The organism is Oceanospirillum beijerinckii DSM 7166, from assembly GCF_000422425.1.
In the GTDB taxonomy this organism is placed as follows: Bacteria; Pseudomonadota; Gammaproteobacteria; order Pseudomonadales; family Halomonadaceae; genus Oceanospirillum; species Oceanospirillum beijerinckii.
In genome coordinates this window covers 40,685-98,355 of record NZ_KE383829.1, presented here as the reverse complement: position 1 = coordinate 98,355, position 57,671 = coordinate 40,685, and the positions used below count along the sequence as shown (strand labels likewise).

The window sequence follows — 57,671 nt, the reverse complement described above, 5'->3', positions numbered from 1 at the left end:
CGGTTGGGTTGGGACAACCGGTTGCTGCGCGGCTAACTGGGCTTGCTGGCGTGCGACTGCACGGGCTTTACGCTCTTCAGCCTCCTGAATTTGCGCCTGCGCTTCGTGTTTATCGTAGGCTTCAACAATACGTTGCACCATAGGGTGACGTACCACGTCCTTCGATTCAAAGCGGGTAACACCGATACCCTCTACTCCATCCAGTACATTCAACACATGTACCAGGCCGGATTTCTGCCCTTTTGGCAGATCAATCTGGGTCACGTCACCGGTAATCACCGCTGTAGAGCCAAAACCGATACGGGTCAGGAACATCTTCATCTGTTCACGAGTGGTGTTCTGACTTTCATCCAGAATGATAAAAGCGTTGTTCAATGTTCGACCACGCATATAGGCCAGAGGAGCGACTTCGATGACATTTTTTTCAATCAGTTTTGCCACCTGCTCAAAACCCAGCATCTCATAAAGAGCATCATAAAGCGGACGCAGGTATGGATCGACTTTCTGGGACAGATCACCCGGTAGGAAACCCAGCTTTTCACCGGCTTCCACCGCAGGACGCACCAGCAGAATACGACGGACTTCATCATTGGTCAGTGCTTCAACTGCACAGGCTACCGCCAGATAGGTTTTACCGGTACCGGCAGGACCCACACCAAAGTTAATATCATTGGTCATTACAGTGCGCACATAACGCTGCTGATTAGGGCCGCGAGGCTTGATGGTGCCCTTGGGTGTGCGCAAGGTGATCATCTCATCGGCCGAACCGACGCTATCTTGCTGAGCCTGTTTTTCCAGCTCTTCAATACCGGATTGCTGCAGATGAAGGTGGATCATCTCTGGCGTTAGCTCGGTACTGGCCGCTTCATCGTATAGAGTTTCAAGCAGGTGCGCTGCGGCACGTACTCGGTTCTGCTCACCGGCCAGCTGGAACTGATGGCTGCGGTTACGGATGATGATACTCATCCTGTTTTCAATCAGGCGAAGATGTTCGTCGTGAAGGCCACAAAGGTTGGCGAGTTGTTGAGCGTCGTGAGGTTCCAGTTCTATCTTGAGAATATGGGTTTGACTGTTCAAAATCTTTCCTGTTTGCCTTGAGCCGGTTAGCTGGAATCAAAACGGGTCTGTCTGCTATGGCACTGCACTGACAGAGGGACGCTATGACAGGTTACGCACCAATAAATCGATGTACTGAGTCACAGAGTGCTTGGCCAATATGACACTGTACTTACAATACAGAATAGCTTCTGTTGCGATTGCTCTGGTTGATCCAGGCGGATAGCAACGTTAACCCAGAGTATATTTTGGCTTCCAGCTTGTCCTTTGCGTTTTGTTATCAGTTGGTAAGTCAATCAGTTAACCGAAATGACGCGCTTCAGGGAAAGGGGCATTTTGAGGATGACTGATCGAACAAACTTTGTCGCACACGATATTCCCGTTATTATCAATGCGCTGGAATATCGTGCACAGGGTTTGTATACGGCATTTATCTATATAGCGTGCTATATGGTGCCTTACGTGAAAATTTAAAGTCGAGAGCTAGTAGCTGTTCTCATCAATCATCTCACCACGCAGAGAGTGCGGCAGTGCCTCGGTGATCTTCAGATCCACAAAACGACCAATCAGATCCATCGGATTTTCAGCACGGAAGTTCACCACACGGTTGTTCTCTGTACGGGCTTGCAACTGACCTGGATCTTTCTGTGAGAAGCCGGTCACCAGGCATCGTTCTACGCCACCAACCATACGGCGGGCAATCTGCATCGCCCGCTGGTTGATACGATCCTGCAAAATCTTCAGACGCTGCTTCTTCACCTCTTCCGGGGTGTTATCTTCCATATCGGAAGCAGGTGTACCCGGACGAGGGCTGTAGATGAAGCTGAAGGAGATATCGAAGCCGATCTCTGCAATCAGATCCATCGTGTCTTTAAAGTCTTCATCGGTTTCGTTCGGGAAGCCGACAATAAAGTCGGAAGAGAAGCAGATATCAGGACGTTTTTCCTTAATGCGCTTCATCTTGGCGATATACTCGTCACGGCTATGGCCACGCTTCATCGCAGTCAGAATGCGATCCGAACCGCTCTGTACCGGCAGGTGCAGATGGCTCACCAGCTCTGGGACTTCGGCGTAAACATCAATCAGACTATCGCTGAATTCTACCGGGTGAGAGGTGGTGAAACGGATGCGGTCGATACCGTCCACAGCTGCAACAAAGGTGATCAGCTCCGCCAGGTCGATCTCTTCACCTTCTGCGTTAAAACCACGATAGGCGTTAACGTTCTGACCCAGCAGATTGATTTCACGTACACCCTGTTCAGACAGGTGCACCACTTCTGCGATCACATCTTCAAACGGACGGGAAACCTCTTCACCACGAGTGTAAGGTACCACGCAGAAAGTGCAGTACTTGCTGCAGCCTTCCATAATAGAGACAAAAGCAGTCGCACCTTCCACCTTAGGAGCTGGCAGGCGATCAAACTTCTCGATCTCAGGGAAGGTCACGTCAACCACGGCTATTTTATTTTTCTTGGAAGCGTCGATCATCTCTGGCACACGGTGCAATGTTTGCGGACCAAAGATCACGTCAACAAAGTTGGCGCGTTTTCGGATATTGTCGCCTTCCTGACTTGCAACGCAACCACCGACACCAATCACCAGATCCGGGTTCTTCTCTTTCAGCTTTTTCCAACGCCCCAGCTGGTGAAATACCTTGTCCTGAGCTTTTTCACGGATGGAACAGGTGTTCAGAAGTACAACATCGGCTTCCTGCTCGTTATCGGTCAGTTCCAGCTCGTGGCTCTCGCCTAACAGATCTGCCATACGTGCGGAGTCATATTCATTCATCTGGCACCCGTGGGTTTTGATGAACAATTTTTTAGCCATGGATTACACCTGTATCAATATCGTGGAAAAGTGGTAAACGTGCGCCGATTGACCGCAGAAAATACCCGGAAATAGACGGCTCACCTTGAAAAACGCACCATTATACGAGCCTGATGGCACTGCGCCTAGCCTGTTGGACTAAAATATCTATAACTGCCGCAAAGGTATGATTACACAGCCTACGACACGGTATCTGGAGCTATGACCTGAGCCGTACCTAAAGCAAGGTTAACAGGCTGTCGGTTATTTTTATCATCAAGAGAGCAAGTCCGTGTCAGGGGAAGTTTTTCAGCACAGCTTTATGGTATTCTCCCGGCTCTTTGCAGAGTGATAAGGCGCTGTTTTTAAACAGTCGTCAGGGGTTAGGAATTCAGCTTTGGGAGCCACTATGGCCGACGCACAAACTATTTATCGGGTGATTTTTCTTAATAAGGATGAGGTTTACGAGCTGTATGCCCGCCAGATCTTTCAGGGCGACCTATTTGGTTTTCTGGAAGTAGAAGAGTTTATTTTCGGTGAACGCAGCCAGTTAGTAATCGATCCCGGTGAAGATAAGCTGAAACAGGAGTTTTCCGGAGTAAAGCGCAGCTATATCCCCTACAACTCCATTGTGCGTATCGATGAGGTGGAACGGGAAGGCGTAGCGAAGACCAGCGAGTGGAAACCCAACAGTAATGTGGCGCACTTTCCCAGTCGCCCCATGCCAACACCTCCAGATCAGGACCGTTAGAGTCTCTATGTTCTGCTGATAAATGTCTTTCAGGTCTAAAGCAGCAGTGAATTTTATCTGTGCATAAGCGATGATAAAGGCAATGCTATGCAGTGGACTGAGTCTGGTATTCTTGCTTAGTGAGACAGAACGCGCAATAGCGGCATCGAACCGCATAATTTGGAGCAAACATTATGGATAAAGCCTTCTGGCATCAGCGTTGGCAGGAAGGACGCATCGGCTTTCATCAGGATGAAGTGCACCCTGCATTGCCTGAATATTGGGATTATGCACCTCATGGGGCATCCGGTGTAGTCTTTGTTCCTCTGTGTGGGAAATCCAATGATATGGTCTGGCTGGCGCAACAGGGTTGGCAGGTCATTGGCGTTGAGCTGAGCGCTGTGGCTATTGAAGATTTTTTTGCTGCTCAGGGTCTGGTGCCTGAGCGTAGCGCAATAAATGAATCGCTTGCGCTCTATGAAGCCGGTGCTTACCGCCTTTACTGCGGTGATCTGTTTCACCTGCATCGAGATCAACTGGCAGAGGTGTGTGCGGTGTACGATAGAGCTTCCCTGGTGGCGCTGCCTGAACCGATGCGACATCGTTATGCCTTCCATCTGGCGCAGATGTTATCACCGGGTGTATCCATGCTGTTAATTAGCCTGGAGCATGAAAAGCCAACAGGACCTCCGTTCAGTGTTGAGCAGGAAGAGATTCAATGGCTGTTTGGTGCGAACTTCGAATTAAATCAGCAAGCTAAACTGCCCGAAGATGATCGCAACGTAGTGGATGTAGTATATCGTATGCGTCGTAAGGGAAGGCATAACGCCCCACGGGTGACGTCAAAACTACCGGCTTGACCAAGCTGACAACATTTAATACCAAACCGGATAAGTGGTTGTAGGTCGAAAAAGCCGCAAGGCGCCTTCCGACAATCATCCGATACCGGAGCCAATGTGGTGGCGCTTCGCTTATCCAACCTGCTCTGATATCAAGAAACTTATCGGGAATGGTATAAGTTGGCTCAAAAACAGATTTATTTTGAGCAGACGCTGCTCAAATTATCGGTTCTTGAGCAAAGTTTAAAATGCGTTGGTAATAAAAAATCCCCGGCATTGTAAAATACAATGCCGGGGATTTTTTTATCTCTGAAGCGGCTCTCTGAAGTAGCTCAGTGAGCGTTATTGAACGCTGGCAGCACCCGTCATCATCGCAGGCTGACCAACTTCGACCATATCCATAATAATACGGCCACCTTCTACCAGCTCAATATCATTATTTGGATCATCCTTAATCTCTTCCAGGTCATTCAGAGAATCCAGTGTTTCCTGATTTTTTGCCTTCCGACGCTGATTCTCCAAGGCCAATTGCTCCTCTTCAATGCGCTTACTATCTTCCTGACGGCTCTTCTCGTTCAGACTAATCGTCTTAATAGCACGGGTTTTCTCCAGAAGCGCTTTCTGCTTATTTAAGAAAATAAGATCTGGATCTGTCTTGGTGCGTTTGTCATGTCGATCCCGTAATTCCGATAGCCACAGCGGCAGATTGCTGTAGTCTTTGTGGCGTACGGCCTGAACCTTGTCCCATGGCAGAGCAAATTCCAGCGCACTTTCACCGACCTCATTACTGTCTACCAGGCTTGGGAACTGGATATCAGGCACAACCCCCATATGCTGAGTACTCTCACCTGAGATACGGTAGAACTTAGCGCGGGTCAGTTTCAGCTGACCGTGCTCTAATGGGGATACAGATTGCACAGTACCCTTACCAAAAGTCTGGCTGCCAATCACAATACCACGCTGGTAATCCTGAATTGCACCGGCAAAAATCTCAGACGCCGAGGCGCTCAGGCGGTTCACAAGCACTGCCATTGGACCTGAATGGGCCACACTGCGATCCGGGTCACCCAAAATATCGATACGACCATCGGCATTACGCACCTGTACAGTCGCGCCACGCTCGATAAACAAACCTACCAGAGAGTTGGCTTCCTGCAGCGCACCACCGCCGTTATTACGCAGATCGATAATCAAGCCATCGATACCTTCCTGCAGCAGCTCATCAATCAGCTTAGCGACATCACGGGTGGTACTACGATAATCTTCTTTACCCTGACGCCAGGCATCAAAGTCAACATAGAAAGCAGGGATATCAATGACACCAATACGCTGTGCCTGACCGTCTTTTTCCAGAGTAATAATGGATTTTTTTGCCGCCTGATCTTCAAGCTTCACCGTATTACGTACGATAGACAGCTCTTTGGTCTGGCTATTATCAGCAGCATTGGCTGGAATAACCTGCAAGCGTACGGTACTGGCTTTGGGACCACGAATCAGGTCAACCACCTCATCCAGTCGCCAGCCGATGACATCAACCATCTCACCATCTTTATCCTGGCCAACACCGACAATGCGATCCGCAGGTTTCAACTCTCCAGCCAGGTCTGCAGGGCCACCCGGCACCAGACTCACCACCTTGGTAAACTCATCTTCCATCTGTAACAGCGCACCGATGCCTTCCAAAGACAGCTTCATACGGATATTGAAAGTCTCAGAGCTTCTTGGCGATTGGTACTGAGTATGTGGATCGTATAACTGAGTATAGGCATTCATAAAGATCTGAAACACGTCCTCACCACGGGTTTGACTAACGCGGTTTAGCTGGTTTTCCAGACGGCGTTTCAGGGTCTTTTTTGCCTCTTCCAGGGTTTTACCGGATAGCTTCAAGCTTAACAGACTGTTTTTCAGGCGCTTTTGCCACAGCTGATCCAGCTCTTTTTCAGAATCCGCCCAAGAAAGAGATTCACGATCAAGCAGCAGGCTTTCATCGGTATCAAAGCTGAAATCTTCAGGGAACTGCTCCAGGTTATCCAGCTGGTTTTGTAACCGGGCCAGTACTTTTTCCTGATATAAGTTGTAGATAGTAAAAGCGGCTTCCAGATTACCCTCTTCCAGATCGTCATCCAGACGGGTTCGGAAACGGTTAAAGCGATTGATATCTTTCTGGGTAAAATAAGCTTTTGAGCCATCCAGCTGATCCAGATAATGATCAAAAATCTGAATAGATAAGCCGTCGTTTAGGGTGACCTTTTTATAATGGCCATAACCCAGACGCTCCACGACGGCCTGGGTAGCCTTTTCCTGAGCAGGAGAAGGTTCTAGTGTCTCTGAACGCTGAACTTCGCTGTACGCATAACCGGATGTCAGGGTTGATAGCAGGAGTAGCACAGCACCAAGCCGGTTCATGGACCGATGGGCAACCTTGAAAAACATCTAAATCTCCGCAAGTGTCGGCTAAATGAGCCTTTCAGTAATATTTTAGTCTTCTGTCAACGCATTGGATCAGAAATCAGACAGACTTTGTTATAGTACACTATGAGCCTTAGTTTGGTTCATCTTTCATAAAATAGGAAATTTCCTTCTGATTCAACCTGTTCTTGGGTGTTTTGATGACTGAGTTCGATTTTAACCAGCAGCTGCTTGATTTTTTAAATCAATCCCCGACTCCATTTCACGCCACGCAGACCATGCTGACGGCTTTTACCGCTCAGGGGTATCAGCAACTGAATGAACGCGATGCCTGGTCATTGCAACCAGGAGGTCGTTATGTAGTGACCCGAAACGGCTCTTCGATTATAGCCTTTACATTGCCTTGCGATCCTTTGAAGACAGGGTTCAGAATGTTAGGCGCTCATACTGACAGCCCTTGCTTAAAAGTGAAGTCACAACCGGATCTTATAGGGCAAGGCTATCTGCGTCTTGGAGTGGAAGTGTACGGTGGTGCAATTCTGAGCACCTGGTTTGACCGGGACCTATCCATTGCTGGCCGGGTATCGTATCAATCTTCTAAGGGCGGAGTGGCCCATGCGCTGATCAACTTTGAACATGCCGTGGGTATTATCCCCAATCTGGCCATTCACCTGAACCGTGAGGTGAATAAAGGTGTTGAGATTAACGCACAGACCAATTTGCCTGTATTGTTGATGCAGCAATCGGAAGAAAGTAATCAGGGGCAGGCAGGCCAGCAGGACTTTAATCAGTTGCTGTTGGAGCAGCTGAGAAAGCAGGGCATCGAGGATGTAGCACTGATACTGGAACACGAATGCTTTCTGTATGATACTCAGTCAGCCTCTTTGCTTGGCGTAAAAGGTGATTTTATCGCTTCAGCGCGACTGGATAATTTACTGAGCTGCTATATCGCTATGCAGTCACTGCTCTCGGCTCCTGAGAATGTACCGTCTTTGCTGGTATGCAACGATCATGAGGAAGTGGGTAGTATGAGCGCATCGGGGGCTCAGGGACCTTTCCTCCAGTCCGTACTGAAGCGTATTGCCGATTCAGAAGAGCGTTATCAACAAATGCTGGCGGCTTCAATGATGATCTCTTGTGATAATGCCCATGGCATTCATCCGAATTACGCCAGTTACCATGATAATAATCATGCCCCATTATTAAATGCCGGTCCTGTCATCAAGCTTAATGCTAATCAGCGCTATGCAACCAATAGCGAAACATCAGCTTGGTTTCGTTTGGTCTGCCAGCAGATGGATGTGCCGGTACAAAGCTTCATTATGCGCAGCGATCTGGCTTGTGGCAGCACAATAGGCCCTCTGACCGCAGCTGAGCTGGGTGTAAGAACACTGGATATTGGTGTACCTCAGTTTGCGATGCATTCCATTCGCGAAATGGCCGGTAGCAAAGATGCCCATTATTTATATCGGGCGTTGCAACAGTTCCTTGCATTAAAAAATATAGGGTAACTTGGACCTGGAGCGAAGATCAGCGTCGAGCGGATTGCATTATGCAGTTCGCTTGCACGGGGTAAGCTAAAGACTATATTCAGTTTATAGACAGATAGTTCATTTTCAGACAGATAATGACTTCAGTTGAACAGAAGGTTGGGTCACTGTTCAGATAGGGAAATTTCAGGCATAAAAAAACCGGCTCTTGCCGGTATCTGTTATGAAGACTGCCTTAAGATTGGCTCCCCGAGCAGGACTCGAACCTGCGACCAATAGATTAACAGTCTACTGCTCTACCAACTGAGCTATCAGGGAACTTCGCACAACCTTCGGGCGCAAATTATACTGATGATAGAAAAAGCGTCAACATTTTTTTATAGTTATTAGCGGCTTAGCAGTTTTTTGCCTAGTAGGCTATCGAATAAATTATTTCTTCTATAACAGGCATTGCACGTTATCTGAAGGTTGAGAGGTTCTTCTCAGAATCGACCCAGTATTTTGATTCGCTACAGGTTACAACAGTGACAATGCTTGGCCTGTTTCCTTGAAGGTACCCTCTTTGGCCTAAAGATGCCATATTGAGGTGCTGAGAGCATTGTGCACCGCTATTTCTGGTCTATCCGGCTGCGGCACACAAGATGTTGATTTCCCGATGAAGTGTATAAATCTTACCAAGATGACATAGTCTCTTGAGGCATGAAATACGAGCGCTGGCGATGAATATTTCAAAGAACTTTAAACTGAGCTTTTCTACTCAAGGTCTGTCAGCAGTAGGGTTATCTTCCTCACTGCTGCTATCTCCGGCAATGCTGACCCTCTGGCCTTCATGGGCCAAGGCAGATGAACCGGCAGGAAACATTGTCATCAGCACCGGGCAGAATCAAGTCATTCATGCCGATGGCTCAACTGAAAAATTGAAAACCCGCTCAAAGGTCTTCAGTGGCGATACCATCAAGACCGGAAAAAAAGGGCGTATTCATATCCGTTTCTCTGACGGTAGTATTCTATCGTTAAAGCCGAATACAGAGTTCAAAGTGAATGAGTATCGCTTTAAACCAGACGCTGAGAGCAATGGTAAAGCAGACTATTCACTGGTTGTCGGTGGAATGCGCACACTTACAGGACTGATTGGTAAGAAGCAGAAAGAAAACTATAAGGTTAAGACCGCAGTTGCCACCATTGGTATCCGAGGCACCAGTTATAACGCTGTGCTGGTGACACCGGAAAGTGTTGCAGAGGAACTGGACAATATTGCCACAGGTCTTTACCTCGGTGTTGATTCTGGACAGGTTATTCTGTTTAACCAGGTCGGTGATCAGCTACTGGATGAGGGCGAATTTGGTTACGCCGCATCTGCAAATAGTTCTATCCAGAAAACTCTGCTTCCATTTCCTGTTTTACAGCAGAGCTTCCAATCGCCTGACAGTAGTAGTGAAGATACAGGACAAGAAGATGATACCGGAGAGAGTGATTCGGAAAGCGGCTCTGAGAAAAGTACTTCCGCTAAAGACGGCTCTGAAGGTGATACCTCGTCAAAAGATAGACAGTCTTCAGATTCTGAAGAAAGTGAATCAACAAATCACTCAGCCCGAAGCCGTAGCGCATCTTCAAGCTCTCAAAGTACAAACAGTCAGTCTAATTCCAACCACTCTGGTACTGATACAGGGAACGAGGGCGGCTCTGACGGATCGGGCCTAGGTGATGATACCGACATTGCTGATATTAATGATCAAACAGATTCCGGAGACAACTCCCAAGGCAGAACAGATGACAGAGGGCCCAGCGAAAGCACTGATGTACCCGATGTGAACGATTTTGACGGCGATGCTAATGAGATCCCGGAACTGGAGGATTTAGCAGATGCCAATGCCGAAGCATCATCTGAGACAGAAAGCGGCACTGGAAACGACCCCATCTTACAGCAGGACACACAAAGCTCAGATCTGGGCGATGTGATAAATACGGTTGAAAGTGGTCGAACCGGTAGCAGCTCTGACGACGACTCTGCAACCAGTTCATCAGGTGAACCTCCAGCCCAAAATAGTGGCCAGGTCACTTTACTAGATATCACTATCAATGGTTTTGCAAATGATGTACTGAATCAGGGACTCCAGGATGGAGACCAGAATACCGGCTCAGGAAACAACCAGAAAGATGGGGAGCAGGCTCTGGCGGGGATTAGTAACGATGCCGATAATGGTAAGAGTTTAGTGATTGAAGCCAGTGGCGATAGCAATTCTGTAATCACACCTGAGCCAGAACCTGAGCCAGAACCTGAACCAGAGCCAGAGCCAGAGCCAGAGCCAGAGCCTGAACCTGAGCCAGAGCCAGAACCTGAGCCAGAACCTGAGCCAGAACCTGAACCTGAACCTGAGCCAGAGCCAGAGCCAGAGCCAGAGCCAGAACCTGAGCCAGAACCTGAGCCAGAGCCAGAGCCAGAACCTGAGCCAGAACCTGAGCCAGAACCTGAGCCAGAACCTGAGCCAGAGCCAGAGCCAGAACCCGAGCCAGAGCCAGAGCCAGAACCCGAGCCAGAGCCAGAACCCGAGCCAGAGCCAGAACCTGACACCGGTGGCGGTGGCGGTGGCGGCGGCGGCGGCGGCGGCGGCGGCGGCGGCGGCGGCGGCGGCGGCGGCGGCGGCTCGCCTGCTGTCACCACTACCTCTCCCGCTATTACCGGGACTGTATTAAAAGTGAGCTACGCCTCAGGGAGCAATCAACCTAGGTCTAATACACTCACCCTGGGTAATGATGACGGCAGCGCCCTGACACTGGCTAAGACACCATCAGGTATATCCGGTACAGCCTATTCCGGATCTAACACTGATAACTCTTTTTCGTTTGATGCCTCAAACGGAGCAGACAGTAATGCCACTGATGGGGCAGGGAGCTTATCGGATACAGGAAAGCGTGTGTATTGGGGCAAATGGACATCAGGATGGAAAGTGGATATTGAGGGCAATGAAGCAGCAGTTTCAGGCGCTCTACATTATATCTACAGCCCTGATGTGACATCTGTTGCGGATCTGGGGCAGAAAGTAGCGAATGAAGGGCGTCGCGTTATCTATCAGCTGACAACATCAGGCACAGCCCCAACCGATGAGAATGGAGCTTCAATAGGCAACTGGAGCAGTGGCCTGGCAACATTTGACTTTTCTGCTTCTGGCACAGAATCACTGAGCTCTCTTGAGCTTAAATTAGCACTGAGTAGCGGTGGAAGCCTGAATGTCAGCGGAGCAGGCACCGGCCTTATCATGTCGTCGCAGGAACAAAATACGATATTAACAGGCACCACCTGTCCACCAGGTGCTTCCTGCTTCAATGCAGATACCTATGATGGCTTGTTAAATTACTCTTTTGTTGGGACAGCGGCAGACCGTCTGGCGGGCAGTTATCATTTATACGATAGTAATAATTCAAGCGCTTTCAACTCTGCGGTTGGCACCCTGGTATTTGACCAGATACCAGATAGCACTGTGAATTATCAGCTGGTCTTCCCTCTATCGATGATCAGCCAAGAGAGCAGCCAGGAGATCAGGCAGCTTGATATCCTGGCCAATAGCCAGGCTCAGGTGCTGTTATCGGATACCAGTCATTATGACTTTACGATGATGAGCTACACTTCTGGAACGGATTATTACCGGTTTGATGGCGATGGCAGTTCGCTGATCTATGGCAGCGCCAGCGACAGTGGGTCAGCGGTCAGCAACCGGATTCATTGGGGGAAATGGTCATCACAAAGCTGGAGCGCATCCTATACAGATGACTCTGAGTCTGAGGGTGGCAGCTATAGCGCTGACAACATGTTACCGCTGTTCTTTACCTCGTCCGACAGCATAACACAAACACTACCTTCTTCCGGGCGCTTTAAATATAGCCCTGCCAGCACATCTGAAATTCTGCTGATCAATAGCCAGAACCAACTATTATCAGCCAGCGATAGTTACTTTGTCGTGGATTATGGTAAGGCTGACATCACAGATTTCAGTCTCAAGTTCAGCTCTGACGAGACCAGCTATAACTACAGCCTTTATCCTTCCGGCGCGTCTTTAGCTAGCAGTATGACATTGGATCTGCAGGATGAAAGTGCTAATAGCGGTTCCGTTCATCTGCAACTGGCGGGCGAAGATGCAGACAGAGCTCTTGCGAGCTTTAGCCTTACAACCTACGGTAATGATGGCAATATCTATGGCGTGGGAGGGTATTATGGTCAGGCGATAACAGATGCCGATCTGCCCGATAATACGGTTGTTTTGGGAAGCTTCCTGAATAGTGATGCAGGTGATCATGGTTATCTTGTGGATACGGAGATAACCTCTGCAGGCAGCACTTTTAAGAGCAATGGACTCTTTGCAGATAAGCCCCTGTATACAGGCAGTATATTAGCCACAGATATTAATAGCAGCTCTGCTTCTGGTTTATTTTGCAATCTTAGTAGCTGCGCCATAGATTTTTCTTCCGCCACGGTAGCTGAGTCAGCTCAAGACAGTGCTTTTGGTATCTCCTATGGCCGCCTGAATGGCAACTGGAATACGGTGACTGGTGTAGATGGACAAAGTAATGACATCGTTGCTTATTCAGCGCGTGATTTTCATTATGTTTATTCAACGGATCGTACGACACAGAGTGAACTGGACGCCCTATCTGGATTCAAACTGTATACCGTATCGGGTGGTACTCAACCGACGAACCTTGCTAATACGGTAGGGTATTCTCCGGAATCAGGTTACGGCGTTGTCCAGTTTGGCTCAACCGCTGGCACAGGTCATCTGCACACACTAAACGCAGATACCTATGTCACCACCGACTGGGCTCTGGATGCCAACGCTAACGATTTCAACTACTCGGAGGCGTCTCATTCAACAGGTATAACAAGCAATACAGGAGGTATTGCCTACAGCTTTGCTGGTGATAGCGGCCAGAGAATCATCGTGTCATACGAAGCCAGTGTATCCGGTGGCCTGCAAAGTGGCGCTCTGGTATACAGCGAAACCGGTGTCAATAACTACAGTTATCAATTTGTATTACCAGGTGGCGCCTCTCCATCCATTGAGTTTATGCATGGAGGAAGCGGTCAGGTTATCACTGCAGCAGAAGGTCTCTCTCCAGCATATGCTGTATTTGATAACGCATCCTCTGTCGGCCAGCTGCTCCGGGCTCCGGGGTATGCCAGTGACTCTGCAGTGCTGGGTCAGCTTGATGGTGACTATCTTGAATGGGGTTATTGGGGCAGTGACGTTTCTATCACGGCAGCAGATACAGGCGTGGGTAATGGGTATGCAAAACCAGTTTTTTACTCCGTTGCCAAAAGCGTGCTGTCTTCCTCTGAACTGACAGCCTTAAGCAGCATGGGAGAAGTGACATATCGACCTGGTGCCGGTCATATTTTTCTGACCGACGGCACCACTTCAGCCAGCGTGACGGACAGCGAAATTAAGTTTAATTTCGCCAGCCAGCAGGTGACAGGCTTTTCTCTCGATCTGAATCACTCCGGTACAAGCTATCAATATGTAGCAGAAAATTTACCTCTAAGCCTGGACAGCTCCGTATTTGACAGTGAAGGTCATACGATGACACTGTCTATTACAGAAAATAAGCTGTCTCTGCCTGATAATGGTGAAGCCAACTTAAGATTCTCCGGCAGCGAGGCTGACTACCTATTGGCCAGCTATCTGCTGCCAACAAGCGGAGATATGCTGTATGGCGCAGGTGGTTATCAGGCATTAAAACCAGCAACAGGCCTGGCTAATGTTGCTTTTGCGACGTATGGCGCTTCTGATGGCGGTGCACCTTATACAGCTTCAGCTGTTGCTCTGGATACAGCCGAACCAGGAACCAGTTTCAACCTGCAAACCATTAACGATATTGGCAATGTTCCTGTTTCCGGGCAAACAATGTCCAGTGACTGGGATAGTGATGGTTCGTTCAGTATTGATACTTCATCCGGTCAGGCGTCACTATCTCAGGATGGAGGCGTTAGCTCCGGTTCCGAGGCTTTAAACTGGGGATTCTGGTCTGGCGCATCTAGCCTCAATGTGACTCGCAGCGGTAGTTCAAAGCTGACTGAAGGTTTCCATTATGTGTATAGCCCGAATGTTAATAATTTGTCCACAGTCAGTGGTAACACATCCGGACTGATTCGTTATACCGGCGTGGGAACTAATCCTACAGATCTTTCAGGTACAGGTGGCAGTCTGAATGGTGTTCAGTTATTGCTGGATTATAGCAAGCAGGAACTGGTCGCTCTGGATATCTCTTTATCACATGGCAACACTGACTGGTCTGTATATAAGGCCGGAGCCCCGGTGAGCCTGGCATCAACCAAAGATAATAACTGGCAGACCATCAGTCTGATTGCTGATAGTTCAGGTACAAGCATGGCCGGAACAGCCAGTATCAGTCTGATCGGAAATACCGGAGACCTGCTAAGCGGCAGTTATCAGCTATCAGAAGTTGAGGGCAGTGGACGTCTTGTTGGGGTGTTTGGTTTACAACAAACAGCTCTGGATACTCTGACTGAAACGCTATTCCTGCCTGTTCCAGTGAACCAGAATGGTACTCATCAGATTGAATTGATTAATGCCAGCGGGCTGACAGCTTATACCTCGCTCAATTCAGCTTATGGCCTGCCGGGGTATCTGGATATTGCAGGCGCTTGTGGGGGCTCTGCTTCTGACAGCTGTCGGCTACTCACTTACGATGGCACTCTTGATAGCAATAGGGTCAACCAGAATTCAGTTGTAACCTGGGGTTACTGGGATAGTTCAAACTGGCAAGTCAGCTCTGATAATGTATCAGCATCAGCCATAACGGATACTAAACTTCCGTTTATTATCAGCCCCTCTGTTCAATCATTTGATACTGGCATCTCCCTGAAAGGTGGAGTACTCACTGCAAACAGCAGCGATATGCAGGTAATGGGCGGAACTTCTCCATATAATTTGAGCAGTGAACTCTATATCGACTTTGCTGCAATGCAGATTATGCATGCTGAGGTCTCTTTTGAGGAGCAACCTATAGATGCGTCCACAATTAACTATAACTTTGGCACGAATACCCCCATCAGCCTGACTGGAAGTGATACATCAGTAGCTTTCAGCCTGGACCGGAATGATAGTGGGAATGGCAGTGGAAAAATGTCCGTATCGCTATTGGGAACAGATTCTGCAGATAGTATCCATGACGCTATGTCCGCATTTGTATTGTCTGATACTGACACCAATACAGACTTTTATGGCACAGCCGCTTATAAGCTGTCCTCCCCCCAAACACCATCAACCAGCGACTCAGGTCTACAGGTCTTAGCCGGTTATCAGAGCAGCAATGGCAGTACATCTTCTTTGGCAGCAATTGACACCGATAGCCGGGTTCACTTGGACAGTTCTAGCTCAGGGCCTGTTATGATATCAACCGGGCATAATACCGACAGCAACTGTAGCGGTTGTGCTGTTATGTCCGGCTCAATTAAAGCAGACTCTCTTGAAAGCGCCAACAGTGTATCCGCCTCAACACTGGATGTGTCCTGGGGGCGCTGGGCCAGCCCGGATATGGAAGGCTCTCTAGCTAAAACAGATATGCAACTGCGGCAGTTACACTTTATTCAGACCCATGACAGAACACCGGATAGTAATATTCAGAACCTAGCGGCTGAAAACCCTACTGGAACAATCAATTATAGCCTGATTGGTGGTAGTAATCCGGTGAACCAGACAGGAATGGAAGGCAGTTATGACTCAGTCAGTATGGGGGTTGATTTTGGTAGTCAGCAGATTCAGTCATTCAATATTAATATGACTTTTGGGAACGATACACTCAGCCTGCAGAATACTGATAATATTGCCGTCGATATAAACCCTATTCTGGAGGGTGGTGCTATTTCTATCGAAAGCACTGACAAGATGTACTCCGGTTCCGCTCACGCGGCATTTGTGGGAAGTCTGATTACCGTGCCTAATACCAGCCTTGAGGCACCTCAGGGCGTTATCAGTGCATTTGGTGCTCAAAGCAGCAGCGATACAGTATCCGGTGCAGTGCTGTTAGGTAACCCGACGCAAATACCTTGATTATCACTTCTGACTTAACGTCATAGATAGTCCATATAAAAAGCCGGGGTTATGCCCGGCTTTTAGGTTATTTTGATACAAGTGATCCGCTTTACACCGCCAGATACTCCATTTAGAGTAAGTCCTATTTACTGGTATGAGTAAATACACCATCCCAATCATCCCCCGGAGGCGCCTCACGGTAGTGCTGAACTCGCTCAAGATAGACATCGTAAAGCAGATGCTGATCCACTTCCTTTAACTCATTCAGCAAACGCTCTGCATAGCCCCACTGCTGATTTTTGAAAAACTCCAAAGCCTGATGAAACTTTTCTAAGTTTTCAGTGGTTTTTTGATCCAGCATACCTTTCAGGCCTATCGGCTCGAAGATAGCAACCGGTTCATGCTTACCTTTTACCCTTACCAGATCCAATTGACGGTATTCGTACTCAGAAGCCGCTGCAGCGGTTGTTTCACTCACCATAAGGTCTACACCATATTGTTTGGTCAAACCTTCCAGACGGGAGCCCAGGTTCACTGCATCACCTAAAACGGTATAAGCCATACGGAACTCAGACCCCATGTTCCCTACATTCATCATCCCGATATTCAGACCAACACCGATTCGCAGCTCAGGCCAGCCTCTTTTTTTAAACTCAGGACCCAGTTCATGCATCACCCTGATCATCTCAAGCCCTGCCTTTACACCATGACTGGCATGCTTAGGATCATTTAGTGGGGCGCCCCAGAACGCCATCACTGCATCCCCCATGTACTTATCAATGGTTCCCCTGTGATCATGAATCACACCTGTGATGGGTGTTAGAAAAGCGTTCATCAGACGGGTGAGCTCTTCTGGAGTCAGACCTTCAGAAATCGTAGTAAAACCCCGTACATCAGAAAAGAGTACCGTCATATCCCGGCTTTCACCCTCCAGACTGATACTACCAGGATCCTGATCCATCTCATCTACTAGCTCAGGTGGCACATACTGACCAAATAGCCGGGTCAACTGGCGCTTACCCCTAGACTCAATCAAATAGCCGTAGGCCAACTGATAGGCAATAATAGAGGCACTCAGCAATAAAGGTGTTGCTAATGGAAAAACCCAATTGTAGTCGGTCCATAACCAGAGATTACCCGACCAGATACAGATAAAAATCAGACTACCGCCCACCAGGATAAAGATAGGCTGCACCCTAGGCAGAGCAAAAGTGAGTAGCAAACCAAGCACAATAATCAGCAGAATCTCACCACCAATCGTGTAAGCCGGTTGATGCTTAAAGGATTGATGCAAGATACCGGCAATCAGGTTAGCGTGCACCTCAACCCCAGGATACACACTCTCAATAGGCGTGGTCCGCAAATCCAATAAGCCTGGTGCACTGGCACCAAACAGCACGATAGCTCCTTCCAGCTTCTCTTTAGGCACGGTCTGGCGGAACACATCAATCACAGAGATATATTCAAAGGTTCCTCTGCCTCCGTGATAAGGTACTAAAGCCCCCCCGTGGTTATCCACAGGGATCTGAAAGCCGCCAATATCCAGCGCCTCCAGCAGAGGGTTTTCCTCATCGCCACTGACAATCATTTCAACAGGTGGGTTATCCAACAGGCTGCGCACAACACCTAGCGATAACGATTGAAAGTATTGGCCTTTGTACTCCTGCAACATAGGAACTTTACGGAATACACCATCATCACCTACCAAGGGATTATCAAAGAAGCCTCCTGACATCGCACTGCTTTGTAAGATAGGCTGATTGGCAGAGAAGCGGTGAGCTTTAGGGATGGGAAAATACTTAGGCTCAATTGGACTGACAATCTCTAAAGATGCTGGCAGCTGACCAACGGAAGGCGTTTGCTCTTCAGGCTCCTGATCCATATAAAAACCTAATACCGCAGGAATCTGAGAGAGCAGGTCAGCAAACTGCCTATCACCATTCATCTCTTCAATCAAAGGCTCCAGGGTGTCTTTCAACTCAGGTCTTTGTGCCAGCATATTGGTCAACACTTCATTCGCCCCCTGCCGATCAGGCTCGGCAAAGACGATATCGAAGCCAATTGTACTGATCTCATACTCAGAAAAGAGAATGTAGAGCATCTGAGCGATATATTCCCTGGGCCAGGGAAACTGACCGATCTCCCGCAGACTGTCTTCATCAATATCCACAATCACAATTTGAGGATCGCCTTCATTTGGCAGCGTTTGATTGATACGGATATCATAGGTGAGCTGCTCAATGCGGCTGAAAACCGAGAAACTCCAGTAACCGGTAGCATGCAAAAGAAAAATCAGCATGATAAGCAGGCTACCTGCCGGGCGAATCAGTCGAAGAAGAGTTTTGGGTGCTGATGTCATGCCGATATCCAATAATTGATGATAAAGACGTCCCCTATCATACCAACTTCTGCCAGCCAGCATTGGAGACTTTCTCATCCGATGCATGACTCAATGATCTAACATCAGGTATGCAAAGAAATATCAGGGGCGATATAGATTAAGGGTATCACAGGCTTATTACCTGGAAGCGGAATTTATCCCGTTGCATCTATTTTTGGCAGGCATAAAAAAACCGCTCATTGAGCGGTTTTTTTAATATGGTGGCTATGGCGGGACTTGAACCTGCGACCCCAGCATTATGAGTGCTGTGCTCTAACCAACTGAGCTACATAGCCTAAATCTGTGGAAAAACTGTTAACAACCTGTTCCAGTCATTGAACAACTTTTCTGAAAATGGTGGCTATGGCGGGACTTGAACCTGCGACCCCAGCATTATGAGTGCTGTGCTCTAACCAGCTGAGCTACATAGCCAATTTCGGGTGCAGATTATAAGGATATCTGCACCACGTGCAAGCTTTATTTTATAATTATATGAAAAAGATTATACATTGAAGCGGAAGTGGATCACGTCGCCATCCTGAACGATGTAATCTTTACCTTCCAGACGCCATTTTCCAGCCTCTTTTGCACCTTGCTCGCCCTTGTATTCGACAAACTCATTGTAACCTACGATTTCAGCACGGATAAAGCCGCGTTGGAAGTCAGTATGGATCACACCAGCAGCCTCAGGGGCGGTAGCACCCACTTTAACGGTCCAGGCACGGACTTCTTTTACGCCTGCAGTAAAGTAAGTCTGTAGGCCCAGCAGGCCGTAACCGGCACGGATAACACGATCCAGACCCGGCTCTTCCATTCCCATATCAGCCAGGAACATTTCACGCTCTTCGTCGTCCAGCTCTGCAATCTCTGCTTCCAGCTTGTTGCATACCGGTACTACGATAGCATCTTCATCTGCTGCAATACCTTTTACCACATCCAGATAAGGGTTGTTTTCAAAACCGTCTTCGTCCACGTTGGCGATATACATGGTCGGCTTAACGGTCAGGAAGTTATAAGATTTTAGCTGCTTACGTTCATCATCGCTCAGGCCAAAGCTGCGCAGCGGCTTGCCTTCTTCCAGGTGTGGCTGGATTTTTTCCAGCAACTCTTTCTGGGCTTTAGCTTCTTTGTCGCCACTCTTAGCGATCTTAGTGTAACGATGAATCGCTTTTTCAACCGATTCCAGATCCGCCAGAGCCAGCTCCATATTGATGATTTCAATATCGGCCGCCGGATCAACACGATTGGCTACGTGAATCACGTTTTCATTTTCGAAACAGCGTACCACGTGAGCGATAGCATCGGTTTCACGGATATTAGCCAGGAATTTGTTACCCAGGCCTTCACCCTTAGAAGCCCCTTCAACCAGACCGGCGATATCCACAAATTCCATGGTCGTTGGTAACACTTTTTCCGGGTTTACGATCTCAGCCAGTACATCCAGACGCGGATCCGGCATAGGTACGATGCCAGTATTCGGCTCAATGGTACAGAATGGGAAGTTCTCGGCATCAATGCCAGACTTGGTTAAAGCATTAAACAGAGTCGATTTACCTACGTTAGGCAGGCCGACGATACCACAGTTAAAACCCATGATGGTGATCCTGATTGCGTGGTTGAAACGGCATCAGGCAAGGAGGAGGGATCAGGCGGATTTGAAGCTGTGCAATCGATTCATCGCCGCAGGCCACTGACCTGCCACAGCGTCTGGTAGGGCTCTTATCGCTTCATCGATACAGTCATTCAGAGCATCTTGCTCTGCCTTAGGCGCACGGCCCAGCACATATCCGGTGACCTTATCACTACTGCCCGGATGGCCGATTCCAAGCCGTAAACGGTTGAAACCTTTATTATTGCCAAGTTTGCTGATGATATCCCGCAAACCATTATGACCGCCATGTCCGCCCCCGCTTTTAAAGCGTGCCGTGCCAGGAGGAATATCCAGCTCGTCATGGGCAACCAGTACGGATTCAACAGGGATTTTATAGAAATTGCACACAGCCGCAACGGCTTGTCCACTGCGATTCATAAAGGTGGTGGGAATCAGGAGATGAAGGTCTTGACCTTCAAAGCGGGCCTTGGCATAGAGCCCATGGTATTTCTTCTCAAGACGAAGGGAGGTACCGCAGTACCCCGCCAACGCCTCGATAAACCAGGCTCCGGCATTGTGTCGTGTTTGCTCATACTCTGTACCCGGGTTCGCCAGGCCAACGATCAGCTGAATACCACTCATACCGGAACCTCTAGAAGATTACTCTTCTTCTGCTGCTTCTTCTGCAGCCGCACCCTTAGGAGCGTTTACAGATACTACGCCAGTGTCGTGATCTGCGCCTTTAGCCAGCTCAACGATTTGAGCACCAGCAGGCAGTTTCAGGTCAGACAGGTGAATAGTAGTGCCACGAGCAACGTTAGTCATATCAACGTTGATAAACGCAGGCAACTGGCTAGGCAGTGCGCGTACTTCAACTTCAGACAGGTTGTGCTGAATTACACCACCTTGAGTCTTAACGCCTTTACAGTTCGCTTCGTTCAGGAAGTGAATTGGTACGTGTACCGTTACTTTGCAGTCTTCGCTTACGCGCTGGAAGTCAGCGTGCAGGATAACTTCTTTGAATGGGTGACGTTGCAGATCTTTCAGGATCACCTGCTCGTTTTCACCACCTTCAACATTCAGGTCCAGAATGTGAGTGTAGAATGCTTCGTTTTCCAGCTTTTTGAACAGCTCTTTCATCTCGATAGAGATAGAAACAGGCTCTTTACCCAGACCGTAGATGATACCAGGAGTAGTACCTTCCAGACGACGCAGGCGGCGGCTCGCACCTTTCCCCTTGTCGCTGCGTACTGCAACGTTTAAAGCGAAATCAGACATGATGAATTTCCTCAGGTTTTACAATATAAAAACGCTGACTTCCGCGACCAGAAATCAGCGTTAGGGTTAAAATCGTTACGTATTAGCGAAACATAGCGCTAATGGATTCCTCATTGCTGACACGACGTACTGCCTCAGCCAATAGGCCGGACAGGGTCAGCTGACGGATTTTGCCACACTTAATTGCAGCATCAGTCAGAGGAACAGTATCTGTGATGATCAATTCATCCAGCACAGAGTTACGCAGGTTATCAATGGCTGGACCAGACAGCACCGGGTGAGTAGCATAAGCCACTACGCGCTTGGCACCGTGAGATTTCAGAGCTTCTGCGGCTTTACATAGAGTGCCGGCAGTGTCCACCATATCATCAACCAGAACACAGGTACGGTCCTGAACATCGCCGATGATATGCATCACTTGGGCTTCGTTGGCTTGTGGACGACGCTTGTCGATAATCGCCAGGTCAGCATCGTTCAACTGTTTTGCAATGGCGCGGGCACGTACTACGCCGCCTACGTCTGGAGATACTACTACCAGATCTTCGTAGTTTTGACGCTCAATATCGTCCAGCAGAATAGGGGAACCGTATACGTTATCAACAGGTACTTCGAAGAAGCCCTGGATCTGATCCGCGTGCAGGTCAACAGTCACAACACGGTCTACACCCACAGATACGATCATATCCGCGATCACTTTTGCACTAATAGGTACACGAGCGGAACGAACACGACGATCTTGACGGGCATACCCGAAATAAGGAATTACAGCGGTAATACGCTGGGCAGAAGCACGACGCAGCGCATCAACCATCAGGATCAGTTCCATCAGGTTGTCGTTAGTCGGTACACAGGTCGACTGGATAACAAAAACGTCTTTACCACGTACATTTTCGTTGATTTCTACGGCAATCTCACCGTCGCTGAATTGTCCAACCGTGGCATCACCCAGACGAATATCCAGACAATCAACAACTTTTCGGGCTAACTGGGGGTTTGCGTTCCCCGTAAACACCATTAATTTTGACACGAGTAAACTACCTTTGGAATCAGTCTGACGGGAGTAGCGAGTGCTGTGTAGAAAATGGCTGGGGTACCAGGATTCGAACCTGGGAATGCCGATACCAAAAACCGGTGCCTTACCGCTTGGCGATACCCCAGCTATACAATAGCCATTGGCTATTAAAAGCTTGACTGGATTAAATCTGCTGAGTACTGAGTTTAGTCAGTGCTATGTGCAGAGGGGAAATATTTTTCCCTTGGGTAATAAAACCCCGCCAGCCTATTGGTTTTTTACTAAAAAACTGAGAGGCAGTTTCTACAGTATCAAACCCGGCAAATACACAAGCACCCGTTCCGGTCATCTGTGCTTTGCCATATTGACTTAACCAGTCGAGAGCTTCGGCAACTTCAGGATAAAGCGCTTTAGCGATCGGTTCGCAGTCGTTGTGACCGCCCTGATCAAGAACGCGCGCTATTTTCATTATTTTCGTATCTCTTGTCAACTCTGGATGCGAAAAAATTTCCTGAGTGGAGATATGGCATTGTGGTGTTAGCACGATATACACCTGCTCTTTTGGCTCAATCGGAGTAAGCTGTTCGCCAACACCTTCGGCCCAGGCCGAGAAGCCACGGACAAACACCGGCACATCTGCGCCCAGCCTTAAACCCATTGCTGCAAGTTGATCAATAGACAGGCCCAGCTGCCAAAAATGGTTGAGGCCCAGCAGGGTAGTAGCACAATCGGAACTGCCGCCGCCGATACCTCCACCCATAGGCAAGTTTTTTTCCAGCGTAATGGCTACACCGGGGAAATCTGCCCCCCATTTTTCTTTACAGAAAGGCTCAAGCATACGCGCGGCTTTCATAATCAAGTTATCTTCTGTCGCGACACCAGCCAGATCTGTAATGAGATCGATTGTGCCAAACTCCGCAGAAGCAAAGTGCAGCTGATCAGCAATATCCAAAAACTGAAACAAGGTTTGTAGCAGATGATAACCATCGTCCCGTCGCCCCACGATATGCAGCATCAGATTTAATTTTGCGGGAGCCGGTAAGGTGAAGTTTTGACTTGATAAAGTTGTTGCTGAGTTCGAGGGTGTGCTGGACATAATCACGATATTCCGAGAATGCTTCAGTTATTGCGGAGTTATCTGCAGGGAATTAAATTTTTCCTTCTACCTTCTATATGTAGCGGTAACATGTCTTGAGAAGATGTTGCCGCTATATCTATATATAGCTGTAAGCAGAGGTAGGCTGTGCCGCATCTTAATGTTGAAGATTAGGCCTTGATATTCAAAAGACTAAAAGCGCTTTATTGGGCCTTCAGTAAAGCCACCTGCTGATCACTGATCTGCCACTGATTAATGATAAAGGTCAGTTGCAGCTGCTCTTTTTTGATCTTCATACGACCCGGCAGCGCAGGCTGATACTGGGTATGGTAGCGATCATAGTTGATCTCCCAACCATCCTGAATCATGCGTGCCAGCTGCTGTTTCTCATTGCTCTGAGTTTGATAGTCACTACCTGGTGCCGGCAGGGTGCGTATCCAATAGAACAGATGGCTTAATGGCAGATCCCAGCCAAAGTGGGTATGTAGTAGGTCTTCCGGTGTACGGCCTATATAAGGAGGCTGTTCCGGTAGAGATAACTTAACCCGATAGGGACTACCCTGAATCGTCGCACCGGTTTGACCCAGCGGGCCGCTAAGTACGATATTATAAAGCGGGCCGTCTTGCTGCCAGACGATATTGGCGCTATCGGAATCATCTGCCGTTTTAATACGGATCTTGCCACTCACTTGCCAATGGGTCAGGCGACTCAACGTTTCTGTATGCTGTTGCATATAACCGTCTTCAGTCTGCTCTAGTTTCTGCGTGCTGCCACAGCCTGTCATCAGCACACTCAGGCTAAGAATCAGCAAAGCCAGGTATTTCATTAAGCATCAGTCTCTTTGTCTGTATTACTGTTTATTTTGTTATCAAAGGGATAGTCGTTATCCAGTGCATTTTTAAGCTCAGGGAAGCGCAGTAGCACCTGTTCTATTAATTCATGCTCAGGGAAGGGTTGAACCGCCTCCTGTAACAATGCGATAGCTTCTTCCTTGTGACCCGCAACCCAATAAGTTTCGAGCAAGTGGCTGGCGATTTCCTCATCCTGCATTTCATCATACGCTTGTTGCAGAAAGAGTATCGCTTCATTGAGCTGACCCAGTTTAAAGTAGGCCCAACCCAGGCTGTCGGTGATAGCCGGATCACCGGGCTTTAGCGCATAGGCTTTGCGCACCAGCAGCAGGGCTTCGGAATAACGGTCCGTATATTCTGCCAGGGTATAACCCAATGTATTCAGCACCATGGCATTATTGGGCTCGGTTTCCAAAATCAGACGAAGATCTGCCTCCATAGATACAAGATCTTTTAACTGCAGGGCTAACATGGCGCGGGCATAAAGCAGCTCATAATCATTACCCAGCGTATTGACTGCTTCGGTCAGTACACCATAAGCCTGATCGGTTTCATGAACACCTTGCAACAGTTCACTTTCAATCAGATAGAGCTTTACCCTTTGCTCAGGATGGTTGAGACGGATGCGAGCCAGGTGCACACGGGCATCATCGATCTTTCCTCTTTGAATCTGTATACGGGCAGCTCTGGCATGAGCCTGAAGAAAGTCTTTACCGCCCTCCACTTCCTGATAATGGAAGATAGCACCTTCAATATCCTGCTGCTGTTCTGCCAAACGCCCCAGATAGTAGTGAGCAGAATGGGTTTCCTGCTGATTGGCCAACAGCTTTTCCAATTCTTGCTTAGCCTGCTCAAGCAAGCCGCTTTCCATCAGGATCAGCGCCAGAGACAAGGTCAGCTGCCCGTTTTCCGGATGTTTATCAGAGATCTGGTTAAACACCTCTTTTGCTTCTTCTATCTGACCATCTTTTAACAATGCCCGAGCCAGTGCCAATTGTAAGCGAAGATTATTCGGGTACTGCTTAATCCCTTGCCTTAAGACTTTCAGACCGTCAGAAACGGTGGATACTTGTCCGGTCAAACCGGATTTCAGCAAGATAGCGCTGATATCATCGGCTTTAATGGCTAGCGCCTGATCTACGGCTTTCAGGGCGTCGATATACTCACCTTTAAAGGTTAACAGTTGAGCAATAGCGGTCAGTAGATCAGCTTGCTGAGGAAACTCAGGGCGCAAACTCTGTAGGTTGATGAGTAACTCTTCACGGATCGCAGGAGCTTTGCGCTCACTCTGGCTGGCCAGATAGCTGAAGTGAGTTTTCTCACCTAACTCCAGTAAACGCTTTTGGTGTTCAAAGGCCGCCAGTAGATCCCCCTGTTGGACCAGTAGGGTGGAGTTGATGCGATGGGCTTCAAGATTATCCGGCGCGCTCTCACTCCAGAAGGCCGCTGCTTCGACTGCGGAATCATTATCCCCGGCGTATTGAGCAATATAGGTGGCGCGTCGGGCCAGGCTGGGCTCCTGAAGACGAATCGCTTGCTCCAGATAAACACGCAGGGCGTAGTCGACCTGATCTCTTTGACCGGCGATCTCCGCTGATAGCAGAGCCGTCACACCTTCCGCGTCCAGCCCTTGAATTGGAGGCAAAGGGGTTTGTGGTGTCGCTTGAACGGCAGAGGCCTGTGTTTGTGATACATCATCCGGGCTCTGAGTCATAGACTGACAGCCGGTCAGTAATAATAAACACGCCAAAAGAGGGGAGCTAAAACCTCGCATTACGCTTTCCTGATCTGCATGAGTCGGTGGCAGTCTGGCCGACAAATTTTTATCTAACTGCTGATATTGAGATGACACAATACACTTTCAGTTCCCGCTTTCATAGAACATCATCGAACAAGAACATCGTTATCGCAGGCTGCCAGAGTTGAGTCATAGTTTGCCAGCACTCACCTTTTAGTACGATAGCCAGTTGCGTGTCAGTTGCTGACACTTGTGCTATTATCCTCGCCCTCTTCTATAGCAGAGTTTTTTTGTGGTTATGCACATAGGCTTTACCCTTATATCTGTTTATAGATAGACGTACTTAAGAGCCGGGCAGGGCCCGTTTGGGCCAGGTCATATCAGGCTTGGGGTTTTTACTGGGTTTAATAAAACCCTTGTTCAGAGCTAAATCGGTACAGATAGTCCTGCTATGAGTCTGCTTGCATTTGGAATCAATCACAAAACTGCTCCGGTCGAGATTCGGGAAAGGGTTGCCTTTACCCCGGAACAGCTCGAAGGCGCCTTCCTGCAGCTTAAGCAGCATCCTTCTATTAGTGAGGCTACGGTTGTGTCTACCTGTAACCGCACGGAGCTTTACTGTGTTGTCGAAGGTGAAGAGGCCGGGCTGGTACTGGAGTGGATCAGCCAGTTCCATCAGTTGGATCTCGCTGACCTGGCCCGTTACAGCTATGAATACCTGGGTGAACATGCTGCCCGTCATCTGATGCGGGTGTCCTGCGGTTTGGACTCCATGGTTCTGGGTGAACCCCAGATTCTCGGTCAGATCAAAGATGCCTTCCTGAATGCTCAGGATAACGGTCTGGTGGGCAAAGAGCTGAATCAGCTATTCCAGCAGTCCTTTTCTGTCGCCAAACAAGTGCGTACTAAAACCGCTATCGGTGAGAACCCTGTTTCAGTCGCCTATGCCGCAGTCAACTTGGCGCAGCGTATTTTTTCGGATCTAGCCAAAAGCCGGGCACTGTTGATTGGTGCCGGTGAGACCATCGAACTGGTGGCCCGTCATTTAAGAAATGCCGGTGTCCGGGATATGGTGGTAGCCAACCGGACTCTAGGCAGGGCTCAGGCGTTGGCCGAAGAGTTTAATGGTGAAGCGGTATTATTGGGGGATATCCCTCATCAGCTGGAACGGGCGGATATTGTGATCGCCTCCACCGCCAGCCAGCTGCCCATTCTCGGTAAGGGTGCCGTTGAACGGGCACTGAAGGTGAGAAAACACCGCCCGATCTTTATGGTGGATATCGCCGTACCTCGTGATATCGAGCCTCAGGTAGGCGATCTGGATGATGTCTACCTATATAGCGTGGATGATCTGCGCGAGGTCATTGAAGAGAACCTGCGCAGCCGTCAGGAAGCCGCCGAGCAGGCTGAAGAACTGGTATTAGCCGGTGTGCAGGATTTCCTGCAATCCCGTAAAGCCCGTGGTGCCGGTCAAATGATTGGCGAGCTGCGCCAGAAGACCGAGCAACTGCGCCAGCAAGAGCTGGATAAAGCCCTGCAACAGCTGCAAAACGGCCAGGACCCGGAGCAGGTGCTGAAGCGTTTCGCTCAGAGTCTGACCAATAAATTCCTGCACGAACCGACCGTACAGTTGCGTCAGGCTTCCGCCGACGAGCGCACTGACCTGCTGGATAACGCACGCACCCTATTCGCGCTGGATTAGCTGCTTTAACTCACCTCTGTTTTAGGCAGGTTGCCAGATCAAAACTGTGCTGCCTGCTGACCTCGAATGACTGTCTTATTCTTTACTTAATCATTTATACACTAATCGCCTTGATTTAAGTGCGATGGGGAAGAATCACTATGAAACCGTCTATTCTTGCCAAGTTAGATCTGCTGAAAGATCGCTTTGAAGAGCTGCAGGCACTGCTGAGCGATGCAGAAATTATCTCTGATCAGAATAAATTCCGCACCTACTCTCAGGAGTACTCCGAGCTGGAACCAGTGGTACAAACCTTCAATCATTATCAGCAAGTACTGGACAATATTGAAGAAGCCAAGCTGATGATGGATGACGGCGACGCTGAAATGCGCGAAATGGCGCAGGAAGAGATCGAAACCGGTAAAGAGGAGCTGGGAACTCTGGAGCTGGATCTGCAAAAACTGCTGCTGCCAAAAGATCCTAACGATGAGCGTAACGTCTTTTTGGAAATTCGTGCCGGAACCGGTGGTGATGAAGCAGCGATTTTCTCCGGCGACCTGTTCCGTATGTACTCCCGCTTTGCTGAGAAGAAACGCTGGAAGGTGGAAATTGTCAGCCAGAATGAAGGTGAGCACGGTGGGTTTAAAGAGATTATCACCCGCATCACCGGTGACCGTGTTTACTCCCAGCTGAAGTTTGAATCCGGTGCGCACCGTGTACAGCGTGTACCTGCCACGGAATCTCAGGGCCGTATTCACACGTCTGCCTGTACCGTAGCGGTTATGGCAGAAGCCGATGCTGTGGGTGACGTAGATATTAACCCTGCTGATCTGCGTATCGATACCTTCCGCTCCTCCGGTGCCGGTGGTCAGCACGTAAACACCACGGATTCTGCAATCCGTATTACTCACTTACCCACAGGTACTGTGGTGGAGTGCCAGGACGAACGCTCTCAACACAAGAACAAAGCAAAAGCAATGTCGCTGCTGGTATCCCGTATTCAACAGGCTGCAGAAGATAAAGCAGCGAAAGAGCAGTCCGATGCCCGTCGTAATCTGGTGGGTAGTGGCGACCGCTCGGAGCGTATCCGTACTTATAATTATCCACAGGGCCGCGTCACCGATCACCGTATCAACCTGACGCTGTACAAGCTGGATGAAGTGATGGAAGGCGCGCTGCACGAGATCGTTGATCCTCTGGTAGCTGAGCACCAAGCGGATCAGCTGGCTGCACTCAGCGATTAGCCCTTATACCAAACCGGATAAGTAGTTGTAGGTCGGAAAAGCCGCAAGGCGCCTTCCGACAATTATCCGATATCGGAGTCAGTGTCGGATGGCGTTTCGCTTATTCAACCTTGATACAAACCTATTCGATATCAAAAAGCGTATCGGGAATGGTATTAGTGCTGCATGGGGTGATTTTAAGCGGCTTTGTTTAGCCGCTTAAGTCAATCCATAAGCTCAAGTAACGCTATAAATAGCTCAATACGGTTAGCCCATTAGATCCGTCAGATCTATATCACTTGAGAAGGTAATAGAAGCATGGCAGCACTGCCCGATATCCAGCAAGCATTAGCGAAGGCGTGTGAGTTATTACAGCAAGCCGATCAAGTATCCGATACCGTGCGCCTGGATGCAGAGCTGCTATTAGCTGATGTGATGGGAAAAGACCGGACCTGGCTGTATACCTGGTCCGATAAGCTACTGACACTGGAGCAATGGCAAAAATATCAGGCCTTGCTCGCCGAGCGCGCCATCGGACAGCCGGTGGCTTATCTGATCGGCTATCGTGAGTTTTGGGGCTTAAACCTTAAGGTTAGCCCCGATACCCTGATCCCCCGCCCCGATACCGAGGCTTTGGTTGAACAGGTGCTATCACTGCTACCCCAGAATGAGGCCTGTATTGCAGATCTGGGCACAGGCACAGGGGCCATTGCGCTGGCGCTGGCCAGTGAAAAGCCAGATTGGCAGGTGTACGCCTGTGACTATCAACCTGGAGCAGTGGCGCTAGCGACGCAAAACCGTGATCAACTGGGTTTAAAGCAGGTTAAGGTGCTGCAATCGGATTGGTGCCAGGCTTTGCCAGATAACGCGTTTGATCTAATCGTCAGCAACCCACCTTATATTGAAGCGGACGATCCTCATCTGTCTCAGGGCGATGTACGTTTTGAGCCGCTATCGGCATTAACCTCAGGCCCTGATGGTCTGGATGATATTCGTGTCATCTGCCAGCAAAGCCAACGCTGTTTAAAACAGGGTGGCTGGTTATTGCTGGAGCACGGTTATAACCAAGCAGCTGCAGTGCAGGAAATTATGCTAGGCAATGGTTATAAAGAGGTGGCCAGCCTGCAGGATCTAGCAGGGGTTGATCGGGCAACTTATGGTCGCTGGTAAACTTATCCTATAGTGAAAAACTCTGGATAGATCGGTGTAACCCGGTCATAGGCAGAGGTTTTCACCTGATTCAAAGCAGCTAACAATAAAGTATTAGTGTTTTACCCCCTGAGAAGCCTTGAATTCTATTGCAGCTTAACGCTAAGCTTAATCAGCAAGAATTGCTGGGATAAAGATAATAACCAGCAAAACATTCTGAACTGATGAGACGTTTCGACCCGCTATGAAACCTTCAAAACCACGCGCGCTTGATCGCATCGACCTAAAAATTCTGGCCTGCCTGCAGGAAAATGCCCGTATCTCTTACGTAGATCTGGCAAACCAAGTTGGCCTGTCCACTACTCCATGTCTGGAACGTGTTAAGCGTTTAGAGCGCAATGAGGTAATTAAAGGCTACAAGGCCCTGCTAAACCCTAAGTATCTGAGAGCTAATCTACTGGTATTTGTTGAGATCAGTCTGGAAACTCAGTCTTCCGCTGTATTCGATGAGTTCCGTCGTGCAGTATCCAAACAGCCTCAGATTCAGGAATGCCACCTAGTATCCGGTCAGTTTGACTATATCCTGAAATGCCGTATTCCAGAGATGTCAGCTTATCGTCAACTACTGGAAGATGTGGTGCTGACGCTACCCGGCGTAAAAGAATCCAAGAGCTATGTAGTGATGGAAGAAGTAAAAGAAGACGCTTCTATCTATGTACCGGATTTGGCTGAATTTGAAGATAATCAGCTGACCTGATCATCTTCAACATGCTGTTTTAGCATGTTCTTCCCAGCATATGCCTATGAACATCAAAAGGCATAAACAGAGCCCTATATTTTCCGGCCTGATGGCTGCAAAATATAGGGCTTCTTTGTTTTAAAACACTGACCCTAAATACAGGTAGTACAAGGTTATGAATGATCAGCACCTGCTGAGATACAGCCGTCAGATTATGTTACCGGAAGTTGATATTGCCGGTCAGCAACGTCTGATGGATGCCCGTGTATTAATTATAGGCATGGGTGGATTGGGTTCTCCTGTTGCGCTTTATCTGGCTGCAGCAGGTGTCGGGGCTCTGGTTATCAGCGACTTCGATGAAGTGGATCACTCCAATCTGCAGCGCCAGATTGCTCATGGTGAAGAGGATGTAGGTCGCTTAAAGGTTGATTCTGCCCGCGAGGCGATTCACGCCATTAACCCTGAGTGCCAGGTAATTACCATACCAGAGAAGCTAACCAGTGATCAGCTGATGCAGCAGGTGATTCTGAATGACCTGGTGATCGATTGCAGTGATCGTTTCTCAACCCGCTTCGAGATCAATCGCTACTGTGTTGAGATGCAGACTCCTCTGGTTTCCGGCGCTGCTATTCAGTTTGGTGGTCAGCTAGCGGTGTTTGATTCGCGCAAACCGGATAGCCCATGCTACCGCTGCCTGTATGAAGAGGGTGAGGATGAAGAGTTACGCTGTGCCGAAAACGGTGTCATTGCGCCTCTGGTTGGCGTTATTGGCAGCATGCAGGCACTGGAAGCGGTAAAGATTCTGTCAGGTGCCGGTGAAACAGCAATAGGTCGCTTAATGGCGTTTGATGGTCTAAACAGCCAATGGCGCAGTATGAAACTGAGCAAAGACCCTGAGTGCCCTGTTTGTTCAGGCAAATAGGCGCAGATATTGAACCTGTTCACGAAACCTTCGCCACCATTGAACCTTTTTCAATGGAACCGTTTTCAATAGTGGCAAACAAAAAAGCCCGGTATCGACCTTAATACCGGGCAAGGCTTGATTGCTTATCACAACCACTTCTGAAAAGGTTTTCTCTTAGAGAGACTGCTTATCAATTTATTCTGATCGACGCCCTCGACTTAGATTGAGCTGGTCAGGAAGGTTGTTTTCTTCCTGACTTCTGCATCAGGTGTGCTGAGAACAAACTGGATCTCGCTTCTGGGCTGTTGCGCCTGATTGGTACAGACTCGATAGGTGCGCCAGGCTGCATTATCCGTGTGAATATTGATCTCTGGTTGACCATGTAGCTGCAGATTATCCAAACCCTCAACCGAAACCTGTACCTGATTAATGCCGTTATCAAACGCCTCTACCTTCAGGTAGTAGTTATTACATACGGTTCCACTATCCACCTTGGTGTATAACTGAAGACGATCACGACGCACTTCTACCAGTAGATCCAGGGTATTCATAAAGCCAAACAGTACCGCAACGATCGAACAGGCCACCACCGAAGCATAACCTGCCAGTTTCGGGCGTAATAAACTGGCCAGCCCCGATTTGGCTTCACTACTGCCCGCAAGCTCAGCTTCTGAGGCAAAACGGATCAGGCCCATTGGTTTACCTATCTTAGCCATCACTTCATCACAGGCATCAATACAGGCACCACAATCGATACAGGCTGCTTGCAGACCATCACGAATATCAATACCTACAGGACAGACCTGCACACAGATATTACAGTCAACGCAGTCGCCTTGCTTGGTACTGGAGCAGCTACTGGCAGTACTATTTACGCTACCGGCACTACTATTTGCGCTACTGACTTCTGCATACTGCACGCCCGTCTGCTGAGCCGCCTTGCGGTTTAAGCGACGAGGTTCTCCGCGATTAAGATCGTAGCTAACGGTGCGGGTGTGAGTGTCAAACATCACGCCCTGAAAGCGGGAGTACGGGCAAGCATGCAGGCAGATCTTTTCCCGCACCAACCCCGCATTCAGGTAGGTCAGAGAGGTCATGCTGATCAGCCAGCCCAGGGTCATTACGGAGGATTCCAGTGTTACCAGATCACCAATCAGCTCACGTACCGGGACAAAGTAACCAGTAAAGGTGATGGTGGTGAACAGCGCAGCCCCCAGCCATAACACATGCTTCAGGATACGACGGGCCAGACGCTTACCGGTCAGCGGCAGCTTGTCATTTTTCGCACGCACATTGGCTTTCCCCTCGGCCCACTGTTCGATACGAATAAACATCCAGGTCCAGATACTTTGCGGGCAGGCAAAGCCACACCACACCCGCCCCCAGGCGACGGCCATAAAGAAGAGCAGGCAGGCTCCGGCAATCATCAGGCCCGCCATGATGGGCAGGTCATGCCAGGATACGATCCAGCCAAACAGGAAAATCTTACGCTCTGCAAAAGAGAAGAACAGCCATGGCTGACCATCCACCTGAATCCAGGCCAAGGCAAAAAACAGTATCAGCAGCGGCCAGCTGATCATGCGCCTTAAGTTCTGGAATCGTCCCTCGATCAAGCGAACATAAAATTTATCTTCTGGCGGTACATAACTTACCGCCTGTTCTGCAGACTCGGTTATCTGGGCAACAGGTATTTTATCCATAGCACTCGGTCTTCTAATCTGGATTCAGGTTGGCGAGAAGATTACCGGGAAATAACTTTTAGGTGCAGGTATAAAAAAATTAAAAATAATAGGCACAGATTATTTTTGTATGCCCAATTTGTATGTCAAAATAGATTCGTGTGATTGACTGTGCTCAGGCATAAAAACACTTTACACCCAATAGTGATGCTTACCTGATACAGGTCAACAATCATGCAATATTAAGCAAAAAACGGGACAGCAAATGCCGCGGGAATATCGTTACCAAAAACTGGAAAAGTGGTTACTGAAAGGCTTACAGGAGCAACGTTGGCCACCCGGTGAACGATTGCCTTCAATTCGCGATCTATGCGAACAGCAGCAGATCTCCAAAGCGACCGTATTACATGCCTATCAGCGCCTGGAAGCACTGGGACTAATAGAATCCCGCCCTAAAGCCGGTTACTTTGTACTCAAACCCGGCAAAGAAACACCAAAACCACGCACCACCGCCACCATGCTCCCCCCCCGGCCTGTCAGCCTGAGTGATGTTTTTGCCGATATTATGAGTCGTAGTGCTGCCTTTGATATTTTGCCGGATCTACAGGCGGGAGAACCATCACCGGGTATTACAGCCCTTAACCGCTGTCTGAGCCGCGCACTGCGTAGCCAACGTGGCGATAGATCTCAATACTATGATCAACCGGCGGGTGATCCTGGTTTGAGAGAACAGCTGGCCCTGCACTACCACCGTCGGGGTTATTATCATTGTAAAGCTGAGCATTTCTGCATTACCTCTGGCTGCCAGCATGCGATGTTTCTGGCTTTGATGGCCTGCTGCCAACGAGGGGATATTGTCGCGGTAGAGTCACCAGGCTTCTACGGTGTGTTGCAGATGCTGGAACAGCTTGAGCTGCGGGTGATCGAAATTCCCTCCTCCCCGGTGCACGGTATGGATATGGATGCTCTGGAAAATGCCTTAAAGCAATGGCCGATCCGCGCCTGTGTCGTATCTCCCGCCTATGCCACGCCTTCCGGTGCATTAATGCCGGACAGCGCCCGTAAAAAACTACTCTCTCTGGCGGAAGAGCACGATCTGGCCATTGTCGAAGACGATATCTACGCCGATACCGGTTTTGTACAGCAACCAGATCCACTCAAAGCCCTGGATCAGGACAACCGAGTTATCCTCTGCAGCTCTTTTTCTAAAAGTCTGTCTCGTGATCTCAGGCTGGGCTGGATCGATGGTGCCCGCTGGCATGCCCGTATTTTGCGTTTGAAACTGGTGACGCAGCTGGCCAGCAGCCGTTACCTGCAACAGGGTGTCTGCGAATTTATTCGAGATGGCGGCTATCGCTCATACCTCAAGCGCCAGCGACTGGAGTTACGAAACAACCGGGACCAGTTGATCCATCTGATTCAGCAGCACTGGCCAAAACAGCTAAGCAAGACAACGCGTATCAGTCAGCCTAACGGCGGCTTAGCACTCTGGTTAGAACTGGATAACCATCAAGATACTCTGAGCTGTTACCAGCAGGCATTGCAGCAAGGAATCGTGATCACACCCGGCGCACTGTTCTCCGTATCTGGCCAGCATAGCCATTGCCTGCGCCTGAGCTTTGCCCACCACTGGGATGACAAACGCACCCAGGCACTGACCCAACTGGGACAGGTTTTGAACGCTTAGACCTCCCCCAAACTGATCCCCTCTTGAAAACCAATACTCACAAGATATTTAGTACACAAATTACTTTAAAACCACACCCACCAAAAAAACCCAATAAAAAGCCACTTTGAAACAAAAACTCTAAACCTGTATGGTATAAAAAGGATATAGCTGTAATCAATAAAACCAGAAAACAAACTAAATAGATACAGCTGTAATAAAAGATGGCAACCTTAACCAATAGCCAAATTTGAAAACTTATGCCTGTAAAACTCGAAGTGCAAAACCTATGTAAAGTATTCGGTGAACAGCCTGAGAAAGCCCTTTCTCTTCTTGATCAGGGTGTCAGTAAAGATGATATTTTTGCCCGGACAGGGCACACCATTGGTGTCAAGGGAGCTAACTTATCGATCAACGAGGGAGAGATTTTTGTCATCATGGGCCTGTCTGGCTCTGGAAAATCCACCCTTGTGCGCTTGTTAAATCGCCTGATTGAACCAACCCGTGGGCATGTACTGATTGATGGAGAAGACATTGCCAATATCAATGCAGAGCAGCTAAGGGCCGTCCGTCGAAAAAAAATCAGTATGGTTTTCCAGTCCTTTGCCCTAATGCCTCATATGAACGTATTAGACAACGCGGCCTTCGGCCTTGAGCTGGCTGGTGAAGAGCTACAGCAACGCAGAGAGAAAGCCCAACAAGCCCTGGAACAGGTTGGCCTCGGCGCGCATGGAGACTCTTACCCTGATGAACTTTCCGGCGGTATGCAGCAAAGGGTTGGTCTGGCACGGGCCCTTGCAAATGATCCTGACATCATGTTGATGGATGAGGCTTTCTCTGCTCTTGATCCCCTTATCAGAACAGAGATGCAAGATGAGCTTCTCAAACTCCAGTCTGACCACCAGCGCACCATTGTCTTTATTTCCCATGACCTCGACGAAGCGATGCGTATTGGTGACCGTATCGCCATTATGCAAGGTGGCGAAGTTGTACAAACGGGAACACCTGATGAGATTCTGCACAATCCCGCAAACGATTATGTACGCTCTTTTTTCAAAGGGGTTGATGTCAGTAACGTCTTCAGCGCCAAGGACATTGCTATTAAAAAGCAAGTGACGCTCGTGAAGAAAGACTCCAGTGAGGGCTTAAGAGCGGGACTAAAAGTGCTTCAGGATAACGACCGGGATTACGGCTATATCATTGATAAAAAAGGCGCTTTTATTGGGGTCGTTTCTGTTGACTCCCTCAAAGAGGTCTTACAGAGTGAGCTGACTCTCGAACAGGCACTCTTAACGGAACCAAACGCTATCTCAGGAGAGACGCCTATCAGTGAACTGCTGGGTATTGTCGCCAGGGCAAACGTTGCCGTCCCTGTCGTTGATGATAACAACCTCTATCTTGGCAATATCAGCAAAGGACGTTTACTTGAAACACTGGACCGGGAGATTTAACTCATGAGCGATGAAAACAACCCTTTTGCCAGCACCAGTGAAACGACAAACGAAGCCAGCAACCCTTTTGCGTCAACAAATAGTGCCGAAGCGAACCCCTGGGGTAATGCTGAGCGCTCTTCTGAAGAAGTAACCCAATCAGAAACCTGACTAACAGCGAAGGCTCCAGAGACAGAAGTTGCAGAGCCCACACTACTCAATCCTTTTGTGGAACCTGTTATTCCCCTGGAAAACTGGGTCGAAGATGGCTTGTCATGGGTCGTGGAAAACTTTCGTCCCTTTTTTACCGGTATTAAAGCCCCGATTGATGCGACGCTGAACTCCATTGATTTACTGCTCAATGCAACACCACCTCTGTTGATGATCGCATTATTTGGCCTGATGGCCTGGCAACTGGCCAATAAACGCCTGGCTATCGGCACTGTATTAAGCTTATTGCTACTGGGCGGTATTGGTGCCTGGTCCGAGGCGATGACCACCCTATCACTGGTACTGACCTCGGTATTCTTCTGCATTTTATTGGGCTTACCTTTAGGTATTCTGATGGCCCGAAGCGAGAAGATGAATCACATCTTCCGCCCGACTCTGGATGCGATGCAAACCACTCCGGCTTTTGTCTATCTTGTACCGATTGTGATGCTCTTTGGTATTGGCAACGTGCCGGGGGTCGTCGTAACCATTGTTTTCGCCATGCCACCGGTTATCCGCTTAACCAACCTGGGCATACGCCAGGTACCCGCCGATCTCATTGAAGCCTCTCACTCATTTGGCGCCAGCCCAAAACAGATGCTGCTTAAGGTTCAATTACCTCTGGCTATGCCAACTATTATGGCCGGTGTCAACCAAACGCTGATGCTTTGCCTGTCAATGGTAGTGATTGCCTCCATGATCTCTGTAGGCGGCCTCGGTTTGATGGTACTCAGAGGTATTGGTCGACTTGATATAGGCCTGGCAACTGTGGGAGGGGTCGGCATTGTGATTCTGGCCATTATTCTGGATCGCATGACTCAGGCATTGGGCCAGGACACGCGCTCAAAGGGCATTCGACATTGGTATGAAGCCGGCCCTGCCAGCCTGATACTGAAACTGGTCAATCGTAAGGCAGGCTCGGCCTGACACCTTATTTGGATCGACCTTAAAGCACAGACATTTTATTACATAAAAACAATTTCAGGAGATTATTATGCGTTACCGCACAGTGACCGTTTCCGTTGCTTTGGCTCTGGGTTTAAGTCTACCCGCTCATGCATCATTACCAGGGGAAGGCATCAGTGTTCAGGCCTTCCACAGCCCTATCGCTGAAGAAAAGTTCCAAACCATCATTGTAAACAAAGCACTGGCCAAGCTCGGCTACGATATTAAACCGATTAAAGAAGTGGACTACAGCGCAGGTTATACCGCGCTCGCAAACGGTGATATCACCTTCACAACAACCAACTGGTATCCGCTGCACAACAGCATGTACAAGAATGCCGGTGGTGACGACAAATTCTACCGTAAAGGCACCTATATCAGTGGTGCAGCACAGGGCTATCTGATTGATAAGAAAACAGCCGATAAGTATGGCATCGACAGCATTGATGACCTGAAAGATCCTAAGCTAGCAAAACTGTTTGATACCGATGGTGATGGCAAAGCAGATCTGGCGGGCTGCCAGGCAGGCTGGGGGTGTGAAGGCGTTATTGAACATCAACTGACCGAGTTTAAATTGCGCGATTCCATTACACATAAGCAGGGACAATACGCCGCAATCATCTCTGACACTATCGCACGCTTTAAGCAGGGAGACTCTGTACTCTATTACACCTGGACACCTTATTGGGTATCAGGAAAACTTGTTCCGGGAAAAGATGTTGTCTGGCTGGAAGTGCCCTACTCCGCCAATCCAAATGGTACAGATACAGAGCTACCAAACGGTAAGAATTACGGTTTTGATATCAACTCTGAGCGCATCGTTGCCAATAAAAAGTGGGCCGAAAACAACCCTGCTGCCGCAAAGCTGTTTGAGATTATGAAGCTGCCAATCAACGCGGTCAGCGCGGAGAATATGATGATCAGCAATGGCGAGGACTCGCTGAAAGATATCGAGCGTCATGCCGATTTATGGATTAAAGCCAATCTGAAGACATTTAATCAGTGGGTAGAGACAGCGAAACAAGCTGCACAATAAATAGTCTATTTCTGACATAACACCTATCGGATTAAAACCCGATAGGTGTCTCTTCAGACTTTACGCTGTCAGTGCTCATCCTTTAAGTTACGGGCGATCTCAACAAAAGCGTCTTCACAGGCGACAAAAGCGTCAATCACATCGGGATCAAAGTGCTTACCTGAACCTTCAAGAATGATCTCTTTCGCTTTGTCATGACTAAAGGCAGGTTTATAAACCCGCTGACTAATCAAGGCATCATAAACATCCGCCAGAGCCATCAGGCGGGCAGAGAGTGGAATATCATCGCCTTGTTTGCCCTGTGGATAACCGGAACCGTCCCACTTTTCATGGTGATTGACGGCAATATCCTGAGCATGACGCAGGAAGGCATTTTCACTCACCGATTCGATCGCTTGTTGTAAAGCATCAGCACCAATCTGAGCATGGGTTTTCATAATGACAAACTCATCATCGGTCAGCTTGCCCGGTTTCAGCAGAATACTATCAGGAATGCCTACCTTACCAATATCGTGCAGTGGAGCTGCTTTATAGATCAAATCAATCGTTTCAACATCCAGATAATCACTGTGTGTCGGGTGCTGACTCAGGTGCTCTGCCAGCACTTTGACATAAAGCTGAGCCCGTTGAATATGAGCACCTGTTTCATTGTCACGGGCTTCAGCCAGTGAAGCCAGCGCGACAATGGTGGCATCACGGGTCTCTTTCAGACCGTTTTGTGCCGCATATAAACTCTCGACCATCGCATTGGTGCCCTGAGCCATAGTGCCAAACTCATCCTGGCTGGCAACCGGCACACGCACCATCAAATTGCCCTCAGCCACCTGTTGCAACACATTGTTTTCGAACTTCAGATACATGCTCATATTGCTGGCATAACGCCAGATAATCAGCAAGGCATAAGCCAGAATAACCACCGTAATAAAAGCAAACTCTTTTAGAATGCTATTACGGGCCTGCTCTGGTGACAGCTTCACACCCTCCACCAGCAACCACTCCAGGTCTTTATTAACCACCAGAAACAACACCAGCGAGATACTCACTACCAGCACACCGGCCATCAGAGCAAACTTTTGCACAAAGGAACTGGCCTGTTGACCCACTTCCAGTTCACGTCGGGCTTCAATCAGCTCATAAGCCAGCTGTTTCTCCTGCTGTAATGCCAGATCCACTGATACAAAGGTTCCTAGCATCATCATGCCAAACAGCACCTTCATATTGCTGTGCCAGGGAGCGTCGTAGAGGTAAAGATTCGCTCCTACCAGCCCAGCCGCCGCCAGTAAAAACAGCCCAATATCCAGATAGAACTGAGCCGATACCCGCTTTTGATATTCGACCTTATGAATAAAGCCGATCAGTGGAAGCCGCAGCAGATAAATCAATAACAACGGAATAAACAACTGCCACCAGGTGATACTTTCCAATAACGGACATACCTGACCACCATAAACCGCAAACAACGTGGCCGCGATCAGATAATGAATCAGTGGCTGCTGCTGGCTATAGCTGATCGGCTGTATCGAGGGATACAGATAATCCGTTACCGCCGCCGAAGAATTGAATAGGCTGGGCATATTAATCTCCCTATCTGGACCTGAGGTCATTGAGCAAACAAATGAGTGGTTGTTTTATCAGGTACGCAGTCTACTGGCTTACAGTTTCGCTTTTTCCAACATAAATTAAACAACCGATCTATACCCAATATCCTAACGCTCCTCTTCCCTCAACAGCTCATACGACTCTGATCTAAAAAGGTGCAAAGCTGCACTTTTTAGGTGCTCATCAAGTGAGCATCTGCAGTAAAAGAAGCCTATCAACACCCCAAACAAACACATAAGACATTGATTAATATGAATTTTAAAAAAGTGGCACAGGCTATGCTAAATACTAAGTGTCCAACGTTGGACATGGTTGTTAGCCTTTAGTTAGTTACTTAGCCTAGCTAAAACTTTGAGCCTTTTCTTTTTAGGTTCCTTTTGAACAATGGCGTTCATCGAATTGCGTATCCCAGTACGCAATCTGATGAGCGCTTTTTTTTAGCCGTCATTCGTGTAACGCGCCCCGGATCATCCATTAACGCTGGCAGCATTGACCTTTGAGGTTTGAATTACCTGAAACCCGCTTCATATTCCTCTTCGAAGCGAGTTAAGTGAAAATAGATCGATGTTTACAAACCGGCACCATGCAAACGTGCACGATATTCCTGCTTGGTTAGTACTGTTACCGATTCCGTTACCGGGTCATAAACAATGGTTAGTTGCCCGTTAATCAATTGCTGACGTACCTGGTTCGCCAGATCATCCAGACCGAGCTCAGTTTCTGCGGTGTCATATCCCTGACGTGTAACAAAATCCTCCAGCAATCCCTGCAGTGCATCCGGTGATATCTCCCGGTAAGGCACTTCTATCATAATTGTTTGACCTTATTACCCAAAACCGCGAACACTTAACTCTGAACACTATAACCGGAGTAGCCAGAAAGCCACTCAAGCTACTACCCCATCAGTTTTAAACTAAAACACCCACCAGCGTTCATTTTTATTCACTTTCAGCCGACAGGACTTCAACTGCTTATCATAGGTAATGGCTCTATTAGCGACCTTAGTCGCCACATCTTTCAACCATTGCTTATCTTGCCAGCTTTTCTGTTTGTAGCCGGTATGACCTTCATGGTAAGCCATATACAGATAGTAGGTGTTGTTGCGCTCAACACCGTTCACCTTATAAGTCTGATAGTTATACCAGCCGATAAAATCGACCGAATCATGGAAGTTATCACGGCTACCGCTACGGTTGCCTGTAGCACGCTGATAATCCTTCCAGGTACTATCTAACGCCTGCGTATAACCATAGGAGCTGGACTTACGTATAGTTGGAATACCAAAAATTTTCACTCGCTCCGGAGAAACGTCCGCTTCAAAACGGGACTCCTGATGAATAATCGCCAGCATCACGGGAACAGGGGTTCCCCAGCGTCGCTCAGACTCTTTAGCCGATACATACCAGTCCGGATATTGCTTGAAAATCTCACAAGCATTCCCTGTATCCTGTGGAGGTGCAGCAGCGCACCCCACTAATGCAAGAAGAGTCGAAACCACTATCGTTTTTTTTACCACAGCCCTGTTTAACACGATAAAAACGACCTATGCTGATTTGATAATTGCGTAAAAATTTACTCGTGCATCGCCAGTAAATCCAGCAGCCCTTGTTCATCCAGGATTTCAATCCCTAACTGCTCCGCTTTGGCACGTTTGGAGCCTGCAGCTTCACCGGCAATCACAAGATCTGTTTTCTTCGACACACTTCCCGTGACTTTAGCACCTAAGGCTTCCAAACGGGCTTTGGCGTCACTGCGCCCCATCGCACTTAAGGTCCCCGTTAGTACGATAACTTTATCCGCTAGTGCCTGCTCTTCTGCAGCAGGTGCCGCTTCAATCTCAGGCCATTGAATACCCTCTGCCAACAGCGCATTCAGGGTTTCCAGATTATGCTCCTGGCGGAAGAAGGTAACGATATGGTGCGCGACGATAGGCCCTACATCAGATACTTCAAGTAGTTCTTCTTCAGAAGCTTCCAGTAATTTGTCCAGCGTCAGGAAGTGCTTAGCCAATTGGCTGGCCGTTACCTCTCCCACTTCACGAATACCCAGGGAATAGATAAAGCGCGGCAGGGTCGTTTGCTTGCTCTTTTCCAGCGCATCCACCAGATTCTGCGCAGACTTTGGCCCCATACGCTCCAGCGCGGCAACTTTATCAACTTCCAGATGGAATAGGTCTGGCAGAGACTGCACCAGCTGCTGATCCACTAGCTGCTCAACCAGCTTATCACCCAGGCCATCGACATCCATCGCCTTTCGGGAAGCGAAGTGTTTGATCCCTTCTTTGCGTTGAGCACCACACACCAGGCCACCGGAACAGCGTACCACGGCCTCACCTTCGGCACGTTCAGTTTCAGAATCACACACCGGGCATCTATCCGGGAAGACGATCTCTCTTAGCTCCCGATTACCTTCTCGCTTTTCCATTACCACGGAAACAATTTGTGGGATCACATCACCCGCACGGCGGATAACCACTGTATCCCCCACCATAACACCTAGACGCTCAATCTCATCGGCATTATGCAGGGTGGCATTGGATACCGTCACGCCACCCACATACACAGGCTCCAGACGTGCAACAGGCGTAATGGCACCGGTACGCCCCACTTGAAACTCCACCTCTTTCAGCAGCGTCATCTCTTCCTGAGCCGGGAATTTATAAGCGATAGCCCAACGAGGTGCACGGGAGACAAAACCCAACGTTTGCTGCATTGCCAGATCATTAACCTTAAACACGATACCATCGATCTCAAACGGTAACTGATCACGACGAGCACCCAGATCCTGATAATATTCCAGACACGCAGCAACACCAGTAACAACTTTAAGCTCAGGGTTCAGACGAAAGCCCAGCTCACTGAGTTTGGTCAGAATCTCGCCGTGTTTGCCGGGTAGATAGCCCTCAGTCACATCACCTACACTATAAGCACAAAATTCCAGGCGGCGCTTTGCCGTAATGCGACTATCCAGCTGCCTCAGACTGCCTGCTGCTGCATTGCGCGGATTAACAAACACCTTCTCTCCTGCAGCCAGTGCGGCTTGATTCAGTGCTTCAAAGCTCTTCTTCGGCATATAGACTTCGCCGCGCACTTCCAGTACAGGAGGCCAGTCATCACCTTTTAGCTTCAGCGGTACAGAACCAATAGTCTTCACATTCTGCGTAATATCCTCACCGGTCTGACCATCCCCACGAGTTGCCGCCTGTACCAGTAAACCATTTTCGTAACGCAGACTCAGCGCAATACCGTCCAGCTTGGGTTCACAGGCAAATTCAATCACTGCATCAGACTTTAAACGGTCCTTCAGGCGCTGATCAAATGCGGCAAACTCATCATCATTGAAGGCGTTATCCAGTGATAGCATAGGGATCACATGCTGAACCTGATTAAACGCCGACAAAGGCGCAGCTCCAACCCTCTGAGAGGGCGAGTCCGATGTTATCAACTCTGGATTTTCTTCTTCCAGCTGCTGTAAACGACGTAGCAAACGGTCATATTCCGCATCCGGGATCGAAGGAGCATCCAGCACATAATATTTGTGACTGTGTTCATTCAGTTGCTGTCGCAGCTCAGCAATCTCCTGGCTCACAGTATCAGTGATGTTTATTGGCTCTTCGGGAGCATCCGATGGAAATAAAGATAAAGTCATAACGGTTTAGCTACTTAATCAAGATGTTATCAAAGCCTGGACGCAAAACAGGCCACTTTGGATAGTGGCCTGCTGCTTTATTTTTTACTGCATGATTTCACACATAATATCAGGGACAAAAAGAGCGGCTATTATGTCCGGGTGGTCGCTCTGCCGGCCAGTTGGCGACGACGTTCAAAGTCCTGAATGCGCTGACGATAATGCTCATATGTTTGCTGTGTCATCACACCCCGGTTCTCGTCCCGCAGCTCACCATTCAGGTTCTTGACCACCACCTTGGCAGTTTCATGCATCATGTGAAAACACTCCTGACTATTCTCCACGGACGGCAGCGCCATGATAAAAGACACGCCAGGCACATGCAGGTCATCAATATTATCAATATCAAAAGTACCAGGATTGACTGAGCTCACCATAGAAAACTCAATCTTAGTGCCCTTCTCTGTTTTCTTATAACGGTGAAAAACCCCCATCTCTCCCACTTGCATACCACACGCCAGCGCGATATGCAGTAGCACAGAACCCGGAAAGCCTTCTGGATCTTTTGCCTTTACATGCAGAATCAGCAGTTCAACGGCATTAGAGAATTGCGCTCTTTCTTCTTCTTCCGTCATCAGTGGCTTGTGCGCCACCTTCTTCTCTTTGAAGGGAGACGTTTTTGGCTCAGAACCGATCTCGCTCTTCACCTTCTCAGTAGCCAGTTTAGGATTCTGAGCTTGCTCTTTCGCCACGGCTTCTTTAGCCTTCAGAGCCGCTTTACGCTGCTCTTCCAGTTTCATTTTCTCTGAAGGACGTGGGTCTTCGACATGCTTGCCCATAATACGAAGAGCAGCTGCCTTAACAGGGTCTTCAGGTTCCGGCTTTAATACTGGTTTAGCTTTAGTTTTAGGTGCTGTTTCCGGGAATAGCGCTTCAGCTTCACGCTGTAACTCTTGTTCCGTCAATAGCTTTGCCTGCTCAGCGGCAAAGGCAGCATCCAGACCCAGTAGTTCAAGGTCGTCAGGTTCAGCTTTTTCCCGCACTGTATTCTCTTGCGCACTCTGTGCCTGATAGGCATCAGCAGACTGAGTTTTTCCTCTGACACTGATCTCGGAATCAGGATCAACACTTGGCTTAGCCTCTAATGCTTTAGCTGTGATGCTCTGTGCAGAAACAGATGCAGGCTCCATAGCTGTCGCATCATCTTCCAATACCGAAGATTCTTCCAGCACGGGTACAGCATCTGTATCCTGGACTTGGATATCGTCAGACATCTCGGTTTGTTTCTGAGTTTGCATCTGAGAAGCAAAATCTGTTAACCCATCCTCAGTTATGGCACCAGTGGACATTACCTCGGTTCCAGCAATCTCTTCTGCATCTGCTTGAACGGGCTCCGGTGTATTATCTGGCTGACGCACTTCGGGTTCTGCGCTCTGGCCTGGATGGCAAAAAGCATCAAAATAAGAGCTGTCCGTATTATCCAGTTCAGGCTCAGTCTTTTGCTCTATAACTGCCTCTTCCGCATCTGCTTCAGGGTACTCTTCTGACTCAGCTTTCTTAAACAGATGTTGATAATCTTCAACAGAATAACGCTTAGCGCCTTCAGGCAGCTCGCGGTCGGGAATATCCGCCGCATTAAACTCCATCTCTTGCAAAGTGCCTTCTGGTACTTCCACCTCATACTTCAGTACGGGCACCGGATCATTTTCAAATATTTCCGGGTCATGCTCTTTTATTACCCGAGCGCCACCGTTAGGTAACTCTCTGCGAATCTGCTCCTGACGAGCACGCTCCTCAGGATCCAACTCTTCCTCTTCCCGGCTGTTTTTGCGCATACGCCGGATACCATCGGCTATGATCAGCAACAAAACAACGCCACCAAGAATAATCAGCCACTCACGTAAACCCATGTAGAGAAAACCTGTCAATTTCAAAAAGCGTCAATTTATCACGATTTTACGCTAGTCTCAGCAACATTTATACGTCTACTAACGCACTTGCTTCATCAATATCGACCGCAACAATTCTTGATACACCGGGTTCCTGCATAGTCACCCCCATCAGATGATCCGCCATCTCCATGGCAATTTTGTTATGGCTGATATAGATGAACTGTAGGTGGGCCGACATCTCTTTTACGATATTAGCGTAGCGCCCCACGTTAGCATCATCCAACGGTGCATCCACCTCATCCAGCATACAGAAAGGCGCTGGATTTAACTGAAAAATGGAGAATACCAGTGCAATCGCAGTCAGTGCTTTTTCACCACCGGACAGCAGGTGAATAGTGCTGTTTTTCTTACCTGGTGGTCGGGCCATAATGGAAACGCCGGTTTCCAGCATGTCATCACCGGTCAACGCCAGCCAGGCACTACCGCCGCCAAAGACTTTCGGAAACAGTTGCTGTAACCAGCCATTGACGTCATCAAAGGTCTGTTTAAAGCGCTGGCGAGTCTCTTTATCGATCTTACGAATGGCACCATCCAACATCCCCAAAGCTTCGGTCAGTTCGTCGTGCTGGGCATCCAGGTACTGCTTTCGCTCCAGCTGGGCTTCGTATTCTTCAATCGCCGCCAGATTGATAGCCCCTAAGCGTTTGATCTTTTCACTGACCTGATTCTGCCGTTCCTGCCACTCCGATGCCGTGGCTTCTGCCGGCAGCTCACGCAACAACTCCTGCAGATCACCACCGATCTCATCCAGCTGTTCGTTAATACCTTCACGCTGTACCGATAAAGTCTGCTGTTGCATACGCATCTTTTCCAGCTCGGTACGTACCCTTTCCAGATCACGTTCATGTTCTGTACGGGACTTCTCCATCTGGCGCATCGCTTCATTCAGCTGCTGAGCACGATCACGGTACTGTAGTAGGCTCTCCTCCTGTTCAGCACGGCGCTCAATCAGCTCATCCAACTGAATCTCACTGTCTTCTTTTGGCTCCTGCACCAGCTCCAGATCTTCGATCAGCTGCTCACGCTTATCTCGTAGGCGTTCAAGCTGTTGCTCGATCCGTTCGATACCCTTTTGTGCCAGCTGCTGTTGACCGGTTAGCTCCTGCTTGCGTAGCGCCAATTGATGCAGTTTCTCCCGCTCGGAACGTACCATCTGGCGTTGTTGCTCATAGTGCTCACGGAAACGATCTTTATCCGCCTGCAGATGCTCTCGTTCTTCAGCAAACTCTTCGGTCTGCTCCAGCGCCAGCTGCCACTCTTCACGGCTCTGTTCCAGCAGCCCTTCCTCCTCTTCCCAACGCGCAACCACCTGGGCTAACCCTTCATTCAGATGACGCTGACGCTCAGTAAACTGCTCCAGCTTTAACTGACGGGTACGGATCTGACTATCCAGCTCACTTTTCTGCTGCTGTACCGCCATACGCTGGTCCGCAACCTGACTGATCTGCTGCTCAATGGTCAGCTGTTTACCTTTGAGCTCTTCCTGCTGCGTTTCTAGCTCCAACAGCTGCTCATCAGCCAGTTCCAACTCTTGCTGTAGATTTTCAATATCCTTGGCACGATTCAACACCCCCTGTGCTTGCTGATTGCCCTGTTGATAACGCAACCAACCAGGACCTATCCAGATGCCGGTTTCGGTCATCACGGAGTAACCTGCGGGTAGCTGCGCAATTCGGGCAAAAGCCTGCTCGGCATTCTCCGCCATCACCACGCGATAGAGCTGTTCTGGGATCGACTTCACCTCTGTGCCTTCAACGGTTACTTGCGAGGCCAGGGTTTGTTCGGTAGGCAGTTCAGGTGTGTTCTGGTCAGCCAGATAAAAGCTTAAATCCGCCTGCTTTAGTTTATCCAGTTGTTGCGCCAGTTCCGGCAGTTGCAGGCTCTTGCAACAGACCGACTGCAGATGCGCTCCCAACACCGTTTCTACCGCCACAGCCCAGCGCTCATTACGAACCGTCAGCTGCTGCGCCAGCTTAGGGGCATTAGATAAACCCTGTTGTGCTAACCAACGCTGCTGATTCTGATCATCATCCGCCAGCGCTGCGTCTTGTAACGCTTGCAGTGAGGCTAAACGCCCTCGATTGATCTGCTGCTGCTCACGGGTTTGATCCAGCTGTTGCTGCTGTTGCGTCAGGTTTTGACGACACTGCTGCAGTTCAGCAGCTTTCTCTTGCGCCTGCTCTTCCAGCTGCTCCAGCGTGAGTTCAAACTCCAGCGCGGATTCCTGCATCAGCTCCAGTTCATCATCATGCTCTTCTGGGGCTTCCAGACTGCTCTGCTGATCCTGTAACCGTTGCTGACGCTGCTGTAACTCTTGCAGGGAACGTTCATGCTGCTGGATACGGCTCTGCGCCAGCTCCGCATCCCGTTGATATTGCTGTGCTTTCTGGTTAAAGCTGTCCCAGCGGTGTTGCCACTGCTGGACGTTTTCTTCCGCTTCTTCCAGTGCCATTTCCAGCGCTTCGCTGGCTTCCTGCTGCATCTCAAACTCAGGTTCCAGCTCCGCCAGCATCAGCTCCACTTCTGCTAAACGGCTTTGATCCTGTTGCTGTTCGTGCAGGTTTTCCTGAATATGACGGTCCACCTCACCGAGATCGATCTGCAGCTGCTGACCACGCTGCTTCTGGTGAGTCATCTGTTGTTCCAGCTTAGTGATCTGGTTGCCCAGCTCGTAGAAGGTGGCCTGCACTTTTTCTAACTGATCATTGGCATCCTGGTGCTGTTGACGACTGTCTTCGATCTCGGTTTCCGCCCGACGCAGGGCAAACAGGTGTTTCTCCGATTGAATCTCCAGATCACCGATCACACTAGAAAACTGACGAATCTGATAATCGAAATCACGCCAGCGAATCGCCCGTAACTGACCTTTTAAGCGACGTTCCTGACTTTTTAATTCACGATAACGGTGGGCCGCTTCAGCCTGACGCTGCAGACGTTGCAGCTGGCGTTCCAGCTCTTCACGGATATCCAGCAGACGATCCAGGTTTTCCTGGGTACGACGCATGCGACTTTCCGTCTCTTTACGTCGTTCCTTATATTTGGATATACCCGCCGCTTCTTCGATAAAGACCCGTAGCTCTTCCGGTTTCGCCTCAATCAAACGAGAGATCATCCCCTGTTCAATAATGGCGTAACTGCGCGAGCCCAGGCCTGTGCCCAGGAAAATTTCGGTGATATCTTTACGGCGACACTTGGTGCCATTGAGGAAATAGCTGGATTGGCCTTCGCGAGTCACCTGACGCTTGAGTGCGATCTCGGCATATTGGCCGAACTGGCCCTTTAAGGTGCCATCGCTGTTGTCAAACACCAGCTCGATAGATGCCTGGCTCACAGGTTTACGTGCGGTGGAACCGTTAAAAATCACATCCGTCATCGACTCACCACGCAGGTGCTTGGCGGAACTTTCCCCCATTACCCAGCGTACGGCATCAATAATATTGGATTTACCACAGCCGTTTGGCCCCACCACACAGGTCATGTTTTTGGTGAAAGGCACTGTGGTCGGGTCAACAAAAGATTTAAACCCAGCGAGACGAATACATTTAAGGCGCATGGCCTGCAGTCACCTGATCAGTGTTAGTCAGCGTTCAGTGAAAACACCGGTCTATCCGGTGGTAAAAACAGCAAAGCAGGGCAATGCCCTGCTTTGATTTTTCAGCAAGCCCTGCATTGTGCAGGATCTGTTTCAGCCACGCAATTATTGAATGCGCTCTGAGATCACCAAGCGAATGGTTTCCTGATGTGTCACAGGGAAAGGTCCCAGTGCACCTTGCAGATCACCGGCTTTTGGCTCAGGCGTTCCCGCCTCGGCGACTCGGGCCACCAAATTGACCTGCTCCGCGCCGGATAGCTTGGCCATAGGTGCGACGGCCATGGAATCATCCAACGTGATGCTCGCAGGCAGGTCGGCTACCGTCAGACGCGCTGCCGCCAGCGGCATGGGTGGACCACCTGCCGGGCTACGGGCAAAAACAAACACCGTATCTTCAGGCTTGGCATTAGCTTTCATCTCATCAGAGATTGTTACCTCAACCTGCAGACGCGGGCCAATCAGGGCAGGATCAACTTTCTCCCCAGCCGCTTCCAGACGACGAGTTGCTTCGGCAATACCGGAGCGTAGTGCATTAACACTGTTCTGATCCTGCATATTTGGTAGTGACTGCTGCCAGAATGCAATGGCAGCGTGATAATCACCGGCTTCAAATGCCGCAATACCACGCAGCCCCAGTGCCGCAGGCTCATTGGGATCTGCTTGTAGTGCTTCGGTCAGTACCGCATCCACCTGTACCGTCATCTGGTTATTGCTGGCAAAGAATAGTGCCTGAGCATATTGCGCCAGAATCGCAGGCTGACGACCATCAATACGCAACACCTCTTCCAGCGCTTTAACGGCATCGTTAAAACGGCCTTGGTTCATATAGGTGCGGGACAGCAGATACCAACCTTCGGCACTGTCCGGGTTCTCCTTCAGACTTTTTTCCAGACGCGCTGTCATCTCTTCCACTGAAGGCAGCTGACCATCTTGACGGTTCATGGTCATCTCCAGCGCCATGGCATTGCCATTGACCAGATACCAGCCCAAAGAACCTGTCGCAATCAAAGCAGCCAGAGCAAAGCTCAGTAACCAACCCGGACGGGTAGATCGCAGAACCGGGACATCCTTATCCCCCACATCATCCAGCAGGGTTTGCTCAAGCTCAGATTTCATCTGCTCAAACTGGTCAGGGCGTAGATTACCCATCGCCTGTTCATTTTCCAGCTCTGCCAGACGCTGACGGAACATGGCTACGTTCTGCTCTGTGCGCTCCGCTTCTGTCAGCTCGGAAGCCTGATTACTTTTTCTTACCAGCGGCAGTAAGACAAAAATTGCCGACATCGCAGTCAGTGCGGCAATACCGATCCAGAGTGTTGTCATATCAGTTTCGCTTATCTTTCAGCAGGTTGTTCAGACGTTCACGGTCTGCATCGGACATGGCTGTTGTCTCACTCTCTTGAGTGTTTTTCTTACGGCCTCGTAACAGTAGAAACATCACCAGCGCACCTATGCCCACCAGTACAAAAGGACCGTACCACAGTAGATAGGTCAGTGGATTAACCGGCGGTTCATAGAGGACAAAATTACCGTAACGGGCGACCATAAAGTCGATAATCTCGTTATCCTCGTAGCCTTCGTGCAGCAGGCGGTGTACCTGTTGACGTAGATCGGCGGCAATCGGCGCATCAGAATCAATGATGTTCTGGTTCTGACACTTAGGGCAGCGCAGAATAAACGCCAGTTTCTGATAACGCTCTTTCAGACCATCATCACGGAACTCCATCGCCTCAATCGTAGCCTGAGCCAAAGAAGCCGACAGCACCAGGCTCAGTGCCAACAGCCACTGCGGCCAGCGTAACGCAGGGATTAGCGCCATTTATTCACCTCCGGCAGCAGCTCATTCAGCCAGATATTGCGATCAATCACGCCAACAAAACGGTAACGCACAATGCCCTCTTTATCGACGATATAGGTCTCAGGGGCACCGTAAACCCCAAGGTCCAAGCCGACACGACCATCTGCATCAAACAGGCTGAAGCGATACGGGTCCAGGTATTCATCCAACCAGCGAATCGCTTCCGGACGGGTATCCTTATAGTTCAGGCCATAGATGGGTATACCGGTCTCTTTAGCGATACGCACCAACTCAGGGTGTTCCTGACGACAGGAGACACACCAGGTGGCCCAAACATTGACCAGAGACACCTCACCTTTCAACGCATCCTGAGTAATCGCAGCGTTTTCATCTTTAACCGTACTCAGAGTAAATTGTGGAAACGGCTTACCGACAAGGGCCGATGGTAGCTCGCGTGGGTCCAGCTTCAGTCCCTGCCACAAGAAAATACCCAGTACTAACGCCACTATCAGGGGAATAAACAGGATTAGACGACGTTTCATGCAGAAGCTCCTGTCAGTTGTGTCTCGTTTTTCGCGCTGCTATCTGCGCTATTGCCCTTAGGGGAAGCATCTCTACGGGCTACCATACGACGGTAGCGTTTATCCATTGCTGCCAGCAGGCCACCCAGAGTCATCAGCACACCACCAATCCACAACCAGCGGACATAAGGCTTGTATTGGATACGGATCGCCCAGGCACCATCGCCCAATGGCTCACCCATAGCGACATAGATATCCCGGGTAATGCCCCAGTCGATCGCTGCTTCGGTCATCACCTGATTACGGGCAGTGTAGCGACGTTTCTGCGGGTGCAGCTCCGTCACCAGAGAATCGCCTTTCCATACCTTGATCACGCTCTCTTCCGCCGTCCAGTTGGGACCATCTACATGGCGAATATCAGTCATCTCGTAGCGGTACCCCCCCAGCTCTGCCACAGAGCCTACCTGCATACGCACATCGGTCGCTTCGTTATAGTTGGATACCATCGCCATACCGACAACCGTTACCGCGCCACCTATGTGACCCAATACCATCCCCCAGTAACTACGCCCCAGACCTTTCAGACTACCCAGGCTCCAGCCTTTGTGTTTCAGCTTGTCGGCCATATCACGCAGCTGAGTCAGGGTGATCCACATCGCCAGCATCATGCCGATAAAGACATAAGTGTTCCATTCACCACCCAACACGAATGGCAACGCTGCTCCAAACAGTACACTGACCACACCTGCTACCCAGACGCGCTGCTTCAGAGTAGCCAGGTCGACATCTTTCCAGCGAGAAACACTGCCCAGGCCCATAAAGACACCCAGAATACTCATCAGAGGTACAAACAGCGCATTAAAGTAAGGAGGCCCTACAGAAATTTTTCCCAGACCCAACGCATCCAGCAGCAGTGGGTACAGAGTTCCCAGCAGAACGGTCGCCATCACAATGACTAACAGGATGTTATTGGTCAACAAGAAGGCCTCACGGGAGCGCCAGGTAAAGCCCACTTTCGCTTTAACTTCTGGAGCACGCAGGGCGTACAGAACAAAAGAACCACCAACACAGATCGCCAACATGGCCAGAATGTAGTAACCACGCTCGGGGTCAGTCGCAAAGGCATGCACCGAGGTCAACACACCGGAACGCACCAGGAAGGTACCCAGCAGACTCAATGAGAAGGCGAAGATCGCCAACAATACGGTCCAGTTTTTAAATACACCCCGCTTTTCGGTCACCGCCAGCGAGTGCATCAGCGCTGTGCCTACCAGCCAAGGCATAAAGGAAGCGTTCTCAACCGGGTCCCAGAACCACCAGCCGCCCCAGCCCAGCTCGTAGTACGCCCACCAGCTACCCAGTGCGATACCCAGGGTCAGGAACGCCCACGCGACACTGGTCCATGGACGGGACCAACGGGCCCAGGCCGTATCCAAACGACCACTGATCAGTGCGGCAATCGCAAAAGCAAAGGCCACCGAGAAGCCGACATAGCCCATATAGAGCATGGGCGGGTGAACAATCAGACCAAAGTCCTGCAGCAGAGGATTAAGATCGCCACCTTCCATCGGGATCTGAGGCAAAATGCGATCAAATGGGTTGGAGGTCAGCAAAACAAAGGAGATAAAGCCGATACTGATAATGCCCAGTATAGACAACACGCGCGCCAGCATATCTTCCGGTAGACTCTTACTGAACAGGCTCACGGCCATAGTCCAGCCCGAAAGAATCCATACCCACAGCAGTAACGAACCTTCGTGACCACCCCAGACCGCACTGATCTTATAAGGGGTTGGCAATGCTGAATTAGAGTTATTCGCCACATACGCCACAGAGAAATCATCGGCAATAAAGGCATAAGTCAGAATAAGAAATGACAGGGTAGTAAAGAAGAACTGCCCCCATACCATGGGTGGGCCAAAGCTCATCCAATTGGTCATTTTCAGCTGGGCACCCAGCATAGGAACAATAGCCAGAATCAGTGACATTATCAGCGCAAGAATCAGCGCATAATGTCCCAGCTCAGGAATCATGAGTTCGGTCATATCAACCTCGGCAGATCGGATAACACAACACAGCCCGAAGGCTGTGTTGAATCTGGAAATAAAGCGTTATTAGTACTGCTGTGCGGTCGCCTTGTGGCCACTGGCTTTGAGGGCCTCTTCAACCTCAGGCGGCATATAATTTTCATCATGTTTTGCCAGTACTTCTGAAGCCTGGAAAATGCCATTGCCATCCATTGCCCCCATGGTGACAATACCCTGACCTTCACGGAACAGGTCAGGCAGAATACCTGTGTATTTCACTATAACTTCATGCTTGTAATCGGTGACAGCAAACTGAACCTCCAGGCTATCTGTGGCACGTTTAATACTGCCATCTACCACCATACCACCGGCACGGATACGCTGGCCGACCGGCGCTTCACCCTGAGCGATCTGGGTGGGTGTGTAAAACAGATTGATGTTTTCTGACAGAGCAAACAGTACAAGTCCAACAGCAATACCAACGGCTGCCACCATAGAGGTCAACAGGACCAGTTTCTTTTTACGTTTTGGATTCATTGTGTCTGTTGCTCCCGACGCAGCTTGCGCGCCTGCTCTTTCTGTAACTGACGCTTGTGCATCACAGGTAAAACAAAGTTAATCACCAACAAAGTGGCGGTTAAGCCATAGGCCAGCCAGACATAAAGGCCGTGGCCACCCATATTGATAAAGTCTGCGAAGGAATCGAAATGCATTACTTCTTACTCAATAAACCCTGAACCCACTGAGTTCGCTTCTCCCGCTCCAAGATCTCATTGCGGGTACGCATCATCAGCACTGTGGCAAAAAAACAGTAGAAACCGATCACCATCACCAGTAGCGGCAGCCACATTTCAACGGGCATCGCTGGCTTCTCAGTCAGTGTGAAAGTGGCAGGCTGATGTAGCGTGTTCCACCACTCCACGGAATATTTAATAATCGGGATATTGACCACGCCCACCAGAGATAGGATGGCACTGGCACGGGCTGCAGACTGTTTGCTATCAAAGGCCGATTGCAAAGCGATCACACCAAAATAGAGAAACAGCAGAATCAGCATCGAGGTCAAACGGGCATCCCATACCCACCAGGCACCCCAGGTGGGCTTACCCCAAACGGCACCGGTAAACAGGGCGACAAAAGTCATGGTCGCACCAATGGGCGCACAGGACCTAGCCACCATATCGGCTACCTTCATCTTCCAGATCAGTCCGATACCACCTGCAATGGCCATGGCAAAAAAGATCGACTGAGCCAGGATCGCCGCCGGTACGTGAATATAGATAATACGGAAGCTATTACCTTGCTGATAATCCTGCGGTGCAAATGCCAGCCCCCATACGGTACCGACCAGCAGAAAGATAACAGCAGCAGCACCAAACCAGGGAATCCAGCGTCCGGTAATTTCATAAAACCATTTCGGCGATCCCATGCGGTGGAACCAGGCTACAAATTTGTCAAACATCTCGTTTACCACAATTGTTCTATTTCTGGAGTTAACGCCGTTATATTACCACCGTTGCATACGAATACTGGCGTTTACTTAAGCTACTTATTCTCAGGCGCTTACTCTAAAGCGCTGAAACAAACACCGCCATCAGCCATTCAGGCTAATTTTCAGCGCTGCGCCTGCGGCTAAAGGAGCCATTACCAGAGCGACCATAAACATCGCCCCCAAAATAGCCAGATGACCTAACACATCCATACCGTTTGCCGCAGCAGTCACCGCCCCTGTACCAAAAATCAATACCGGGATATACAGGGGTAAAATCAACAATGTCAGTAAGACACCGGTACGACGCAGGCCCACTGTCAGAGCCGCGCCTATTGCACCAATTAAACTTAATGTAGGCGTCCCCAGCAGCAAAGTGATAAACAGGGTGCCAAAACCTTCATCCGGTAAAAACATCATCACGGCTAACAGTGGCGCTAACAGTGTGAGCGGCAAGCCGGTGACTAACCAATGCACCAGCACCTTTGACAGTACCAAGACCGATAACGGATGCGGACTGATCACCAACTGCTCCAGAGAACCATCAGCCATATCCTGCTGAAACAGGCTATCCAGAGACAGTAGTGTCGCTAACAATGCGGCCACCCACAGTACACCTGCAGCTATTTCGGATAAAAACTCCGGTTCAGGGCTGATCCCTAATGGAAACAGCGTCACAGCGATAGAGAAAAACAGCAGCGGATTAACAATATCTGAGCGGCGACGGAACACCAGTAGCAGATCACGCTTCAGTGTTCCGGTAAACGCCCGCCAGGTGCTGACCTGACTTTTGACTTCACCGATGGTGTTGGCTGATATTTGCTCAGTGCCTGTTTTATCCATTGCCGGGCTCTCCTGCATCTGTTTGCTGAGACCCATTATCCTTTTTTTGCTGAGGGCTCTGACCCAAGTTAATCACTTTAAGTTCCGCAGGTAGGGAAAGATTATGGTGAGTGGTTAAAATTACTGCGCCACCTTGCTGGGCATGATCGGCTATCAACTGCTCAATCTCTTTGACGCCGCCCTGATCAATAGCGGTAAAAGGCTCATCCAGAACCCATAATGGGGATGGCTGTAAAAACAGACGCGCCAGCGCGACACGGCGGTGCTGACCGGCGGATAGAGTGTAACAAGGTACATCCTCGTAACCGGTGAGTTTTACCTGAGCCAAGGCATGATGAATCTGTTCGGTCGTAGCAGGACGATAAAGGGATTGATACCAGCGTAGATTTTCTTCCGGTGTCAGATTCAACTTTATGCCGGGATGGTGGCCAATATAGAGTAGGTTTTCGCGAAACAGATCGGGGTCATCCGATACAGGCTGACCCTTAAAACAGATTTCGCCTTCGTAATCTGGCAGTAAACCTGCCAACATACGTAGCAGAGTGGTTTTACCCGTTCCGTTCGGACCTGCAATCTGCAGTACATCGCCGCTATTCAGTGAAAAGTCCAGACCACTAAATAGTAAGCGATCATCCCGTTCACATGCTAAATTTTGCCCTGAAAGCAGTTCTTGCACTGAATTTAACCTTTTTGACGAACTGGCCGATAATTACATAATCAAAAGAGTGCGCCACTTTACTACGATTCACTTTTTTGCGCTACAGACCTACATCAAGGTCTAACGGACAGAAAGTAACAGGTTGTTATGGTAGATCAGGTCAATCAAACCCAAGCCGCCAAGCAGGCAGCAAATAAACCAGCCCCTATTCACTCCACCGTGAGGGGCAGCACCGGCCTGGCCCCTGGGCAAACGGCCCAGGCTGTCGTGCAACTGGTCGATAAAGCCAGTGTGAACCCCAATACAGGCACAGCCCCCCAGGCCAATACAGTACCTCAACAACCTGTTACATCTCAGGGTAATCAGGCTGGTGTACAAGTGCATCTGCAGAGCCAGCAAAGCACCGCGGCTCAAGCACAACACAATACAGCTGCTTTACAAGCAGCCCAACAACAAGCACAAACGCAGCAAGGTCAGAACCAACCCACTCAAAACCAGACAACACAACAAAGTGCTCAGCCTCAGCAAGCGACGCAACCTCAAGCACAGCAGGGATCACAGCCTCAGACGCCACAACC

The 57,671-nt window shown here is 49.4% G+C and carries 42 protein-coding genes, 4 tRNA genes and 1 pseudogene (1 of these 47 cut by a window edge); 16 read left to right on the top strand and 31 right to left on the bottom strand.

Going from position 1 to position 57,671, the window contains the following annotated elements; all coding sequences use genetic code 11:
- A protein-coding gene (locus tag H579_RS26875) for a PhoH family protein (protein ID WP_169449727.1) crosses the window boundary here: on the bottom strand, positions 1-1,077 show its 5' portion. It extends 78 nt beyond the left edge of the window; 1,077 of the gene's 1,155 nt are visible here — the first part of the coding sequence; the start codon lies at positions 1,075-1,077; its stop codon lies off the left edge, out of view.
- Between the two features lie 321 nt (positions 1,078-1,398).
- On the opposite strand from H579_RS26875, the gene H579_RS29950 reads away from it, so the two are divergent.
- The gene (locus H579_RS29950; protein ID WP_281167078.1) at positions 1,399-1,530 is read left to right on the top strand and encodes a hypothetical protein; all 132 of its coding nucleotides are present in this window, start codon (positions 1,399-1,401) and stop codon (positions 1,528-1,530) included.
- 9 nt (positions 1,531-1,539) lie between these two features.
- On the opposite strand, the gene miaB is transcribed toward H579_RS29950, so the two are convergent.
- Positions 1,540-2,883: a tRNA (N6-isopentenyl adenosine(37)-C2)-methylthiotransferase MiaB gene (gene miaB / locus H579_RS0120330; protein ID WP_028302171.1), complete on the bottom strand. Its 1,344-nt coding sequence runs from the start codon at positions 2,881-2,883 to the stop codon at positions 1,540-1,542.
- A gap of 388 nt (positions 2,884-3,271) precedes the next feature.
- On the opposite strand from miaB, the gene H579_RS0120325 reads away from it, so the two are divergent.
- Both H579_RS0120325 and H579_RS0120320 read left to right on the top strand, forming a co-directional pair.
- Positions 3,272-3,613, top strand: coding sequence for a DUF1820 family protein (locus tag H579_RS0120325; RefSeq protein ID WP_028302170.1), 342 nt, complete (start codon positions 3,272-3,274; stop codon positions 3,611-3,613).
- 173 nt (positions 3,614-3,786) lie between these two features.
- A complete protein-coding gene (locus tag H579_RS0120320) occupies positions 3,787-4,452 on the top strand; it encodes a thiopurine S-methyltransferase (RefSeq protein WP_051228088.1) in 666 nt (221 codons plus the stop codon).
- A gap of 321 nt (positions 4,453-4,773) precedes the next feature.
- Here H579_RS0120320 and H579_RS0120315 read toward each other — a convergent pair whose 3' ends face one another.
- Positions 4,774-6,864: a carboxy terminal-processing peptidase gene (locus H579_RS0120315; protein WP_245583325.1), complete on the bottom strand. Its 2,091-nt coding sequence runs from the start codon at positions 6,862-6,864 to the stop codon at positions 4,774-4,776.
- Between the two features lie 176 nt (positions 6,865-7,040).
- Between H579_RS0120315 and H579_RS0120310 the strand changes: the two genes are divergently transcribed.
- Positions 7,041-8,351 (top strand): M18 family aminopeptidase, encoded by a 1,311-nt coding sequence (locus H579_RS0120310; protein WP_028302167.1) that lies wholly within the window; start codon positions 7,041-7,043, stop codon positions 8,349-8,351.
- Positions 8,352-8,572: 221 nt separating this feature from the next.
- Here H579_RS0120310 and H579_RS0120305 read toward each other — a convergent pair.
- Positions 8,573-8,648, bottom strand: a tRNA-Asn gene (locus H579_RS0120305).
- Between the two features lie 401 nt (positions 8,649-9,049).
- On the opposite strand from H579_RS0120305, the gene H579_RS26870 reads away from it, so the two are divergent.
- Positions 9,050-16,396, top strand: a complete 7,347-nt coding sequence (locus tag H579_RS26870; RefSeq protein WP_036567027.1) for a FecR family protein — start codon at positions 9,050-9,052, stop codon at positions 16,394-16,396.
- A gap of 124 nt (positions 16,397-16,520) precedes the next feature.
- On the opposite strand, the gene H579_RS0120295 is transcribed toward H579_RS26870, so the two are convergent.
- The 11 genes from H579_RS0120295 to H579_RS0120245 all read right to left on the bottom strand — a co-directional run bounded on the left by H579_RS0120295 (position 16,521) and on the right by H579_RS0120245 (position 26,361).
- Entirely contained in the window at positions 16,521-18,737 is a 2,217-nt protein-coding gene (locus H579_RS0120295; RefSeq protein ID WP_028302166.1) for a CHASE2 domain-containing protein, read from the bottom strand.
- A gap of 240 nt (positions 18,738-18,977) precedes the next feature.
- Positions 18,978-19,054: transfer RNA gene (locus tag H579_RS0120290), tRNA-Met, on the bottom strand.
- 59 nt (positions 19,055-19,113) lie between these two features.
- Positions 19,114-19,190 (bottom strand) — tRNA-Met (locus tag H579_RS0120285).
- A gap of 70 nt (positions 19,191-19,260) precedes the next feature.
- Positions 19,261-20,352, bottom strand: coding sequence for a redox-regulated ATPase YchF (ychF, locus tag H579_RS0120280; RefSeq protein WP_028302165.1), 1,092 nt, complete (start codon positions 20,350-20,352; stop codon positions 19,261-19,263).
- A gap of 51 nt (positions 20,353-20,403) precedes the next feature.
- Positions 20,404-20,991, bottom strand: coding sequence for an aminoacyl-tRNA hydrolase (pth, locus tag H579_RS0120275; RefSeq protein WP_028302164.1), 588 nt, complete (start codon positions 20,989-20,991; stop codon positions 20,404-20,406).
- 18 nt (positions 20,992-21,009) lie between these two features.
- Positions 21,010-21,627, bottom strand: coding sequence for a 50S ribosomal protein L25/general stress protein Ctc (locus H579_RS0120270; RefSeq protein ID WP_036567025.1), 618 nt, complete (start codon positions 21,625-21,627; stop codon positions 21,010-21,012).
- A gap of 82 nt (positions 21,628-21,709) precedes the next feature.
- Positions 21,710-22,654, bottom strand: a complete 945-nt coding sequence (locus H579_RS0120265; protein WP_028302162.1) for a ribose-phosphate pyrophosphokinase — start codon at positions 22,652-22,654, stop codon at positions 21,710-21,712.
- Between the two features lie 55 nt (positions 22,655-22,709).
- A tRNA-Gln gene (locus tag H579_RS0120260) sits at positions 22,710-22,784 on the bottom strand.
- Between the two features lie 39 nt (positions 22,785-22,823).
- A complete protein-coding gene (gene ispE, locus H579_RS26865) occupies positions 22,824-23,735 on the bottom strand; it encodes a 4-(cytidine 5'-diphospho)-2-C-methyl-D-erythritol kinase (RefSeq protein ID WP_051228081.1) in 912 nt (303 codons plus the stop codon).
- 203 nt (positions 23,736-23,938) lie between these two features.
- Positions 23,939-24,562, bottom strand: coding sequence for a lipoprotein insertase outer membrane protein LolB (gene lolB / locus H579_RS26860; protein WP_051228078.1), 624 nt, complete (start codon positions 24,560-24,562; stop codon positions 23,939-23,941).
- A complete protein-coding gene (locus H579_RS0120245) occupies positions 24,562-26,361 on the bottom strand; it encodes a tetratricopeptide repeat protein (RefSeq protein ID WP_028302161.1) in 1,800 nt (599 codons plus the stop codon). The genes lolB and H579_RS0120245 overlap by 1 nt, the downstream gene beginning before the upstream one ends.
- 415 nt (positions 26,362-26,776) lie before the next feature.
- Here H579_RS0120245 and hemA point away from each other — a divergent pair, with 415 nt between their 5' ends.
- The 5 genes from hemA to H579_RS0120220 all read left to right on the top strand — a co-directional run bounded on the left by hemA (position 26,777) and on the right by H579_RS0120220 (position 32,039).
- A complete protein-coding gene (gene hemA, locus H579_RS0120240) occupies positions 26,777-28,027 on the top strand; it encodes a glutamyl-tRNA reductase (protein ID WP_028302160.1) in 1,251 nt (416 codons plus the stop codon).
- Positions 28,028-28,167: 140 nt separating this feature from the next.
- Positions 28,168-29,250 (top strand): peptide chain release factor 1, encoded by a 1,083-nt coding sequence (prfA, locus tag H579_RS0120235; RefSeq protein WP_028302159.1) that lies wholly within the window; start codon positions 28,168-28,170, stop codon positions 29,248-29,250.
- A 297-nt stretch (positions 29,251-29,547) separates the two neighbouring features.
- On the top strand, positions 29,548-30,399 hold the full coding sequence (gene prmC / locus H579_RS0120230) for a peptide chain release factor N(5)-glutamine methyltransferase (RefSeq protein WP_036567020.1): 852 nt from the start codon (positions 29,548-29,550) through the stop codon (positions 30,397-30,399).
- Between the two features lie 223 nt (positions 30,400-30,622).
- On the top strand, positions 30,623-31,135 hold the full coding sequence (locus H579_RS0120225) for an Lrp/AsnC ligand binding domain-containing protein (protein WP_028302157.1): 513 nt from the start codon (positions 30,623-30,625) through the stop codon (positions 31,133-31,135).
- Positions 31,136-31,292: 157 nt separating this feature from the next.
- Entirely contained in the window at positions 31,293-32,039 is a 747-nt protein-coding gene (locus H579_RS0120220) for a HesA/MoeB/ThiF family protein (protein ID WP_028302156.1), read from the top strand.
- Positions 32,040-32,239: 200 nt separating this feature from the next.
- On the opposite strand, the gene ccoG is transcribed toward H579_RS0120220, so the two are convergent.
- Complete coding sequence (ccoG, locus tag H579_RS0120215) at positions 32,240-33,721, bottom strand: cytochrome c oxidase accessory protein CcoG (RefSeq protein ID WP_028302155.1); 1,482 nt, start codon at positions 33,719-33,721, stop codon at positions 32,240-32,242.
- 244 nt (positions 33,722-33,965) lie between these two features.
- Between ccoG and H579_RS0120210 the strand changes: the two genes are divergently transcribed.
- From H579_RS0120210 to proX, 5 genes and pseudogenes are all read left to right on the top strand, one after another.
- The gene (locus tag H579_RS0120210) at positions 33,966-35,387 is read left to right on the top strand and encodes an aminotransferase-like domain-containing protein (protein WP_028302154.1); all 1,422 of its coding nucleotides are present in this window, start codon (positions 33,966-33,968) and stop codon (positions 35,385-35,387) included.
- Between the two features lie 239 nt (positions 35,388-35,626).
- Positions 35,627-36,817, top strand: coding sequence for a glycine betaine/L-proline ABC transporter ATP-binding protein ProV (gene proV, locus H579_RS0120205; RefSeq protein ID WP_028302153.1), 1,191 nt, complete (start codon positions 35,627-35,629; stop codon positions 36,815-36,817).
- A 3-nt stretch (positions 36,818-36,820) separates the two neighbouring features.
- Entirely contained in the window at positions 36,821-36,967 is a 147-nt protein-coding gene (locus tag H579_RS29760) for a hypothetical protein (protein ID WP_245583324.1), read from the top strand.
- Between the two features lie 24 nt (positions 36,968-36,991).
- A pseudogene (proW, locus tag H579_RS26855) lies at positions 36,992-37,933 on the top strand (glycine betaine/L-proline ABC transporter permease ProW); the annotation flags it as partial.
- 67 nt (positions 37,934-38,000) lie between these two features.
- On the top strand, positions 38,001-38,987 hold the full coding sequence (proX, locus tag H579_RS0120195) for a glycine betaine/L-proline ABC transporter substrate-binding protein ProX (RefSeq protein WP_028302152.1): 987 nt from the start codon (positions 38,001-38,003) through the stop codon (positions 38,985-38,987).
- Positions 38,988-39,055: 68 nt separating this feature from the next.
- On the opposite strand, the gene H579_RS0120190 is transcribed toward proX, so the two are convergent.
- The 15 genes from H579_RS0120190 to ccmA form a co-directional block, all read right to left on the bottom strand.
- Positions 39,056-40,561 (bottom strand): HD-GYP domain-containing protein, encoded by a 1,506-nt coding sequence (locus H579_RS0120190; RefSeq protein ID WP_084624260.1) that lies wholly within the window; start codon positions 40,559-40,561, stop codon positions 39,056-39,058.
- A 593-nt stretch (positions 40,562-41,154) separates the two neighbouring features.
- A complete protein-coding gene (locus tag H579_RS0120185; protein WP_036567017.1) occupies positions 41,155-41,397 on the bottom strand; it encodes a YheU family protein in 243 nt (80 codons plus the stop codon).
- Positions 41,398-41,499: 102 nt separating this feature from the next.
- Positions 41,500-42,117 (bottom strand): transglycosylase SLT domain-containing protein, encoded by a 618-nt coding sequence (locus tag H579_RS0120180; RefSeq protein ID WP_211224769.1) that lies wholly within the window; start codon positions 42,115-42,117, stop codon positions 41,500-41,502.
- A gap of 41 nt (positions 42,118-42,158) precedes the next feature.
- Positions 42,159-44,234 (bottom strand): NAD-dependent DNA ligase LigA, encoded by a 2,076-nt coding sequence (ligA, locus tag H579_RS0120175; RefSeq protein WP_102049398.1) that lies wholly within the window; start codon positions 44,232-44,234, stop codon positions 42,159-42,161.
- A 131-nt stretch (positions 44,235-44,365) separates the two neighbouring features.
- Complete coding sequence (gene zipA / locus H579_RS0120170) at positions 44,366-46,123, bottom strand: cell division protein ZipA (protein WP_028302147.1); 1,758 nt, start codon at positions 46,121-46,123, stop codon at positions 44,366-44,368.
- A gap of 67 nt (positions 46,124-46,190) precedes the next feature.
- Entirely contained in the window at positions 46,191-49,718 is a 3,528-nt protein-coding gene (smc, locus tag H579_RS0120165; protein ID WP_028302146.1) for a chromosome segregation protein SMC, read from the bottom strand.
- A gap of 144 nt (positions 49,719-49,862) precedes the next feature.
- Positions 49,863-51,080 (bottom strand): c-type cytochrome biogenesis protein CcmI, encoded by a 1,218-nt coding sequence (gene ccmI / locus H579_RS26850; RefSeq protein WP_036567015.1) that lies wholly within the window; start codon positions 51,078-51,080, stop codon positions 49,863-49,865.
- 1 nt (position 51,081) lies between these two features.
- Complete coding sequence (locus H579_RS0120150; protein ID WP_051228075.1) at positions 51,082-51,576, bottom strand: cytochrome c-type biogenesis protein; 495 nt, start codon at positions 51,574-51,576, stop codon at positions 51,082-51,084.
- Positions 51,567-52,097, bottom strand: coding sequence for a DsbE family thiol:disulfide interchange protein (locus H579_RS0120145; protein WP_028302144.1), 531 nt, complete (start codon positions 52,095-52,097; stop codon positions 51,567-51,569). Before H579_RS0120145 ends, H579_RS0120150 begins: the two co-directional genes overlap by 10 nt.
- Positions 52,094-54,109: a heme lyase CcmF/NrfE family subunit gene (locus tag H579_RS0120140; protein ID WP_169449731.1), complete on the bottom strand. Its 2,016-nt coding sequence runs from the start codon at positions 54,107-54,109 to the stop codon at positions 52,094-52,096. The genes H579_RS0120145 and H579_RS0120140 overlap by 4 nt, the downstream gene beginning before the upstream one ends.
- Before the next feature lie 81 nt (positions 54,110-54,190).
- Complete coding sequence (gene ccmE, locus H579_RS0120135; RefSeq protein ID WP_028302142.1) at positions 54,191-54,640, bottom strand: cytochrome c maturation protein CcmE; 450 nt, start codon at positions 54,638-54,640, stop codon at positions 54,191-54,193.
- Entirely contained in the window at positions 54,637-54,816 is a 180-nt protein-coding gene (gene ccmD, locus H579_RS0120130) for a heme exporter protein CcmD (RefSeq protein WP_028302141.1), read from the bottom strand. Before ccmD ends, ccmE begins: the two co-directional genes overlap by 4 nt.
- Entirely contained in the window at positions 54,816-55,565 is a 750-nt protein-coding gene (locus H579_RS0120125; protein ID WP_028302140.1) for a heme ABC transporter permease, read from the bottom strand. The genes ccmD and H579_RS0120125 overlap by 1 nt, the downstream gene beginning before the upstream one ends.
- 132 nt (positions 55,566-55,697) lie before the next feature.
- Positions 55,698-56,435: a heme exporter protein CcmB gene (gene ccmB, locus H579_RS0120120; RefSeq protein WP_028302139.1), complete on the bottom strand. Its 738-nt coding sequence runs from the start codon at positions 56,433-56,435 to the stop codon at positions 55,698-55,700.
- Positions 56,428-57,111: a cytochrome c biogenesis heme-transporting ATPase CcmA gene (ccmA, locus tag H579_RS26845; protein WP_084624259.1), complete on the bottom strand. Its 684-nt coding sequence runs from the start codon at positions 57,109-57,111 to the stop codon at positions 56,428-56,430. Before ccmA ends, ccmB begins: the two co-directional genes overlap by 8 nt.
- A gap of 129 nt (positions 57,112-57,240) precedes the next feature.
- On the opposite strand from ccmA, the gene H579_RS29350 reads away from it, so the two are divergent.
- A partial coding sequence (locus H579_RS29350) for a hypothetical protein (protein WP_036567014.1) occupies positions 57,241-57,671 on the top strand: 431 nt, incomplete at its 3' end.

Bases quoted from the DNA above. Each gene is read 5' to 3' on its own strand.
- prfA (WP_028302159.1), top strand. From the start codon at position 28,168: ATGAAACCGTCTATTCTTGCCAAGTTAGATCTGCTGAAAGATCGCTTT.
- H579_RS0120325 (WP_028302170.1), top strand. From the start codon at position 3,272: ATGGCCGACGCACAAACTATTTATCGGGTGATTTTTCTTAATAAGGAT.
- ispE (WP_051228081.1), bottom strand. From the start codon at position 23,735: ATGTCCAGCACACCCTCGAACTCAGCAACAACTTTATCAAGTCAAAAC.
- ligA (WP_102049398.1), bottom strand. From the start codon at position 44,234: ATGACTTTATCTTTATTTCCATCGGATGCTCCCGAAGAGCCAATAAAC.
- H579_RS0120295 (WP_028302166.1), bottom strand. From the start codon at position 18,737: ATGACATCAGCACCCAAAACTCTTCTTCGACTGATTCGCCCGGCAGGT.
- H579_RS0120225 (WP_028302157.1), top strand. From the start codon at position 30,623: ATGAAACCTTCAAAACCACGCGCGCTTGATCGCATCGACCTAAAAATT.
- ccoG (WP_028302155.1), bottom strand. From the start codon at position 33,721: ATGGATAAAATACCTGTTGCCCAGATAACCGAGTCTGCAGAACAGGCG.
- ccmD (WP_028302141.1), bottom strand. From the start codon at position 54,816: ATGCATTTCGATTCCTTCGCAGACTTTATCAATATGGGTGGCCACGGC.
- ccmI (WP_036567015.1), bottom strand. From the start codon at position 51,080: ATGACAACACTCTGGATCGGTATTGCCGCACTGACTGCGATGTCGGCA.
- H579_RS0120310 (WP_028302167.1), top strand. From the start codon at position 7,041: ATGACTGAGTTCGATTTTAACCAGCAGCTGCTTGATTTTTTAAATCAA.
- H579_RS0120210 (WP_028302154.1), top strand. From the start codon at position 33,966: ATGCCGCGGGAATATCGTTACCAAAAACTGGAAAAGTGGTTACTGAAA.
- H579_RS29760 (WP_245583324.1), top strand. From the start codon at position 36,821: ATGAGCGATGAAAACAACCCTTTTGCCAGCACCAGTGAAACGACAAAC.
- H579_RS0120270 (WP_036567025.1), bottom strand. From the start codon at position 21,627: ATGTCTGATTTCGCTTTAAACGTTGCAGTACGCAGCGACAAGGGGAAA.
- H579_RS0120140 (WP_169449731.1), bottom strand. From the start codon at position 54,109: ATGATTCCTGAGCTGGGACATTATGCGCTGATTCTTGCGCTGATAATG.
- H579_RS0120125 (WP_028302140.1), bottom strand. From the start codon at position 55,565: ATGTTTGACAAATTTGTAGCCTGGTTCCACCGCATGGGATCGCCGAAA.
- ccmB (WP_028302139.1), bottom strand. From the start codon at position 56,435: ATGGATAAAACAGGCACTGAGCAAATATCAGCCAACACCATCGGTGAA.
- H579_RS0120320 (WP_051228088.1), top strand. From the start codon at position 3,787: ATGGATAAAGCCTTCTGGCATCAGCGTTGGCAGGAAGGACGCATCGGC.
- ychF (WP_028302165.1), bottom strand. From the start codon at position 20,352: ATGGGTTTTAACTGTGGTATCGTCGGCCTGCCTAACGTAGGTAAATCG.
- lolB (WP_051228078.1), bottom strand. From the start codon at position 24,562: ATGAAATACCTGGCTTTGCTGATTCTTAGCCTGAGTGTGCTGATGACA.
- H579_RS0120145 (WP_028302144.1), bottom strand. From the start codon at position 52,097: ATGAAACGTCGTCTAATCCTGTTTATTCCCCTGATAGTGGCGTTAGTA.
- hemA (WP_028302160.1), top strand. From the start codon at position 26,777: ATGAGTCTGCTTGCATTTGGAATCAATCACAAAACTGCTCCGGTCGAG.
- pth (WP_028302164.1), bottom strand. From the start codon at position 20,991: ATGAGTGGTATTCAGCTGATCGTTGGCCTGGCGAACCCGGGTACAGAG.
- ccmE (WP_028302142.1), bottom strand. From the start codon at position 54,640: ATGAATCCAAAACGTAAAAAGAAACTGGTCCTGTTGACCTCTATGGTG.
- miaB (WP_028302171.1), bottom strand. From the start codon at position 2,883: ATGGCTAAAAAATTGTTCATCAAAACCCACGGGTGCCAGATGAATGAA.
- prmC (WP_036567020.1), top strand. From the start codon at position 29,548: ATGGCAGCACTGCCCGATATCCAGCAAGCATTAGCGAAGGCGTGTGAG.
- H579_RS26870 (WP_036567027.1), top strand. From the start codon at position 9,050: ATGAATATTTCAAAGAACTTTAAACTGAGCTTTTCTACTCAAGGTCTG.
- smc (WP_028302146.1), bottom strand. From the start codon at position 49,718: ATGCGCCTTAAATGTATTCGTCTCGCTGGGTTTAAATCTTTTGTTGAC.
- zipA (WP_028302147.1), bottom strand. From the start codon at position 46,123: ATGGGTTTACGTGAGTGGCTGATTATTCTTGGTGGCGTTGTTTTGTTG.
- proV (WP_028302153.1), top strand. From the start codon at position 35,627: ATGCCTGTAAAACTCGAAGTGCAAAACCTATGTAAAGTATTCGGTGAA.
- H579_RS0120220 (WP_028302156.1), top strand. From the start codon at position 31,293: ATGAATGATCAGCACCTGCTGAGATACAGCCGTCAGATTATGTTACCG.
- H579_RS0120315 (WP_245583325.1), bottom strand. From the start codon at position 6,864: ATGTTTTTCAAGGTTGCCCATCGGTCCATGAACCGGCTTGGTGCTGTG.
- H579_RS29950 (WP_281167078.1), top strand. From the start codon at position 1,399: ATGACTGATCGAACAAACTTTGTCGCACACGATATTCCCGTTATTATC.
- H579_RS0120245 (WP_028302161.1), bottom strand. From the start codon at position 26,361: ATGCGAGGTTTTAGCTCCCCTCTTTTGGCGTGTTTATTATTACTGACC.
- proX (WP_028302152.1), top strand. From the start codon at position 38,001: ATGCGTTACCGCACAGTGACCGTTTCCGTTGCTTTGGCTCTGGGTTTA.
- H579_RS0120150 (WP_051228075.1), bottom strand. From the start codon at position 51,576: ATGGCGCTAATCCCTGCGTTACGCTGGCCGCAGTGGCTGTTGGCACTG.
- H579_RS0120190 (WP_084624260.1), bottom strand. From the start codon at position 40,561: ATGCCCAGCCTATTCAATTCTTCGGCGGCGGTAACGGATTATCTGTAT.
- H579_RS0120185 (WP_036567017.1), bottom strand. From the start codon at position 41,397: ATGATAGAAGTGCCTTACCGGGAGATATCACCGGATGCACTGCAGGGA.